Origin of the sequence: Leucobacter sp. Psy1, from assembly GCF_020096995.1 — a bacterium.
Taxonomy (GTDB): domain Bacteria; phylum Actinomycetota; class Actinomycetes; order Actinomycetales; family Microbacteriaceae; genus Leucobacter.
The window spans coordinates 974,606-1,029,499 of record NZ_CP083692.1 but is presented as its reverse complement, the minus strand read 5'-3'; the positions used below and the strand labels follow the sequence as shown (position 1 = coordinate 1,029,499).

Below are 54,894 nucleotides of genomic sequence, written 5' to 3'. Positions count from 1 at the left end.
CGACGCCATGGCCGCGTACGACGAGACCATCGCCGGAGTGCGCCAGGAGCACCCCGAATTCACCGGGAAGACCGCCACCTACGTCGTGTACTTCGGCAAGGAATATGGCATGAACTACGAGTCGACCGATGGGGCGGACCCCTCGCACCTCCTCCAGGAGCTCGGATTCGAGCGGAACCCGAAGGCCGAGCAGTTCTCCGGCGGCGCCGTCAACGACAAGTCGGCCTCGACCGTGAGCGAGGAGCAGCTCTCCGAAATCGACGCGGATGTGCTCATCATGTCCGACAACTCCGAGGGAAGCATCACCGACATCACCGGGAACTCGCTCTACCAGAGCCTCGGGGCAGTCACGAGCGGTCACGACCTGATCATCACCAACAACTTCACCGACTACGCGATCGACGGAGAGACGCACCAGGGCAACCTGCCATGGGCGTTCGCGCGCACCAGCCTGCTCGGCAAGGCCTGGGCCGCCGAGCAGCTCGCGGCTCCCCTGGGCGCGAAGCTCACGAGCTGAACCGAGACCCGTGACCGCACTCCAGACACGTGAGCCGCAGAAAGCGGCGATCGGCGGGTGGAGAAACCGCCGGACGCTGGGTCTGTTCGCGATCATCGCCACCCTTGCGGTGTCGGTGCTCGCGAGCCTCGCGTTCGGCTCGAAACCCCTCCCGCTGACCGAGGTCTTCGACGTCCTCAGCCAGCCCGACGGCTCCGAAGCCTCGGCGATCGTCTGGACGATGCGGATCCCGCGCACCATCGTCGGCATCGTCGTCGGCGCGGCCTTCGGCGTCGCGGGCGCCGTCATCCAAGCGCTCACACGGAACCCGCTCGCGGATCCCGGAATCCTGGGCGTCAATGCTGGAGCCAGTTTCGCCGTCACACTGGGGGTCGGCTACCTCGGCTTGACCGGGATCACGGGTTACGTCTGGTTCGCCTTCGCCGGCGCTGCGGGAGCCACGATCCTCGTGTATCTCATCGGCTCAACGGGGCGCGGAGCGGCCTCGCCGATCACGCTCGTGCTCGCCGGCGTCGCGCTCGCCGCAGTGCTCTCCGGCGTGACGCAGTTCGTCAGGCTGCTCGACCCCGAGACGTTCCGGGCCGTCCTGCGATGGGGGCTCGGATCCATCGCGCGCACCGATCCCGGCGACACCGCACTGGTGCTCCCGTTCATCGCCGTCGGGCTCCTGCTCGCCGTCGTGATCTCGGGGTCGTTGAACTCGATCGCGCTCGGCGACGACCTCGCCGCATCGCTGGGCACCCGGGTGGTCCTCACGCGCGTGCTCGGCCTCATCTCGGTGACGCTGCTCGCCGGAGCTGCGACCGCTCTCACCGGAGGCATCGCATTCATCGGGCTGATGATCCCGCACATCGTGCGCTGGTTCGTGGGCCCAGACCAGCGCTGGATCATCGCCTACTCGGCGCTCGCCGCGCCGGTGCTCGTGCTCGCGGCCGACGCCATCGGACGCGTGATCGCGCGCCCGGGAGAGATCGAGGTCGGCGTGCTGACCGCGATCGTCGGCGCCCCAGTCCTGATCGCACTCGTTCGCCGCAGAAAGGCGAGTGGACTGTGACCCGAATCGACTTCGGCTATCCGAGCCTCAGCGTGCGGACCCGCTGGATATCGGGTCGTCTCGCCGTGCGCCTCGCGACGGTCACCGCGACGCTGTTCATCCTCGCGATGGTGCTCGCAATCTTCGCCATCACGCTCGGCGACTACCCGCTGCGCTTCGACGAAATGGTTCGCACGCTCATCGGCAGCGGTGAGGAGTTCCACCGCACCATCGTCATCGAGTGGCGACTGCCGGTCCTGCTCGCGGCACTCGTCTTCGGCGCGCTCCTCGGCGTCGGCGGAGCCATCTTCCAGTCCTTGACGCGCAATCCGCTCGGATCACCAGACGTCATCGGGTTCGACGCCGGTTCGTACACCGCCGTTGTCGCCCTCATGCTCGTCGCGGGCAACACCTCGTACTGGCCCATCGCAGGTGCTGCGATCTGCGGCGGCCTCCTCACCGCGTTCGCCGTCTACGTGCTCGCCTACCGGCGCGGCATTCAGGGATTCCGTCTCATCATCGTCGGCATCGGCGTGACAGCCATGCTCGGCTCCGTGAACTCCTACCTCATTACTCGCGCCGACCTGCGCGATGCCGTCGCCGTCGGTTTCTGGGGCGCCGGCTCGCTCGGCAGAGTCTCCTGGTCGAGCATGATCCCCTCCCTCATCGTCGCCGCCGTCATCTTCATCGCCGCGAGCCTGCTCGCCGGAGATCTCAGACGACTCGAGATGGGTGACGACGCCGCCGTCACGCTCGGCACCCGTATCGGTCGGGCGCGTCTGCTCCTCATCGTCGTCGGCGTCTCCACCACCGCCATGGTGACCGCAGCCGCCGGTCCCATCGGATTCATCGCGCTCGTCGCCCCGCAGATCGCCCGAAGACTCACCGGCACCGCCGGCGTGAGCCTCCTTGCCTCAGCGGCGATGGGGTGCCTCCTCCTCACGGCCGCCCAGCTGCTTTCTCTGCTGTTCGCCCAGCTCATGCGACCGGTGCCGGTCGGCCTCATCACCATCAGCCTGGGAGGGGTCTACCTCATCTGGCTGCTGATTCGCGAAACCCGCACACAGTACGGAACCACATCATGACGACACCCGCGCACCCGGTACTGCACGCAGAGCGCGCCACCATCGGCTACGAACGCACGATCATCGCCAAGAACATCGACGTCGCTGTGGAGGAGCAGTCATTCACCGCCATCATCGGCCCGAACGGGTGCGGCAAGTCCACGCTGCTGCGCGCATTCGCCCGAGTGCTGAAACCATCCGAGGGACGAATCCTGCTGAGCGGCGAAGATCTCGCCTCACTGAAACCGAAAGAGGTCGCGCGCAGACTCGGCCTCCTCCCCCAGAGCTCCCTCGCGCCCGACGGGATCCGCGTCGCCGACCTCGTCGCCCGCGGCCGGGCGCCGTACCAGAACCTCATACAGCAGTGGCGACGCGAGGACGAGGATGCCGTCGCTATGGCGCTGCAAGCGACCCGGCTCACCGGCCTCTCCGGCGCACTCGTCGACGAGCTCTCCGGCGGGCAGCGGCAGCGCGTCTGGGTGGCGATGCTGCTCGCTCAGCAGACCCCCGTCATGCTGCTCGACGAACCGACCACCTTCCTCGACATCTCGCACCAGTTCGATCTGCTGGAGCTGCTGCGCGACCTCAACGAGCAGGGCAAGACGGTCGTCACCGTACTGCACGACCTCAACCAGGCAGCCCGCTACGCCCGGCACCTCATCGTGATGAAAGACGGGCGAGTGGTCACCGCCGGCGCACCGGGCGAGGTCATCACCCCGCCCCTGATCGAGGAGGTCTTCGGGCTCCGCGCGCTCGTGGTGCCCGACCCCGTGACCGGAACGCCCACCGTCGTCCCCCTCGACCCGCGCGGTGCGCGGGCCGATCGACTATGACACGAGCGACCAGTGGAGGATGAGGATCATCGTCACGAGGAATCCTGACGCGTAGTTGAGCCAGATGAAACGCCGCCAGGCACGGTTCGTGCGCCCGGATTCGGCGTCCGTCACCCGCGCATACGGGGCACAGTTCACGAGGTAGGGCACCGCGACCACCGCGGCGAGCGGACCGGGCCACGGGGTCGCGAGCATGAGGAGACCCGCGATGCTCCAGAGCACCAGCGAGAACCGCACCGTCCACCGCGCACCGAAGACCGTCGCGATCGAACCGATGCCGGCGGCCCGGTCGGGCACGATGTCTTGGACTGCCCCGAACGCGTGGGCAGCGACGCCCCACGCGAAGAAGGCCGCCAGCAGCAGCACGAGCGCACCGTCGAACGTGGCTCCCGCGAGGGTGAGGCCGACCACGGCCGGACTCACGAAGTGGGTGCTCGAGGTGAGCGAGTCGAGCACGGGCCGCTCTTTGAACCTGAGTACCGGTGCCGAGTAGGCGATGACGGCGAACGTGCTCACGAGGATCGCAGCGACCGCCGCGGGACTGCCGATGGCGATCATCCAGGCCACGAACGGCAGGTTCGTCGCCGCGACCAGCCAGAGCAGCGGCCGGTGGTACTCGGGAGGCATGAGGCCGCCCTCGATACCGCCCTTCCGCGGGTTGTTGATGTCCGAGGCGTAGTCGAAGACGTCGTTGATGCCGTACATCGCGAGGTTGTAGGGAATCAGGTAGTAGAGCGTTCCGACGACGAGGATCGCGTTCACCTCTCCCGTCGCCAGCAGCATGGCGGCCGCGAACGGGAAGGCGGTGTTCACCCAGCTCACCGGCCGCGATGCCGTGAATGCGAAGCGCAGGAGCGCCGCCGGGCGCACCGTCGGAACCATACGGCTCCTCATTGCGACGCCTCGGCTGCACTGCGCGCTTCCCGCGGCGCCGTGGGCCCTGGCGAGTGATCGCCGCGAATGCGTTTGAGCACGAGTTCGGCGCTGATGAGGCACATCGGCACTCCGACTCCCGGGGCCGTCGTCGCACCCGCGTAGAAGAGTCCGTCGACCCGCTTCGACGCGTTCTGCGCACGGAACATCGCACTCTGCCTGAGCACGTGCGCCGGCCCGAGCATGCCACCTCGCCAGGACGCGTAGTCTCGTGCGAAATCCTCGGGACCGATGGTGTGCCGCACGACGATCCGCTCGGCGAGATCCGGGATTCCCGCCCACGAGGCGATCTGCTGGATCGCGGCATCGGCCGCGCGTTCGACCGCGTCATCACCGGCACCGTCCGGTCCGCCACTGCCGATCGTCGTGTCAGCCGGCACCGGGATCAGCACGAAGAGGTTCTCGTGCCCGGCGGGCGCGACGTGCGGATCGGTCGCGCTCGGCCGGCAGACGTAGAGCGACGCCGGATCGGGCACGTGAGCGTCGTCCCCGAAGATGGCGTCGAAGTTCGCGTTCCAATCCCGCGTGAAGAACAGCGAGTGGTGCTCGAGCTGCGGGATCTCCCCCCGCACTCCGAGGAGCACGAGCACGGCCCCGGGCCCGCTCTCGGTCCTCTGCCAGACGCGCTCCGGAGTACTCCGCGCGGCCGGCGGGAGCAGTTCCGTCTCGGTGTGGTGCAGGTCTGCTCCGGACACCACGAGATTCGCGTGCTCGATGTGCAGCGCCCCGGGCCCGCCAGCGGTGCCACCGTGCTGATCCTGCCAACGCACTCCGCTGACGGTGAGCCCTGATCCGCTGCGTCGTGTGAGTATCTCCGTGACGCGCGCCCCGGTCACGATCTCGACGCCTGCCTCGCGGGCGAGCGCCTCGAGCCGCTCGACGATCCCCCAGAACCCGCCCATCGGATACTGCACGCCCTCGTCGAGATCGAGGCCGCTCATGAGGTGATACATCGCGGGAGCGCGGCGCGGATCTGTACCGAGGAACACCGCGGGATACCCGAGAATCTGCCGGAGCAACGGATTGCGGAACCGCCGCGCGACGAAGCGCTCGAGCGAGGAACCGAGCAGACGGATCAGTTGCGGGGCAGCTCGAAGCACCTCGGGAATCGCGACGGCCCCGAGGCGGGTGAACGGGTTGTACAGGAAGTAGCGCTCTGCCATGTCCGAGGCGTGGGCCGCGGACTGCAGATACTCGCGGAGCACAGGGCCGCTGCCCGGCTCCACCCGCTCGAAGAGGTCGACGACACGGTCGATCCCGTGCGGCACGGTGATCCCGCGCGCGCCACCGGAAGGGTCGGGTTCCCCATAGACCCGATAGCCGGGATCCAGCATGCGCAGGTCGAGCTGCTCCTCGGCCGTTGTGCCGAGCAGCGCGAAGAAGTGCTCGAAGACGCTCGGCATCAGATACCACGATGGTCCGGTGTCGAACCGGAACCCGTCCCGTTCCAGCGTGCCCGCCCGCCCGCCGACCCGTTCGTTCTGCTCGAGCAGTCGGACCTGGTGCCCCTCGCGCGCGAGCAGCGCTGCGGTCGCCAGACCGGCGATCCCGCCCCCGATGACCACGGTGCGCGTCATGCGTTGGCCGACTTCCGCGCGTCGAGAGCCGATCGCAGCACCAGAACCGCCTTCACGGGGTCGGCGACGCGCACCCGACGGGTGCGCAACTGCTCGGCGGGGGTCTCGGCGAGCCTATCCGTCAGCTTCGCGAACAGTCGGTATGCGCACCCGACGGCGACGCGCGCGTCGCGGGGCAATTCGGGGAGGACAGCTTCGGCATCACCGAGCTGCGCACGGATCGTCGTGATCCACTCGGCCTGCCGCTCGGGTGTCATCTCTTCTCCTGCGGTGAGGTAACTGCGCCCCAGTCGGTCCGTGTCGTCGGCGAGATCGCGGAGGAAGTTGACGTTCTGGAAGGCGGCGCCGAGCCGTCGAGCCCCGTATTCGAGCCGGGCCGACTGGGCGCTCGAGATCTGCTCGTCTCGCAGGAAGACCCTCAGGCACATCAGACCGACCACCTCGGCCGAACCGTAGACGTATTCGGCGTGCGCTCCGGCGTCGAACTCCTTCGGGGCCGGAGCGCCGCCTTCCGTTGTCACGTCTCGCCCGGGCGAACCAGCGACGCGGAGGTCCGTGCGCATGGAGGCGAAGAACGGGCCGGTGAGCGAAGCGTCGATTCCGGCCGCACGAGCGGTCCTGCCAAACGCGTGCACGATCGGGTTGCTGCTGTAGCCGGTTCGGAGCGCTTGCTCCACGTCGGCCTCGAGCTCATCGAGCATGGTCCGCTGCACCTCCGCATCGACCATTGCCTCTGCGGCCACCCCATCCACGAGCTCGTCGGCGACCCGCACGAGCGCGTAGATGTTGCGCACGTGGGTCCGATGCCGCGGGCCGAGCAGCCGCGTCGCCAGTCCGAACGAGGTCGAGTACGCGGCGATGATGCGTCCGGCCGCGCGCTCGGACGCGGCGGAGTACCGCTCGAGCGGGTCGAGCTTTGCGAGCGTCCGTCTCACGCCGTCCTCCCCTCGAGCGTATCCACCATACGTGCGACCCACTGCGCGGTCGCGGTCGGTACGACACCATCCTCTCGCGAGAGCCCATCCAGTGCGGTACGGACCTGATCCTCGACCATCGACCGGATGAATGCCTCTGCACCGCAGTCGACGAGCATACGACGGATCGCGATCCCGTCTACGTCGGTAAAACCGGGTGCGCCGAGGAGAGGTTCGATGGACGGCCAGAACGAGGTCATCCGGGCGTAAGCGATGAGCGCAGTCTCTTTGCCCTCACGGAAGTCGGAGAACGAATCCTTCCCGTGCTCGCTGGCACTGCCGAACGCGGAGAGCAGGTCGTCCTGCAGCTGAAATGCCACGCCGAGATGCCGGCCGACTTGGCCGAGGGCCTCCTCGACCTGGATGCTCGCCCCGGCCAGGACAGCCGCCGTCCGCAACGGGAGTTCGAAGGTGTAGGTCGCCGTCTTCATCCGGGTCATCTCGAGCACGGTACTCAGGTCCGAGGCGATCACGCCATCGCTGAGTCCGACATCGCAGAGTTCCCCGACGACCGATTCCGAGACGGCAATGTCGAACAGGTCGAGCAATCGCTCGGCGTCGTCGAGACGCAGTGACTGTCGTGCGAACACCTGGTGCGCCGACGTGAGCATCAGGTTACCGATGAGGATTCCGTTCGTTCTGGCCCAGTGCAGCGGGCGATCCCGTGAAGGATGTCCGGTGTCGGCGTCGCTTCCGCCGGCCTGGTCCAGGATGCGGCCGACGAGGTTCCGCTGACCTCTTCTGAAGAGATCTTCATCGATCACGTCGTCGTGCAAGAGGAAGGAGAAGTGCAGCAGTTCGATGGCGGCCGCCAGGCGCAGCACTGACGGCGGGCGAACGCCAGAAGACTCCTGTCCTGTGGAGACATGGTCGCGTCCGAGGCTGTCGAAGGCGCCCAGGAGCAGGCGCGGGCGGAGCATTTTCCCTCCCGCGATGCAGTGCGTCGCGAGTCTGAGCGCCTGAGCCACTTGGGGTGCCGGCGAGAGCAGTCCTGACATCGGACCGGCGTTCGGCGGATCCAGGAGTTCCCGGATCTGCTCGTGGATCTCCTGCTCGATCGTCGCGCTTTCGTCGTGGTCCGTCACCGTACTCATACGACTCCCGCCCCGGTAAAGGCCGACCGCTCGATCAGACTCGGGAGCTGCTCGCGCAGCCAGGGGCTGAAAGCGAAAGGGGTGCCGGTGACCGAGCGCAGGAGCACTTCGGGGTCCACCCACTCCCATTCGACGACCTCGTTCGGCTCAGGGTTCACGCTGCCGCTGACCACCGCGGTGTACACGGGGCAGATCTCGTTTTCAACGATGCCGCTCGCGTCGACCGCCCGATAGCGGAAGTCGGGCAGGCGCTCCCGGACCTCATCGATCTCAGCGCCGAGCTCCTGCTGAGCTCGTCGTCGGATCGCGGCCTCCATAGGCTCGCCTGGCGCGGGGTGACCGCAGAAGCTGTTCGTCCACACTCCGGGCCATGCCTGCTTCTCGAGTGCACGTCGCGTGACCAGCACCTTACCGTCGTCGTCGAGCAGGTAGCAGGAGAACGCGAGATGCAGCGGCGTATCGAAGCCGTGCACCTCGTGCTTCTCTCGGCGACCGATCGGCGTGCCGTCTGAGTCGAGGAGCACCAACAGCTCGGGGGATCTCGCCATGAGGGCTCCTTCGTCTTCAGGGTGGTCAATCCACTCTAATATAGCGTGAAGTAGACAGTTTACTTTTGGATACTATATTCCTATTTGGTGTAGAAAAATGTACAATCGGCCCATGGATTCGACTGAGGCGCGACGCGGTGACAACGGCGTGACGCGAAACCTCTATCGACTCGACGCCACCGGAACCGGCATCGAGAGCGAGCACCCCGAACTCGACGAGAACGATCTCGCAGGGATCTCCCAACTGATGAACACGCTGGCTCGTCTGCGAGAAGCCGAACTCCTCCTCTCGGAGGCGTCGCGCAAATACATGAACCTCAGCGACCAAGACATGAGAGCCCTGCATTACCTCATCGTCGCGAAACGTCAGGGGCAGATCGTGACCCCCAGCGTTCTCGCCGCGCACCTGCGCATCTCAGCGGCATCGACGACGAAGCTGCTCAATCGGCTCGAACGCGGCAATCACATCGTGCGCCGCCTGCACCCGCAAGACCGGCGCGCGTTCATGATCGAGATCACTCCGGAAACCGAGGCCTCCGCACGGGAGTCGGTGGGGCGCCACCAGGCCAGGCGATTTCATGCTGCGGCTCGACTCACCAGCAGCGAACGCGATGTGGTGACACGCTTCCTCACCGACATGACCGAAGAGATTTCACTCGACAATGCCGAGTGGGCGCGCCCGAGCGATCACTGACGCAGCCCGTCGAGGAAGGCTCGTGCGGCCGGCGAGGGGTTGAAATCACTCCACGCGAGGTACTCGATACGGCGGGGCCCGTCGTCCAACGACACGGTGCGGAGACCGGAGTCGCCTGGCACGACGGCGGGCGAGAGCAGGGCCACGGCGAGATTCCGCCGCACGATTTCCAGCATGAGCTCGATACTCATGACTTCGAACGCCACGTCACGACGCAGACCCGCTGCGCTGAACGCGATATCGGACTGGGCACGGCCGGGAGCACCCGCTGGAAAGTCGACGAAAGTCTCGTCCGTCAGGTCCGCGAGCGCCATCCGACTCCGCGAGGCCGAACAGTGGTCTTCGCTCAGCACCGCGACCAGCTGCTCGCGGTGCAACTCTCGCCAGGCGACACCGCGCGGCGGGGTCGCCTCGGCAAGCCCGAGCACCGCGGCGTCCATCTCACCCGCTGCGATCGACGCCATGAACTCGTCGCTGCTCCCCTCCCTGACCCGCACCCTGACCTGCGGGTACGCCTCACGGAACTCGGCGAGCGCGCCGGCCAGGTCGAGCGTGGTCACGGTCGGAATCATGCCGATCGTCAGTACTCCGCGCACGAACCCGACTGCGGCCGCGGCTTCCACGCTCGCCCGTTCCGCAGCTTCGAGGCTCTCGCGAGCCGCCGCGACGAACGCCTCCCCAGCACTGGTGACCTCCACGCGTCGACTCGACCGTGCGAAGAGCGCCACCCCCAGCTCGCGTTCGAGAGCGGCGATCTGGTGACTCAGTGCCGACTGCACGACGTGGCATCGGGCGGCCGCACGAGTGAAGCTCCGCTCGTCGGCGATGGCCACGGCGTACCGCATCTGCTGTAGTTCCACACTTGCATGATCACACGTCATATAACCCATGACAACTATGTGTTGGATTCATGTCTGCGACGCATCGAGACTGGGCCCATGACCCCCGCCATTACTCACCGAATGGGCTGGACCGCGGCAGCGGCGACCGCTCCCATGATCTGGGGCACGACCTTCATCGTGACGACACAGCTCCTCCCCCCTGGACACCCACTCTTCTCAGCACTCCTCCGCGCATTGCCCGCGGGGCTGCTGGCGATCCTGCTCGCTCGTCAACTCCCGCGAGGCTCGTGGTGGTGGAAGAGCCTCGTGCTGGGCACCCTGAACATGGCTGCGTTCTTCCCGCTCCTGTTCATCGCCGCACAGCACCTTCCTGGCGGCATTGCCGCCACACTCGGTGCTGCCCAACCCCTGATCGTCGCAATCCTCGCCGTCGCGATCCTGCACGAGCGGCTCTCGCTCTGGCGCATCTCGTGGGGCATCGCGGGCGTCACCGGGGTGGCACTCGTTGCCCTCGGACCGAACGCCGCCGCGGATCCCCTCGGCATCGCCGCCGGCCTCTGCGGCGCACTCTCCATGGGGCTCGGAGTGGTACTCACGAAGCGATGGGGGCGACCCGCACACGTCTCAGCTCTCGGCTTCGCCGGATGGCAGCTCACCGCAGCCGGCCTCGTCCTCCTCGTTCCCGCACTCGCCATCGACGGCGTTCCCGCCGCGATCGATGCACGGGCCGTGGTGGGCTACCTCTGGCTCGGGCTCCTCGGAGGTCTGCTGACGTACTCCGTCTGGTTCGCGGCAATCCGTGCGCTTCCCGTCACCGCGACCGCACTCCTCGGGATCCTTTCCCCGCTCACGGCCGCGTTTCTCGGCTCGCTCATCGCCGGCGAGTCGCTCACTGCGATTCAGCTCGTCGGATTCGCGGTCGCGCTCACCGCGATGGTCGCGGGGCAACTGGCTCCCGGCCGACGCAAGCGGGCGGTGTCAGCGCTTGCGACCCCGTGACTTGCGCTTCATCCCGTCGACGATGGTGCGAGCGACCTCACGCTCGGTGAGTCCGCGCTCCGCCGCGGTCTGCTCGAGCCACGCCGACGCCTCGATCGCCGAGAGGCTGAAGCGTTCGATGAGCACGTCCTTCGCCCGGTTCACCAGTCCCTGGGACTCGAGCTGGTCGAGCATTTCGGCGGCCTGTGAGCGCAGCCCCCGAATCTGGCGGTGCCTCGCGAGCGCGATCTCGATGGCCGGAAGAAGCCCCTCGGGTCGCACCGGCTTCGTGAGGTACCCGAGCGCTCCCGCCGTCGTCGCTCGCTGATATGACTCGCGACGACCGTCCGCCGTCATGAGCACGACCGGGCCGATGCCCTGCCTGCTGAGGATCTCGGTGGCGCTGATACCGTCGCGAAGCGGCATGCTGACGTCCATGAGCACGAGATCGGGGGTGAGGTCGGTCGCGAGTCGTACGGCCGATTCGCCGTCGTAGGCGCGGCCGACCACATCGAAGCCGTTCTCGCTCAAGAACTCGACGACATCGACGAGAACCAGTGATTCATCCTCGGCGACGACGACGCGACGGGGTGGACGGGAAGCGGAGTCGGAGGCGGTGCGCTGCTGCTGGGTGAGTGCTGACATGCGCTCAGCCTAGGGAGGCTCAGCGGCCTGATCCGGCGGTTTTCCGCGCTCTTCGGCACTTTCCGAGCACCTGGCAACCGACACGTAACAGCCGAAACATGCCGGTTACCTGAAGGTTCACGTTTCGCAACAGGACGGGCAAGCTGCGCCATACTGGGATCGGTCGCAGCGCGAATGGAGGGGAGATGAGAGGGATCGTTCCGGACCCCGGCAACCCCTGGCCTCACGACATGGTCATCACGATCGAGGATGACGCGTTCCCGCTCATCGAGCTGCTGTGGGTTCGCGAAGCCTGGGGCCTGCACCCGCCTCCCGGCGGCCCGCCCCGACTCACGAGAACTCCCGCCCGCATCGGCGAGCCCGAGGATCGGGCAGAGTGGGAGACGGCCTGGCCGGCTCTCTGGGAGGGCGCGGTCCAGCACGCCGCCGCCCCACCCGACCCGGCGCTCTTCGCGGCGCTCGCCTCGGATCAGGTCGGCTCGGATCAGGTCGGCTCGGATCAGGTCGGCTCGGATCAGGTCGGCTCAGACGAGCGTGCCGCGCTGGTCCGCGCGTACACCGGTCCGACCTGGCCCGACCATTTCGGGCCGGCATCGCTCGGCAAGGCGTTCGACGAGTGGAATCGTGCAGAACGCGAACAACGTCTGGCACTCGCCGCGGCACCTCAGGGTGTTTCGGCTTCTCCCGAGCGTCTCGCCCTCGACGCGCTCGTCATCGCATGGGAAGCGGGACTCACCCGCGTCGTGACCATCCCCTGCCGCGGAGCGGGCACGAGGATCATCGGCGACGCATCGCTGCTGCTGACCGAGTCGACGCGGCGGAGCCCTGCCGAGTACTCCGAAGCCCTCAGGCGGTTCGCGCAGGCGTAGCGCCCGACCGGCTTCCACCCGCCCCACGGCACGAGGCCCGCTCGAAGTCGGCGGCACCCGATTGCGTCACTGTGTTACACCGTGGCTTCGCGATCGGCCTGCAGCCAGGCAATGTATGTACCTATGTCCACACTTGTCGAGTCGCGCGCGCCCGCAGGGCGGGTGCAGATCGTCGATGTCGAACGGACGTTCGCGACGAAGGAGTCCTCGCGGACCGTGCTGCGGGACGTCACGCTGGATGTATCGGCGGGAGAGATCATCGCCGTCGTCGGCCCGTCTGGATGCGGCAAGTCGACGCTTCTGCGCCTGATCGGCGGCCTCGATGCTCCGACGAATGGCGGCATCACGCTCGACGACGAGAGCGTGCAGGCGCACGACGACTCGACCGCCATGGCCTTTCAGGAGCCCCGACTTCTCCCGTGGCGCACGATCGCGCAGAATGTCGCGCTCGGACTCCCCCGCGGCACTCGGGCGCGCACGGCGAAGGCGCGCGTCGCCGAGCTCCTCGACCTGGTCGGGCTCACGCACGCGGCTGACCAGCGTCCGCGAGAGGTCTCCGGCGGCATGGCGCAGCGGGCGTCTCTGGCGCGAGCGCTGGCGCGCAGCCCCCGTGTCCTGCTGCTCGACGAGCCCTTCGGCGCCCTCGACGCGCTGACGCGATTGCAGATGCACGATCTCCTGCTCGACATCCACCGCGCCGAACCGAGCACGATCGTGCTCGTCACGCACGATGTCGAGGAAGCGCTGTACCTCGCCGACCGCGTGCTCATGCTCCGCAATCTGCACGCGGTGGGAGCTCAGACCGATCGTCCTCGCGCGAAAGTGGTCGCGCTCGGCTCTTCCTCAGGCATGGGCGCGCTGGGATCGGCGAGCACTCACGAGCGCGCCGCCGAGACGCCGGCGACGGACCGCCCCTCGACCGGTTCGATCGCCCGCCTCGTCCCGGTCCCCGGAGCCAGGCCGCGCGACCGCGGCGCCCGCTCGTTCACCGACCTCCGCACCAGCCTCCTGGAAGGGCTCGGTGTCCACAAGCTCACCATCAAGGAGAACGAATGAGCACCCTTACCCGTCGCATTCTGCCCGCCACTGCCGTCGCCGGACTGCTCTCCTTCGCCCTCGCGGGATGCGTGCAGGGTGAGAACAGCAACGACTCCGCCTCCGCGGAAGGGGGCGAGTGGTCGACCGATTCCCTCGCCATCGACTGGGCGACCTACAACCCGCTGAGCTTGGTCGTGAAGGATCAGGGCCTGCTCGAGGAGGCCCTCGGGGACTCCGTCGAGGTCGAGTGGCAGCAGTCGGCCGGCAGCAACAAGGCGAACGAGCTGCTGCGATCCGGTTCGATCGACGTCGGCTCGACCGCGGGATCCGCAGCGCTCTTCGCCCGGGCCAACGGCTCCCCCATCCAGGTCATCGACGTCTACTCGCAGCCCGAGTGGTCCGCGATCGTGGTGGGCCCCGACAGCGATATCACCGAAGTGGCGCAGCTCGAGGGGAAGTCCGTCGCGGCGACGAAGGGCACCGATCCCTACTTCTTCCTGCTCCAGGCACTGGAGGAGGCGGGACTCGAGCCCTCGGACGTCGAGGTGCAGAACGTGCAGCACGCGGACGGCCGCTCCTTGCTGGACGGCGGCTCGGTCGACGCCTGGAGTGGTCTCGATCCGATTATGGCCGCCGCGGAGGTGGAGTCGGACGACCAGCTCATCTACCGGAACGTCGACTTCAACACCTACGGGTTCCTCAACGCGACGGAGGAGTTCATCACCGAGCACCCGGACGTCGCGCAGGTCGTCGTCGATGCCTACGAGCAAGCGCGCGCCTGGGCCATCGACAACCCCGACGAGATGGCGCAGCTGCTCGCGGACGAGGCCGGCATCGACCTCGAGGTCGCGAAGACAGTCATCGATGAGCGTTCGAACCTCGACGTGGACCCCGTGCCTGGCGACGCGCAGATCGAGGTGCTCGAGAAGATCGCGCCCATCATCGCAGAGTCGGGTGACGTCGCCGGTGGCCGGGATGCCATCGACCAGGCCATCGACTCGATCGTCCACGACGAGTTCGCGCAGAAAGCGGCCGAATGACGGAGACCGCGACGCGGACAGCCGCGGCGCAGCCCCGGTCGACGCGACCCAGTACCCCGATCTGGTCGCGCACCTGGGCGAGAATCGCCGGAGGCTTCCTCCTGCCGATCCTCATCATCGCGAGCTGGCAGTTCGTCACCTCGACGGGACTAGTGCCGCCGTATCGGCTGCCAGGGCCCTGGTCGGTCGTCGAGGCCGGAATCGATCTCGCCGAACGCGGTGAACTCTGGCTGCACATCGCGATCTCGGTGCAGCGCGTCCTCATCGGTTTCGCCATCGGATCGGCGATCGCGCTCGCGTTCTCGGCGATCGTCGGCCTGTCACGTGTGGGCGGCGTGCTGTTCGCTCCCACGCTCGTCGCACTGCGCGCAGTGCCCTCGCTCGCCTGGGTCCCCCTCCTCATCCTGTGGATGCAGATCGGTGAGGAGTCGAAGGTGACGCTGGTCGCGATCGGCGCGTTCTTCCCGGTCTACACGACCGTCGCAGACGCGCTCCGCCACGTGAACCCCCAACTGGTCGAGGCGGGTCGCACGTTCGGCTTAAGGGGCTGGTCCCTGTTCCGCACCGTGCAGCTGCCGGCGGTCGTGCCGTCAGTGGTGTCCGGGCTCCGCCTCGGACTCGCGCAGGCCTGGCTGTTCCTCGTGGCGGCCGAGCTGCTCGGCGCCTCGATGGGACTCGGGTGGATGCTGAGCGACTCGCAGTACACCGGGCGCGTGGACCGCATTCTGCTCGCCATCGTGCTGCTCGCCCTGCTCGGCACCATTACGAACGCGATCCTGGTGCTCCTCGAGAAGGCCGTGCTGAAACGGTGGATGTGACGACCCCCGCGGTCCGGGAGTGTGACGGATCGTGACGGGCCGGGGTGCGACCCGTACCCTCTCGGCGTCAGAATCGCCGTACAGCCCGATACTTGCGGGCTCCACCCCACTCGGTCTCGAACGGAAAGGCGATCGATGACGCATCCCACCCCCTCCGACGCGGTCACGCGCGACCAGGGAGAGGCACTGCCTGCGGACTACGCGTCGCTGAGCGCCCGCTTCCAGCCGATCTTCGACGGTATCGCCGCGGGCGCCGTTGCCCGCGAGCAGGAGCGCCGCCTGCCGTTCGACGAGATCGCGCGTCTGAACGCCGAGGGCTTCGGCACCCTGCGGGTCCCGGCCGAGCACGGAGGTCCTGGGGTGACGATCGAGACCTTCACCCACCTTCTGATCGATCTCGCGCAGGCCGACTCGAACGTCGCGCACCAGTACCGTTCGCACTTCGGCTTCCTCGATTCACTGCGCTTCCAGCCGGAGGAGGTGCAGCAGCTGTGGTACCCGCGGATCCTCGCCGGTGCGACGGTCGGCAACGCTTCGACTGAGAAGGGCGGCAACGCGCTCGGTCGTCTCAACACCGTGATCACCGAGACCGAACAGGGCGCCGTGCTCAACGGCCGCAAGTTCTATACGACCGGTACGATCTTCGCCGACTACACCCGCGTCTCGGCCGCGGTCGATGGCAGGGACGGCCGGCGATTCGCCGTGGTCTCCACTACCGCCCCCGGTGTCACGGTGCTCGACGACTGGGACGGCTTCGGTCAGAAACTCACCGGCACCGGAACCGCCATCTTCGACGGCGTCGAGATCGAGCCTGGCAGCCTGCTCGACCGGATTCTCGGTTCCAGTGACGCCGTCCACGAGGCCGCCTTCTTCCAGCTGATCCTGCTGGCGGTGCTCTCGGGTATCGCCCACGCCGCACGCCGTGACGCGGCGGCGCTCGTCGCCGGGCGGGCTCGCACGTTCAACACGGGCAGCGGATTGCCGTTCCGCGACGATCCGCTGATCCAGGAGGCGGTCGGGCGCATCGCGGCGAAGGCCTATGCCGCCGAGGCGATCGTGCTGCAGACCGCTCGCGTACTGGACGACGGTGTGGCAGTGACCGCGGGCAACACCCCCGCTCCCGACGCCGTGCAGTACTCGGAGGTCGCCGTCGAGCACGCGCAGGTGACGGTACCCGAGCTCGCGCTCGGGGCCGCGCAGGACCTGTTCCTCACCGTCGGCGCTTCGGCGACCTCCACAGGCAAAGCGCTCGACCGGCACTGGCGCAATGCGCAGACGGTCGCCACCCACAACCCCATCTCGTTCCGAGCCCGGGCGCTCGGCGACTACTGGATCAACGGAGTCCTCCCCGAGGGGCTGAATGCGATCGGCGATGCCGCGCGGAACGGAGCATCGTCATGAGCACCGAACTTCTGGACCGACCTCCGACGGTCACCGAGTCGACCCCGCGAGAGAAGCGCCGCGTCCTGCTCGCGGCTTTCTCGGGCACCACCATCGAGTGGTACGACTTCTACCTCTACGGCACTGCGGCCGCGCTCATCTTCAACGTGCAGTTCTTCCCCTCGGAAAGCGCGTTCGCCTCGACGATCGCGTCGTACGCATCGCTCGGCGTCGGATTCCTCGCCCGCCCCCTGGGCGGCATCATCGCAGGCCACCTCGGCGACCGGATCGGTCGGAAGTCGCTGCTCGTCGCCTCGCTCCTCCTCATGGGGGTCGCCTCGTTCTTCATCGGCCTCGTGCCGAACTACGCCGCGATCGGCTGGTGGGCCGCTGCAGCGCTCGTCTTCCTCCGACTGGTGCAGGGTCTTGCTGCCGGTGCCGAGTGGGGCGGTTCAGCCCTGCTTTCGGTCGAGCACGCTCCGGCGAATCGACGCGGACTGTTCGGCTCGTTCACGCAGATCGGGTCGGCGGCCGGCATGCTGCTCGCGACCGGCGCCTTCGTCGTCGTGCAGTCGTTGACGACCGATGAGCAGTTCGCCGCCTTCGGCTGGCGCATCCCCTTCCTGTTCTCGGTGGTGCTCGTCGTGATCGGCCTGTGGATCCGTCTCGGCGTGCGCGACGCCCCCGAATTCCGCGAGCTCAAGGAGTCGGGCCGCACCGAGCGCACCCCGGTCGCCGTCATCATCACGCAGCACTGGCGGCCGCTGCTCATCACGATCGCCCAGCGCATCGCGCAGAACAGCATCTACTTCCTCATCACGGTGTACGTACTCAGCTACCTCGTCGACACCCACGGCGACAGTCAAGCTGGCGTGCAGGCCGTCATGATCGCCTCCGCGGTCGGGATCCTCACCACGCCGTTCTGGGGCTGGCTCTCAGACGCTTTCGGGCGCAAGCCCGTCACGGTCTTCGGCTACGTCGCCATCGCGGCGTTCGTGTGGATCTTCTTCGCCTACCTCTCGGGGGACTCGCTCGCCCTGCTCCCGCTGCTCGTGATCCTTGGCATGAACATCGCCCACGACGCCGTGTACGGCCCCCAGGCGGCCTGGTTCGCCGAGCAGTTCCCGGTCGAGGTGCGCTACTCGGGCGTGAGCATGGGATACCAGATCGGCTCGGTCATCGGCGGGGGGATCATGCCTATGGTGGCGGCGCTCCTCTTCCAGCTCGGAGGCGGCACGCCCTGGCTCATCTGCGCATACGTCACGTTCATCTCCCTCATCTCGCTCACCGCGACGCTCCTCGCCCGCGACCCCCGCAAGGCCGAACTGCGCGCCGAACGAGCGCTCCGTCAGTAACCCCTCACCCGACCGAAGGAATTCATGAGCCGCGCCATCCTCCTCAACGCGTTCGACATGCTCACTCCGGTGCACCAGTCACCGGGGCTCTGGCGCCACCCCGACTCGAGCATCGAGGACTACCACCGGCTCGGATACTGGACCTCGCTGGCGCAGACCCTCGAGCAGGCGGGGTTCGCGTCGCTGTTTCTCGCCGACGTGGTCGGTGTGTACGACGTCTACGGCGGCAACGGCGACGAAGCCGCGCGCGGAGGCGTGCAGTTCCCGCTGCTCGACCCGCTGGTCGCCGTCCCGGCCATGGCGGCCGCCACCTCGCACCTCGGATTCGGTGTCACCGCATCGGTCTCGTACGAGCGGCCCTACCTCCTCGCCCGCACCCTCACCACCCTCGACCACTTCACCGATGGGCGCGTGGCCTGGAATATCGTGACGAGCTACCAGGACTCCGCTGCACGGAACATCGTCGGCAGCGAGGCGCAGATCCCCCACGACGAGCGGTACGATCGGGCAGACGAGTACCTCGAGGTCATGTACCGGCTCTTCGAGGGTTCGTTCGCCCCCGGCGCCGTCGTCGCCGACCGTGAGCGGAACGTGTTCGTGGAGCCGACCCAGGTGCGCGAGATCGGCCACGAGGGCGAATACTTCCAGGTTCCGGGTCAGGCGCTCGCGGCTCCTGGCCCGCAGCGGACGCCCTTCCTCTTCCAGGCCGGGGCATCGAAGCGCGGGCAGCAGTTCGCCGTCGAGCACGCCGAGGCGATCTTCTTCTCGGGCGGCAGCCCGCAGCTCGTCCGGAAATGGGTGGACGGGGTACGCGACGGTCTCGAGGCCTCCGGTCGTCCGCGCGACGCGATCAAGATCTTCTCGCTCGCCACCATCGTCGTCGCAGAGACCGACGAGGAGGCGGAGGCGCGACTCGACGAGTACCGCGCGTACGTCGACACCGCTGCCGCGCTGACGCTCTTCAGCGGCTGGACCGGCGTCGATTTCGCCGGGGTCACACCGGAGCAGGAACTCGAGCACATCGTCACCGACGCGAACCAGTCGGCACTCGCCTCATTCACCACGCTCGCCGGCGGCAAGACGTGGACGGTGCGGGACCTCGCGGAGTTCGTCGCCATCGGCGGCCGCGGCCCCGTGATCGTCGGCTCCCCGACCACCGTCGTCGACGAGCTGGAACGGTGGATGAACGAGGCCGACATCGACGGCTTCAACATCTCGGCCGCCGTCCGGCCGGCTGATCTCGAACGTTTCGCACGGCTCGTCTCCCCCGAGCTCCGGAGCCGCGGGCTGCTGCAGGATCCGGCAGAGACTCCCGTAACGCTCCGCGAGCGGCTCGGCGGCCACGGCCCGCACCTGGCGGATGACCACCGGGGTGCGGCGTACCGATTCGCCGGCACGACGGCGGAGCACGCCTGACGCATGACCGAAGCACGCCTCCACGAGACACGGAGCTACCCTGCTCCGGCCGACTTCGCCGACCAGGCGAATGTCGATGCCTCGATCTACGCCGAAGCATCCGCCGACCCCGTCGCCTTCTGGGAACGCGCGGCCGCACGCCTCGACTGGGCGGAGCCGTGGCACACGGCGCACACCTGGTCGCCCCCGGTCGAAGGGCCCGACGGACTCACCGTGCCAGAAGCGACCTGGTTCGCGGGAGGCACGCTGAACGTCGCCGCGAACTGCGTCGACCGGCAAGTGGACGCCGGACTCGGTTCGAAGGTGGCCCTCCACTTCGAAGGGGAACCGGGAGACCGCGTGTCGGTGACCTACGCCGACCTGCAGCGCCGGGTCTCACGCGCCGCCCACGCACTCACGGCGCTCGGCATCGAGTCTGGCGACCGGGTCGTCGTCTACCTGCCCGTCCTCATCGAGACGGTGGTCATCGCTCTCGCCTGTGCACGCATCGGTGCCGTGCACTCGCTGGTGTTCGGCGGCTTCTCCGCCGAAGCCGTGCGGTTCCGCCTGCAGGACACGCGAGCGAAGCTCCTCGTCACCTCTGACGGTCAGCACCGCCGCGGAAAGCGGGTCGAGGTGAAGTCGACCGCAGATGCGGCGGCGGACCGCTTGGAGCACCTCGAGCACGTGCTCGTCGTTCGCCGTACCGGACAGGACATCCCGTGGGTGGAAGGCCGCGACGTCTGGTGGGACGAACTCGTCGACGCCCAGTCCGACGTCCACGAACCGGTCGCCTTCGACGCCGAGCACCCGCTCTTCATCATCTACACCTCAGGCACGACCGGGAAGCCGAAGGGGCTCGTGCACACCTCGGGCGGCTACCTCACGCACGCCAGCTGGGCGCACTGGGCCCACTTCGACGCGAAGCCGGATGACGTGCACTGGTGCACGGCGGACCTCGCGTGGGTGACTGCGCACACCTACGAGATCTACGGCCCCCTCTCGAACGGGCTCACGCAGGTCATCTACGAGGGCACCCCCGACGCGCCGCATCGCGAGCGCCACCTCGAGATCATCGAGCGGTACGGGGTGACCGTCTACTACACGGCACCCACCCTGATCCGGACCCTCATGACCTGGTTCGGCGACGACTTGCCGATCGGGCACGATCTCTCGTCGATCCGGCTGCTGGGCACCGTCGGCGAGGCGATCAACCCCGAGGCGTGGGTCTGGTTCCGCCGCAACTTCGGTCGGGACGAGACGCCGGTGGTCGATACCTGGTGGCAGTCGGAGACCGGGGCGGCCATGATCGCGCCGCTGCCGGGCGTCACCACGCTGAAACCGGGGTCGGCCACCGTGGCGCTGCCGGGAATCGATGTCGCCGTCGTCGACGATGATGGCGAACCGGTTGCGCCCGGCCGCTCGGGTACGCTCGTGGTCCGGCGCCCCTGGCCAGGCATGGCCCGCACCGTGTGGGGCAACCCCGAGCGATACCGCGACTCGTACTGGGCCCCGTTCGCGGGCCGCGGTGAGCACGGCGCCTACTACGTGGCCGGCGACGGGGCGACGGTGGATGCCGACGGTTGCGTGTGGATCCTCGGCAGGCTGGACGACGTCGTGAACGTCTCGGGGCACCGCCTCTCGACCATCGAGATCGAGTCGTCCCTCGTCTCGCACCCCGCCGTCGGAGAGGCGGGCGTGACCGGTGTCGCCGATCCGCTGACCGGTCAGGCCGTCGCCGCGTTCGTGGTCGACGGTGCAGCGGGCGGTGCCGAGCACGAGGAGCTGCGCGCCCGCGTCACCCGTGACATCGGGCCGATCGCGAAGCCCCGGATCATCGTGCGCGTACCCGAACTCCCGAAGACCCGCTCGGGCAAGATCCTGCGCCGCCTGCTCGCGCAGCTCTGGCAGGGCGATACGCTCGGAGACACCACGAGCTTGCAGAACCCCTGGGCCGTCGACGAGGTGCGCGAAGCCGTGCGCCTCGCACGCCTGAACGACATCACCGCACCGAAGGAGACCAGATGAGTGAGCACCAGTTCGGGTTCCGCACCCGAGCACTGCACGCGGGCGGAACGCCCGACGCTGCGACCGGCGCGAGGGCCGTGCCGATCTACCAGACGACATCGTTCGTCTTCGACGACGCGAAGGACGCCGCGAACCTGTTCGCGCTGCAGAAGTACGGCAACATCTACTCGCGCATCGGCAACCCGACGGTGGCGGCGCTCGAAGAGCGCATCGCCTCCCTCGAGGGCGGCATCGGCGCGGTGGCGACGGCGAGCGGCATGTCGGCCGAGTTCATCACGTTCGCCGCGCTCGTCGGGCAGGGCGATCACGTCGTCGCCTCGTCCCAGCTCTACGGTGGCACCGTGACGCAGCTCGACGTGACGCTGCGGCGGTTCGGCGTCGAGACGACGTTCGTCGCCAGCTCGGACCCTGAGGAGTTCCGCAAGGCGATCCGCCCGAACACGAAGGTGCTCTACGTCGAGGCGATCGGCAACCCCGGCGGTGAGATCTCCGATATCGCGGGGCTCTCCGCCGTAGCGCACGAGGCGGGCATCCCCCTCGTCGTCGATGCAACGCTCTCCACCCCCTACCTCTCGCGTCCGATCGAGCACGGCGCCGACATCGTGATCCACTCGGTCACGAAATTCCTCGGCGGGCACGGCACGACGCTCGGCGGCGTCGTCGTGGAGGCTGGCACGTTCAACTGGGGCAACGGCAAGTTCCCCTCGATGACGGAGCCCGTCGAATCGTACGGCGGCATCCGCTGGTGGGACAACTTCGGAGAGTACGGGTTTCTCACCAAGCTGCGCACCGAACAGCTGCGCGACATCGGGCCGGCGCTCAGCCCGCAGTCGGCGTTCAACCTGCTGCAGGGCATCGAGACGCTCCCCCAGCGCATCGACGCCCACGTCGCCAACGCGCGTGTCGTCGCCGAGTGGCTGGCGAGCGATCCGCGCGTCTCGTTCGTGACCTGGGCGGGACTCGAGGGTCACCCGCATCAGGACCGCGCGCAGAAGTACTTCCCGCTCGGCCCCGGGTCCGTGTTCGCATTCGGGGTCCGCCCCTCCGGCGACTTCGACTCCGAGGGCGAGCGCCTGCAGGCCGCCCGCGAAACCGGTGAGAAACTCATCGAGTCGCTGCAGCTCGCGAGCCACCTCGCGAACATCGGCGACGCGCGCACGCTCGTCATCCACCCGGGTTCGACGACGCACCAGCAGCTCACCCCCGAGCAGCTGGAAGCGGCCGGCGTGCCCGCCGACCTCATCCGGATCTCGGTCGGCATCGAGGATCCGGAAGATATCGTGTGGGATCTGGATCAGGCCCTCACTCTCGCGACAGGAGCACACCGATGAGCGACGCCACCACCCCTGCATCCTCCGGCGCGGCCTGCGCGGTTCCCGCTTCGGCGCCGGCTGCCTCGGACGCCCGGTCCTGGCAGGCCCCTGGCGCCGCGTCGCGGCTGGGGATCCTGCGCCGGGCGAAGTCCGTCGCGATCGTCGGCGCCTCGAACAACCCGGCACGTGCGAGCTACTTCGTGGCGACCTACCTGCTCTCGAGCTCACCGTACGACGTGTACTTCGTGAACCCGCGCGCCGACGAGATCCTGGGCCATCCGGCGTACGACTCGCTCGCCGACCTGCCGGTGGTGCCCGACATCGTCGACGTATTCCGGAAGCACGATGACCTGCCCGGCGTCGCTCAGGAAGCCGTCGATGTGGGTGCGCAGGCGCTGTGGCTGCAGCTCGGCTCCTGGAACGAGGAGGCCGCGCAGATCGCGGAGTCAGCGGGACTCGACGTCGTCATGGACCGGTGCATCAAGATCGAGCACGCCCGCTTCCACGGCGGGCTGCACCTCGCCGGCTTCGACACCGGTGTGATCTCGTCGAAGCGGCAGGTCGTCGCTCGGTAGCGTTCTGCTCGGTACGAACGTTGCCGCGGCCGGGGTTCACTTCCAGCGAGTGGCCTCGGCCTCGGCGTCGACCTGCGCTGCGGCGATGACCTCGTCGCGGCGGCCCGAGGCCGACAGCTCCAGACCGGCAGCGCTTGCGGAGAGCAGATGCTTCACCGCACGACCGAGCGGACGGAACCCCTCGGTGGCGACGGCGACATCCGGCGCCGTGTGGTCGATGCCGCGCGCCGAGAGCGCATCGCCGATCGCACCGGCAGCCAGGTAGTCCTCGACCGCGAACCGGCCCTCGTCGCCGGCGAGCACCAGGTTGATCGCGGTGCGACCGCCGCGCGCCACCTGCTCGTCGAGAATAGCCTGCGCCGTCGCCGTGGCGTTGCGCAGTGAGCCGACGAACACCGTGGCACCGGCGGATCGCTCCGACACGCGATCGATGAACGCCTGGTTCGTACCGATGGCGTCGACCACGACGACGATCTCAGCTGCAGCGAGGCGCTCCAGCGCCCCGGTCCCCCAGTCGAGTCGCACCTGATACGTGGCTTGAGCGCGAGGATCCGTCATGGCTTCCAGCCTATGAGGCGGGTCGCCGAGAACTCGGGAGTGTGTCGTCCCGTGACGACGGAGCCGCCCGCCGCCACATCGAGATTCGGCCGAAAGGCGTAGAATCGTCGGCATGGCATACGAGGTCGAGAAGTCCGAAGAAGAGTGGCGCGCAGAGCTCGGAGACGAGCAGTACGCGGTGCTGCGCGAGGCGGGCACCGAGCGCGCCTGGACCGGTGAACTGCTCGATGAGGATCGCGCGGGGTTCTACACCTGCGCCGCGTGCGGCAACGAACTCTTCGAGAGCGGCACCAAGTTCGATTCGCACTGCGGCTGGCCGAGCTTTTACGACTCGGTGCGCCCTGAAGCGGTCGAACTGCTCGAAGACCACTCGCTCGGCATGGAGCGGACCGAGGTGCGCTGCGCCCGCTGCGGCAGTCACCTGGGCCACGTCTTCCCCGACGGTTTCGGCACCCCGACGGGCAACCGCTACTGCATGAACTCGCTGTCGCTGAACTTCACGGCTGAGTCCTAGGAGCAATCGCTGAGTTCCGATCAACGCGAGAGCCACTGTCACAACTGAACCGGGTTCAGAAATATTTCTGTCGGTGTGGAATATGATCGCTTTAGACGCCGCACCTGTTGGAATTCGCTTTGAGTCGGGAGGATCTCCGCATGAAGCCTCTCGGCCTTCCGCCATTCTCTCCGAGCGTTTCGTTGAAGAACCATCAGTTCTACGCGAGCATGCTCGATGACGCGGCACTCGTCGCGTTGGTCGGTCTTCTCGGCGAAATGTCACCAGGCGACCGTCTCCCGAGCGAGCGGGAATTGACGCAGCAACTCAATATCAGCCGGAACACGCTACGCGACCGCATTGGAAAACTCGAGTCGATGGGGATTCTCACGCGGAAGGAGCGGCTCGGAACTTTCTACTCGGGCATGCAGGCGGAGCAGGCCGGAAGTGGCCTGGTCCTCGGGCTCATGCTCGAGCAGATCACAGTCGAATCACTCATCTCCATGCGGCACGCGCTCGAGCGTCAAGCGGCCATCGAGGCGTGCGCCAACGCGACAGAAGCGCATCTGGCCGAGTTGCGCAAGAGTAACGAGGCGATGAACCGAACAGAGGACGGAAGAGAACTCCTCGCCGCCGACATGATGTTCCATCAGGCACTCTTTGCTGCCTCAGACTCCCCAGCGCTGCTCTTCTTTTCCCAGATGCTCAGTGCCGTGCTGCACGGCACTCTCCGCCACCTCACACTGGAGCAAGATTTCGAGACGATGCGTACGGTGCACGGCGCCGTTCTCGCAGCCGTCGAGGCGCGGGACGAGGGCGGCGCGACTCGGGCAATCGACGCTCACTTCGCATGGCTCCACGAGTTGCGCGAGCGCGAACGACTCGCCGCTTCAGATACGTCGACCTGAGCAGGGAAACCGTGCGCTCACTTCATCGGTGCGGTGACGACACTCTGCACGAGCCCGCCATCGACGGGCAGGCAGACCCCGTTGATGTACCGGGCCTCATCAGATGCCAGGAAGAGCGCGGCATTCGCCACGTCGAACGAGTCTCCCATCTTCCCCGTCGGTGACAGTGCATCACGCGCCGCTACCATCTCTTCTACGGTGTCGTACGCATCGCTGATCTGACGGTAGATCATGGGGGAATCAATGTACCCCGGCGCAACAGTGTTGGCGCGAATTCCCTGAGCGGCGTATTCGATCGCAAGATTCTGCGTGAACTGCGCGACGGCACCCTTCGTCGCCGAGTAGCTCGGATAGTTGTATCCGATGTAGCGCATGCCTCCAACCGAACCGATGTTCACGATGCTGCCGCTTCGGCGTTCGAGCATGTGGGGCAGCACATGCTTACACGTGATGAACATGCTGGTGAGGTTAACGTTCAACACCTGCCGCCACTCTTCGAGCGATTGTTCGATCGGCCCGCCCATCCGGGCGATGCCGACATTATTGTGCAGTACGTCGATCTTTCCGAAGCGCTCGATCGTCTGAGCGACCGCGTCCCGCATCGAGGCTTCGTCGGTGGCATCCCCCACGATCCCGAGCAGCTGCGGAGAAGCATCGTGTTCTGCGCACTCGAGGCGGACGCGCACCAGCGCATCGGTCACGGCCTCATCGGTCAAATCTACGATGACCACGTCGGCACCCTCGCGCGCATAGGTGATCGCGGCGGCCAACCCGTTGGTGATCTCCCCGCCGATCGAACCACCGCCGATAATGAGGCACGTCTTGTTCTCGAGTCTTCTCATTTCCCATCCTGTCTATCAAGCAGAGAGGGAGGGGCGTCCACGACGCCCCTCCCTCTCGAATCAGTTACGCGAGCGTCCGCTTCACCGCGGCGACGAGGTCCGCAGGCGATGGGATGACCGCCTCTTCGAGCACCTGCGCGTATGGGATCGGCGTGCGCGCACCGCCCACGCGCACCGGTGCGGCATCGAGTTTGTCCCACGCGGCCTCGACCGTCTGGGCGACGAACTCGGCACCCCAGCCGTAGTCGCGCACGGCCTCGTGACCGACCACGAGGTGGCGAGTCTTCCCCACCGACGCGTAGACCGACTCCATGTCGAACGGGTACAGGGTGCGCGGATCGACGATCTCGACTTCGATCCCTTCTGCAGCCAGTTCGTCGGCCGCCTGCAGAGCGTATGCGAGGATCTGCTGCGTCGCGACGATCGTCGCATGGGTACCCTCGCGCGCGATGCGCGCCTGCCCGAACGGGATCGGCTCGAACGAGACCGGCCCCCGGTCGTAGTACTGATTCTTGTGTTCCAGGAAGATCGTCGGGTTGTCAGACGCCGCAGCTGTTCGCAGCAGACCGTAGGCATCGCCCGGTGTGCCTGGCACGACGACCTCGAGCCCGGGAATGTGCGCGAACAAGGTCTCAAGCGACTGCGAGTGCTGAGCCGCCTTGCCGATGCCCGAACCACCATTGCTGCGAATCACGAGCGGGGTGTCGAACTGCCCACCGAACATGTACCGGGCCTTCGCCGCCTGGTTGATGATGCCATCGAACCCGAGGAAGGCGAAGTCGGAATACATGATCTCGAGAATCGGCCGGGTCCCTCGCGCAGCGGCAGCCGACACGGCGGACAGCAGTACTTCCTCGCTGATCGGCGTGTCCATGACGCGCTCGCGACCGAACTTCTTGAGCAGTCCGCGGGTCACACCGTAGGTGCCGCCGCCCGTGCCCCAAGTGGTGATGTCCTCACCCAGCACGAAAGCTTCGGGCGTCGATTCCATGATCTCGTGCATGGCGGCGTTCAGTGCGCGCCACGTCACCATGTCCTTCGTCTGCGCATTCATGCGACGGCTCCCTTCGCGTACACATCGGTGAAGGCCTCCGCGACCTCCGGATAGGGCGACTCGCGAGCGAACTGCTCGGCCGCTTCGACCTCTTCGACGACCGTTGCCGCGGTGCGCTCCCACTCCTCTTCGGTGAGCACTCCCTGCTCGATGAGTCGCGCGAGCAGCTTCGCGATGGGGTCGTTGCCCCGCGCCTCCTCGACTTCATCGGCACTGCGATAGATCTCTGTGTCTCCAGCCATGTGTCCGAGGTACCGGTACGTGTCGAGCACGAGGAACGAGGGGCCTTCGCCCGCGCGGGCCCGCGCCACGGCCTCGCTCGCCACACGGTACACTTCCTCGAGATCCATGCCGTTCGCGTTCACCGACGGCACGCCGTAGGCCTCGCCGCGTCGGCTCAAATCGGGCTGCGCCACCATGTCGTCGATCGACGCCGACTGCGCGTAGTGGTTGTTCTCCAGAACGAAGATGACGGGCAGCTTCCAGATAGCGGCGAGGTTGAAGGCCTCGGCGAGCACGCCCTGGTTCGACGCCCCGTCGCCGAAGTACGAGACAGCGACGGTACCGTCACCGAGCTGCTTCGACGCGAGCGCCGCTCCGGTGGCAAGTCCGATGCCGGCGCCGACGATCCCGTTCGTGCCGAGCACGCCGATCTCCTTCGCGCCGATGTGCATCGATCCGCCCTTCCCGCCGCAGTAGCCGGTGGCACGACCCAGGATCTCAGCCATAGTCCGGCCGAAGTCGGCACCCTTGGCGAGGGTATGCGCGTGTCCGCGGTGGGTACTCGCGATTGCGTCAGCGTCGGTCAGCGCAAGCGACACCCCGACCGCGATCGCTTCCATACCGAGTGAGGGGTGCGTGGATCCGCGGATGAGCCCTTCCTCGGAGAGCAGCGGCATTCGCCGTTCGAACTCCCGGATCTTCGCCATCAAGCGCAGTCCGGTGAGGCCGTGCTCGGTTGCCTGATAGTCAGTCATGTCGCCTCCTATGCAATCGTCGCGAGCGTCTCGTCGAGCTCGACGAGGTCGCCCGGCTCCTTCTTCAGCGCGATGACACCCGCGGCGGGGGCCACGAGCTCGTTGACCAGCTTCGAGGTCTCGATCGAGCCGATGACCTGGCCTTCGGTGACCGTGGCGCCGTCTTCGACGAGCCACTCCCCCATGTCGGCTTCGGTCTCTTCGCCGATGAGGTCCTGGCTGAGGGTGACGTCCATGTTGGTACTCCTTGTGATGTGGATGGTGATGTCGGTGGGTGGTGATCCCCTGACGGGGCGGAAAGGGGTGGGGCGCGTGCTCAATCCAGGCGCTGCACCGTAAGTTCGAAGGTCGCGGCGACGAGATTCTCACCGGCGACAAGCTCGCCGGCGTGGATCACGCCGTGCCGGTCGACGAGCGTGCTGCTGAGGCGCACCGTGAGTTCACCGTCGACGGTACGAACATCGCCGATGAGCGCGATGACTTCGGTCGCCGGACCGTCGACGAACCGGGACTCACCCGACGCGCGGTCGACGAAGGTGGCACCCGCGAAGCTGCCGAGGCCCGCCCGCACTGCCGCACGGGTGAAGCCGTATTCTCGGCACACGGCCAGCACCGCGTTGGTGATGTCCTCATTCGGCAGTACTCGCGCGACGACGGTGTCGGGTGCGTCGAGGGTCTGTTGGTCGTGATTCTGCTGCTCGCCCATGAGTGCGCTCCGTTCGGTGGGGGTAAATACCGGCATGAGGGTCTCCGGGTCCGTTGCACTCGTCCACTGCGCCCCGTAGACCGCCGTCACGAGTGCGAACGGCGGCGCACCGGTCTCGGTCTCGAGCCAGAGGTGGCCACCCTCGAGCGCGCCTCCGGGCTCTTGCCAGCAGCAGTGGCTGTGCATAAAGCGTTCGCCGTCACGGAGCCCCAGGGTGACGGAGCCGTACACGAGATGCGCGACCGCCCGCCCGCGGGTCTCCGAGAAGCTCAGCGCCTTCTCGGCCGTCGCAACGTCTGGCACGCAGTATCTCAGCGGCGCGTAGTCGCCACCGCTCAGCTCGGCATACCCGCTGTCGGCGCCGAGGTCGGCGAGCGCCCCGTGGAGCTGGTCGACGAGCGGGGTGCCTGGCTCGAGCTCGCACACGACGCTGCGCGTGCGCACCGGCACCGAAATGATGCGATGTTCGGTTCTGGGTCCCGGGTGAACGAGTGGTTGCATCGGGTCCTCCATTCAGCTTGTGACGTGAGAGGTGGACTCCCCGAGACGGTGGTGGGTCTCGTGCCGGATGGCTCCGGGTATGGAGCGCGGCAGGGAGGAATCAGGTGTAGTGTGCTCAGCCGATCGCCGTACCTCCGCAGACCTTGAGGGTTTCTCCGGTGATGTAGGTGGCGCCGGACGACGCCAGGAACGCGACCGCCGAGGCGATGTCCTCGGGCTGACCGATCCGCTTGATGGGCTGGGCGTCGACGGGGTACGGAACCCCCCGGGTCATCGGCGTCTCCACCGGTCCGGGCGCCACAGTGTTGCAGGTGATGCCGAGGGGGCCGACCTCCTTCGCGACCCAGCGGGTGAAGGCGATCACCCCGCCTTTCGACGCTGCATACGCGGGACCGGTTCGGGCAGCGGCGCCCTCCCCGCCGGAATTGGCGCCGCCAATGATGCCCGAGATCGAGCTCACGTTGATGATCGCACCGGATCCGGCGCGGCTCATGTGCGGATAGACCGCTGCCTGCGTCATCAAAAAGGTGCCAGTCAGGTTGGTCTGGATGTCCCGCTCCCAGATCTCGTCCGTCATCTCCTCGAGACTCAGGCGCCCGGCGGTACCGGCGTTGTTGACCAGCACATCCAGTGAGCCCCAGTCGGCAACAACTTCATCGATGCACGCGCGAACCGCCGCGCGGTCGCGGATGTCGACTTGCGCGCTCCGCACACGAACCGCGCCTCCGGTCGCCTCGGTAATGTCGTGCACCGCCTGTGCACCATTTGCGACATCAATGATGAGCACATCGGACCCTCGGGAGGCGAGTTCATGTGCAATCGCCGCGCCAATTCCACCGGATGCCCCGGTGACTACGCTGACCTTGCCGGTGAGCTCCTGTGACATGAGTGATTCCTTCTCTTCGGCTCACAGGCCGAGCAGGTCGGGCAGCCAGTTGCTGAGTGCCGGGATGAACGTGACGAGCATGAGCACGCCGATGCCGGTTGCGAGGAAGGGCAGAATTCCCTTCACCGCTTCGAAGAACGAGATCTTCGCAATGCTCGCCGCCACGAAGAGGTCGATGCCGACCGGTGGTGTGATGAGGCCGATCGCGAGGTTCATCGTCATCATGACGCCGATCGTCGACAGATCCATACCGAGTTCGAGCAGCACCGGGACGAAGAGCGGGATGAAGAGGTAGAACGCGGAGATCGCATCCATGAACATACCTGCGATGAGCAGCGCCAGGTTGATGATGAGAACGAGTGCCACCATGCTGCCCGTGAGGCTCAGCATCCAGTCGGCGATATCGCCGGCGATCTGATTCCTGGTGATCACGTAGGCGAACAGCGTTGCCGACGCGATGATCAGCATGATCCTGCCCGACATGACTCCCGCGGTGGTGAAGATTTTGAACATCGCGCCAAGCTTGAGGTCGCGCGTCACCAGGCCGAAGACGAGTGCGTACACTGACGCGACCGCAGCCGACTCCGTTGGGGTGAAGATGCCGCCGTAGATGCCACCGAGAATGATGACCGGCACCAGCAGGCCGGGTACCGCTCGCCCGAACGCCTTGGCAACGACGGAGGCGGGTGCGCGTGTGGAGCGCATGCCAATGCCGCCACCCGACACGGCGTTCTCGGGTGTGACCTCTTCGAGTGTCAGGAGTCCCGTGTTGTCACCCGTTCGGGCGACGGCGCCGGTCGCGGTGACCGTCGCCTCGGGAACGCGACGGTTCTTGCCCATCGCTTGACTCAGATGCGCGGTCGCGTTCGCCTTGGCGATCTCCATATCGCGCGGCAGGAACCGTGCGACGAAGTAGAGAACGACGACCAGGATCAGGCCGGGAACGACGCCCGCCATGAAGAGCCGGCCGATGGTGACGCGGTCGACCCCTGGCCCCGCATAGTCCGCTGCGACGACGGCGAACACGATGTACGCGATGCTCGGGGGAAGGATGATACCCAGCTCGCCGGATGTCGCCACGAGCGACGCAGCATGACGCTTGCTGTAGCCGTGCTTGACGAGCGCCGGGATCAGGATGCCGCCGATCGCCGCGACCGTCGCCGGACCGGAACCGGAGATCGAAGAGAAGAGCAGTGCGGTCAGGATCGCGGTGAGCGCGATGCCGTTGCGCATGTGGCCGAAGCAGGCATCGGCGAACTCGACCAGGCGTCGAGAAATGCCCGTGAGCTCCATGATGACGCCGGCCAGAATGAAGAAGGGGATGGCGAGCAAGGTCTCCGAGGACATGCCGGCGTACAGAATCGCCGAGGCGGGGGCGAGCGCTTTCACGCCACCGGTGAATGTGATTGTCGCGAACGCCGCGAGTCCCATCGACATCGCGATCGGAACGCCGATGAACAGGCAGACGGCGAACGTACCGAAGAGCACGAGTTCAATCATGAGCGGTCTGCTCCCTTCGGGGTCGCGGCTGCGGTGTCGGCAGCTCGGGCATCGGCCTCCAGCGCTGCGGCCGCGGCGAGCGCCTCGGCCTCCTCGCCCTGGAAGCCCTCTCCGCCGCGGAGTTCGATCACCGCGACCTGGATGGTGCGAATGGTGCCGAGAAGTGCCCCGACCGGGAGCCCCATCGTGAGGATCCACTGCGGGATCTGCAGTGCGGGGGTGAGCCGGCCGGACTGCAGCTGGTTCATGGCGGTGTCCCACCCGAGCCAGAGGAAGACGGCGTAGAACGTGAGCATCGCCGCGCAGACGATGACGATGACGAACTTGTGGAGGACGCCACGTGTCGAGTCTCTGAGCAGACTGAAGCTGGGGTGCGTGCCGAGTCGCGTCGCCGCGGAGGCGCCGACCATCGTCAGCAGCACTGCGAGGTTGATAACGAGTTCTGTGGTGAAGGAGAACGAGGCGTGGAACACATAGCGCGCCACCACGTTGGCGAAGGCCAAGAGCGTGATGAAGAGGAAGGTGAGCGCGATGATCGTGTTTTCCAGGCGGCGCAGGATGAGATCAAGCATGAGGAGTCGAGCCTTTCAACGGGGCGGACCGGGACCGGTCCGCCCCATCGTCATGGACTGTTAGGGAGCCTTGACCGCGTCGGCGATCTCGGCGGTCCACTTGCTCTCGTAGCTGTCGTAGACCGGCTGCATCGCTTCGCGGAAGGCCTGGAGCTGGTCGGCGTCGAGGGTCGTCACCGTCATCTCCTCCTCCATCTCGGCGAGCTGCGTCGCCTCGTTCTCGCGGCTGAGATTGATCTGGTACTCGTTGGCCTCGGCGGCTGCCTCGTCGACGATCGCCTGATCCTCATCGCTCAGCGCCTCGTACATTTCGAGGTTCATGCCGAGGATCAGCGGATCGTAGACGTAGTTCCACACCGTCAGGTAGTCCTGCACCTCCATGAGACCGTTCGAATAGATGACGTCGAACGGGTTCTCCTGACCGTCGATGGTGCCGTTCTGGAGCGAGGTGAAGACCTCGGCGAAGTTCATCGAGACGGGGTCGGCGCCGAGTTCCTGATAGATGTCGAGGAACAGGTCGGAGCCGGCGACGCGCACCTTCAGTCCGGGAATGTCGCCCGGCTCGGTGATCTCCTTCTTGCTGTTGGTGATCTGGCGGAAGCCGGACTCGCCGAAGCCGAGCATCTTGATGCCCATGTCCTCGGTGAGGCCCATGTATGCCTCGGCACCGCCATCGGCGATGGCTGCGTCAGCCTCCTCGTAATCGGCGTAGAGGAACGGTGCGGTGATTGCGGAGAAGCGCGAGTCGATGCCCGAGTAGATGATCGGCGAGTTGTACGAGAAGGCCTTATCGCCGTTCGCCAGCATCTCGACGCCCGCTGCAGGGTCCCCACCGGAGAGCTGCTCGTTCGCGAAGAGGTTCACCGTCATGCGACCGTCCGACTTCTCATCGAGAAGTTCGGCGAATTTCTCAGCGCCCGCCCACCAGGTCGAGGTCTCGGACACCGTAATCGTCATGTCCCAGCTGTAGGTTTCACCCTCCGCGCTGGCCCCGTCTCCGGCTCCCCCACCGCACGCGGTGAGCGTCAGAGCCGATGCGGCGAACGCTGCTGCGACGAGAGTCATCTTCTTCTTCAAGTCCATCTCCTCCTTGAGACGTGTGAACTGGTCGAACGGGTTGTGTACGGCCAGGTGAAGCGGTGATCCGGGTCCCGATACGGTCCCGATTCATGTTTCCGCCGCGTTTCAGAGCGAACGCCTCGGATCAGTATGCACACTCTGGTAGAACCAGACAACCTCGCCCACCAGCGCATCCCCGCTTACTGGTTGGACCAGGGGTGCAAAGGTGAGGGCTTAGCGCCCCTGATCAGGCTTTTCTGTGAGATATTTCGTTACCTAACTGTGATCTTTATGCAGGGGTAGCGAGAATGGCGAGGGGAATCGTAATCACTGCGACGACACTCGTCACGAGTGTCGTCGCGCTCGTCACTCGCGCGTCGCCGTCATACTCGAACACGAGAATGCTCGCGGTCGAAGACACCGGCATCGCTGCCATGATCACAGCCGCGGCGATCCACGACGGACCGAGATTCGCACCGAACACCAGCAGCACGAGAATCGTCACGGCCGGGAGCACCACGAGCTTGACCGAGGACGCTAGCAGCACAGCGGGCACGGGCACAGCGCCGGAGCGCATCCCTTCAAACGCCGGTTTGATCGACAGCCCGACCGCGAACATCGCCGCGGGCACCGCCGCCTGGCCGAGCATACCGAGGCTCTGCCTGAACACCTCAGGCATCGTCACCGGGAGCGCCCCCAGGATCAGACCGAGCACGACGGAGATCATGACGGGATTCACGAGCACTGCCCGCGTGAAGACCCGCCAGACCAGTGCCACCAGCCCGGTCCTGGACTCGCTCCCGGCTCCCCGATGTCGCTGCTGGAGCGCTTTGAGCAGCGGGTAGCCGACCATGAACAGCACGTTGTGCAGCAGTTGCCCGAGCGCCGCCGCGAGCGCCGCCTGCGGGCCGACCACGCTCAGGACGATGGGGACGCCGAGGTATCCGACGTTGCCGTATGTCGAAGCGATCGCCACAGGCCCTGGCGCCACAGCCGTCTCCTGGGCATCCCGACCTCGCGCGTCCACCCTCCGCCCCCGCACCCTGGATCTGAGCCGGGTAGCCCCTCCGACCGCGAACGCCAGCAAGCCAGGGACGACGAACGACGCCACCACGAAGACGAATGGCACACCGTCCGAGACTGGGGCTTCGGCGAGAGCCATAAGAATGAACGCCGGAAGCGCGAAGTTGAACACGAAGGCATTGAGTCCCGCCTGCGCACTCCGGAAGCGCTGCGCGAAGCCGGCAGCCATGCCGATCCCGAGCAGTACGAACAGCGGAGCAACGAGGAGTGCGATCTCGAGCATCTTCGGCCTTTCGCGAGGGTGATGAAGGGGTCACCGAGGATGCTACCTTGGTTCTACCAGAGCGCGCGGCGCGCTCTGCAGCCCTGGATCACTGGAGATCGTGCCACAATGACGTCCACCACAAGCGCTCAGCCACCCGTCACCGCTACCGGAGCGGAGCCCGGTGAATCGCACGAGACCACCGAGAAGATCTCGCGGATGCGCGCCACGATCGCTGAACGCATGATGAGTTCGCTGCATGAATCCGCGCAGCTCACCGCGACCGTAGAAGTCGATCTCACCGAGCTACAGGTCTACCGAGCGGCGGAGAAGGAGGGGTTCCGCGACCGCGAGGGCATCGGCCTGAGCCCGCTGCCCTTCATCATCCGCGCGGCGATCGAATGCCTGCAGGAGTTTCCGAGGATCAACGCGAGGTTCGACAGTGAAGCTCGCCTCATCCGTCATCCTGGGGCCCAACACATCGGTGTCGCCGTAGACACCCCCCGCGGGCTTCTCGTCCCCGTAATCGCAGACGCCGGCGCCCTCTCCGTCACTGAGATCGCGCACCGCACTGCCGACTTGGCCGCGCGCTGTCGCCTGGGCAAGATCGGCGCGGAGGAGCTGTCGGGTGGCACCTTCACCGTCACCAACTACGGGTCCGTCGGCACGCTCCTCGACACCCCGATCATCAACCAGCCGCAGTCCGCCATCCTCGGCATCGGATCGCTCGCGCGCCGACCCGCGGTCGTCATCGGTTCCGACGGGAACGAGCGCATCGAGCCCCGCGATCTGATGTTCCTCTCGCTGAGCTACGACCACCGCATCATCGATGGCGCGGACGCCGGACGATTCCTCTCAGGAGTGAAGCAACGCCTCGAATCAGGAACCATGACTATCTAGCGGGCTCGACGCCTGTCCGTCACACGACGCAACACTGATCGCAGGAGAATGCCCTTCGCGCGAAGGATGAGTAGGTTCGGATGCACGGGCCGTGGTGAACGGCGCTGTCCCACTCCGAAGGAGCTCCGTTCATGCCAGCATCCTCAACGGCACCGTCCCGCCAGCACATCAGGCTCAACGCCTTCGACATGAACTGCGTGGCCCACCAGAGTTCAGGCCTCTGGCGCCATCCAGACGACCGTGCGTGGCAGTACAAGGACATCGAGTACTGGACCCACCTGGCCCGGGTGGCCGAGCGTGGACTGTTCGATAGCATCTTCATCGCCGACGTACTCGGCACCTACGATGTCTTCGGAGGGAACGACGTCGCGGCGATTCGGAACGGTGCACAGGTCCCGGTCAACGATCCAGTCCAGCTCGCTGCGGTGATGGCCGCGGTGACGGAGCATGTGGGCTTCGGGATCACGGCGGGAACCGCCTACGAGCACCCCGTCCCCTTCGCGCGTCGGCTTTCCACCCTCGACCACCTGACGAAGGGCCGCGTGGGCTGGAACGTCGTGACCGGCTATCTCCCCTCGGCAGCGCGCAACCTCGGTCAGCACGACCAGATGGAGCACGATCAGCGCTACGAGCACGCAGACGAGTATCTCGAGGTCGTCTACAAACTGCTCGAGGGGTCTTGGGAGGACGGTGCAGTGCTTCGCGATCGCGAGCGCGGCATCTTCGCCGATCCCGACAAGGTGCACCACATCGGCCACCGGGGCACGCACTTCGCCGTGCCGGGAATCCATCTCTCCGAACCATCGCCGCAACGCACGCCGCTGGTCTTCCAGGCGGGCGCCTCGAGCCGCGGGATTCGATTCGCCGCTCAGAATGCGGAGGCGATCTTCATCGCCTCCCCGACGAACGCGGTCGCCCGAGCGAGCGTCGACGCAATCAGATCAGCACTGGCCGACGCGGGTCGCTCCCCTGAAGCCGCGAAAATCTACCTCCTCCTCACGATCATCGTCGACGAGACCGACGAGCTCGCTCGGGCGAAGCACCAGGACTACCTGTCGTACGTCAGCCCCGAGGGTGCGTTGACGTTCCTCTCGGGATGGATGGGGATCGACCTCTCCCAGTACGACCTCGACGAGCCGCTCGGAAACGTGCGGAGCAACGCGATCCAGTCGACCGTCGCGGCATTCCAGGCGGACAACCCAGAGGGTCGTGCCTGGACGATCCGGGACATGGTGGAGCGGAACGGCATCGCCGGTCTTGGAGCAACCGTGGTGGGCTCGGCTTCGACCGTCGCGGATGAGCTCGAACGGATCGTTGCCGAGACGGGAGTCGACGGATTCAACCTCGCATACGCGGTGACGCCTGGCACATTCGAGGATGTCGTCGAGTACGTCGTGCCCGAACTCCAGCGACGCGGCGTCTACCCCACCGAGTACGCCGAGGGCACGCTCCGGCAGAAGCTCTTCGGCGCGGGCGACCGACTTCCCGAGGATCATCGTGGCGCCCAGTACCGGGTCGGTGCGCCGCTGTCGACCATCGACGACAGCGCTCGTGAATCAACAGACTGACGTCACACGAGGCTGAGTTCCGGAAGACGCCCCCCGAGTCGAGGCGCGAGCCACATCGTCGGCCAACACCTGGGGCCACGACGAGACATCTTCCGGCGTGTGGGCGACGGAGAGAGTCGCGCCAGGGATCAGCTGGGCGAGCCGCTCGGCTGTCGACACCGGGTGCGCGGCGTCTCCGCTCCAGGCGAGGACCGTCGTCGGGATGGTGAGTCCGGCGATGCGCGCCGGCGCCGGCAGATCGCTCGCCGCGGCGCCTCTCAGAATCGATGGGAGGGTGCGTTCCGGAACCTCCGGCCAGGTCTCAGGGTGTCCGATCGTCGCAGGCGGTTCGGGTGCGTCCCGTCCCGACTGCACCCAGCTCTCGAGACTGTGCGCTTCGATGTAGGCTGCCGACCGCTCGTACTCTGCGGCGCGAGCGGCCCGTGATTCCCACGCGGTCGGCGGCAGCAGCAGCGTGAAGCCGCTGAAGCGGTCAGGCTCTCGCACGGCCGCGTGGAGGAGGGTCGCGCACCCCATCGACGGCCCGACTCCGTGCACCTGCTCACCGGGGAACCAGTGGTCGAGCACCCGCAGCAGATCCTCGGCGAGGTGGGGCCAGGTGTAGTCGTCGGGAACCGCCCGTCCTGACGAGTGTCCGTGCCCGCGGGCGTCGTACCGCAGCAGCCGTGTCCCGCTCAGACCGCGCCCCAGATCGAGATCGAGCACCCGGTCGCGGTAGCGACTCGAGGTCAATCCGTGCAGCTGGACCACGGGGCGGCCGCCCTCGTCGCTGAGCTCCACCTCCAGTTCGGCACCTGGAACGGCAAAGGTCGGCATCGGCACTCCTTGTGTTCACCGGGAAGATCCGCAACGCTCGCGGCCTCCACAGGGGATAGAGTACCGCCATGCGGTTGACCAACGTTGCGCACCTGCGTCTCCCCTTCGGGAGGCTGCTCGGGTATGACGTTACCCTGTCCCGGCCCGGCCGCGAACTGCCGATCTCGTTCGATCAGCGGCGACACCTGCGCGACGGAGATCGACCCGGCTCCTGGATGGCACTGTCGTTCAGGCTGCGTGAACCTCTGCCCAGGGATCTGCTCGCAACCGCATGGCTCGCGGTCATCGAACGGCACGGCACACTCCGCTCCGTCTTCATTCCGGGCGCCGACGGGGAACCCCGGTTGCACGAGGTCGAGGTGCGGCCAGGGGCATGGGTCGAGCACACGATCGCGCCGGGTCAGGCGGTCAACGACGCCGTTCGCGATGTCCTCGATCGGCACTGCGCCCCGTTCGACCGTCCGTCGCATCGCCTGTGCGTACTCGAGACCGCGGCAGGACCGACCATCGTGATCGGTGCCGATCACGCCCACGTCGACATGTGGTCCATGCTGGTCATCGCTCGAGACTTCCTGGCGGCTCTCGAGGCCGCCCGCTCCGGTACCGTTGCCGAGCTTCCGGAGGCAGCCGCGTTCGCAGAGCACACCCTCGTGCTCCGCGGCCACGACGCTGCACCGCCCGAGGTGCGGCAGCGATGGGCCGAGGTGATCGACGGGAGCGGCGGCGTGATGCCCCGGTTCCCCCTGCCGCTCGGCTCCGGTGGTGCCCAGCCCGAACGCGTCGAGGTGCGCGACGTCTTCGATGTCGCCGACAGCGACGCGTTCGCCGAGCGGGCGCGCGGTTTCGGCGTCTCCACGCTCTCCCTCGCCGTTTCGGCGATGACCACCGCGACCCGCGATCTCGCGGCGCTACCGCTGCGCGCGGTATTCCCCGTCCACAGTCGCTTCGACGACACCTGGTACGCCTCCGTCGGCTGGTTCATCACGAACTCGGTGCTCGAATCTGCGGATCCGGATCCCGCGGCGTGCGCGGCCGCGGTGCGCGAAGCCGTCCGCCTCGGGTCCTGGCCGCTTGAGGAAGTCTTGGAACCGTGGGGCGGCATGCCCGAGGCGCCCGGCATGTTCGCGATCTCCTGGCTCGACTTGAGACGCCTCCCGGTGCGCATCGACGCGACATCCCTCGAGGCGCAGTACGTCGGCGCCACGATCCGTACCGACGGCGTCATGCTGTGGTTCATCCTGGACGAGTCGGGCCTGCACCTGAGGTGCAGATATCCCGACACACGGGAAGCGCGCGAGCACGTGGGTTCCTGGCTCGATGAACTCGTGCGCCTGCTGCAGTCGGCGGCGCACGCCGAGCGCGGCACGACCGCGGGCCCATAGGCTGGAGGTCATGGGTACTGGCACCTCACTCCGCCTCATCGCGACCGACCTCGATCACACCCTCCTCGACGGAGACGGCCGGGTCTCCCCGCGCACGCGTGCGGCGCTCGATGCGGCTCGCGCCGCGGGAATCGCGGTGGTCCCCGTCACCGCGCGGCAGCCGATCGGCTTGCGCGCACTTGCGGAGGAGAGCGGTTTCGACGAGTGGGCCCTGTGCGGCAACGGCTCGCTCGGCATCCATCTCGTCTCCGGAGAGGTGCTCTTCGCGCAGGAGACCCCGGCAGAGGTGCTGCAGCGGTTCGCGCAGACCTTGAACGCACGGATTCCCGGACTGCACTACGCCAGTGTGCGCGGAGACGGCGAAGGATTCGTCGCCGAACACGGATACGCGGCACTCGCCCAGTTCTCCGACCATAAACGGGACCCGTCGACGATGGATCTGATGGCGCTCGAGGAGGTCCTCTCCGAGCCGAGCCTGAAGCTCGTGGTGCGGCACCCCGAACTCTCCCCCGCCGCACTGCTCGACGCGGTTCGCGAACTCGGCGTGACGGGGTTCGAGGCCACGCTCTCCGGCGCCCCGTTCCTCGAGGTGATGGCCGAGGGGGTCACCAAGGGCACCGGACTGGCGCGGCTCTGCGCGGAGCTCGAGATCGATCGCACCGAGGTCGTCGCGTTCGGCGACGGATTGAACGATGTCGCCATGCTGACCTGGGCCGGGCACGGCGTCGCCGTCGCGAATGCTCAGGCGGAGGTTCGGGAGTCCGCCGACGAGATCGCCCCCGCCAACACCGAGGACGGGGTGGCCCAGGTCATCGAGCGGCTTCTCGCGGGCCGTGGAGTGACGGTACCGGGGTAGGGTCTGGCAGATCGCCGCCAGCTGTGCTTCCATGGGCGTCACGTCGGGACGCCCCCGTTCCGACCTGACAGACAGGGAGAATGTGGTGAACAACTTCAAGCGCAGAGCAGCGACCGTCGGCATGGCAGTGGGCCTGGTCACGGGAGGAAGTCTGATCGCCGCCCCGGCCGCGAATGCCGCGCCCCCGACCATGGCCGACTGGCAGTACAGCACCAAGGCTGAGTGCGAGCGCGTCGCCTACGCCAAACTCAACGAGGCGTTCCGGAGCGGCTGGCTGATCGACCGCTACATCCCGTGCCACCAGCGCAACGGCAACTACTGGGGCGGCAGTATCTACTACGCGTAAGTCGCCCGGGGACTCGGTGCGCGTAAACTGTCGGGATGCCCGGGACCCTGCTGCACGAGAACCCCGCCGAGCACGAGTTCCCCCGGCTCGTCGCCATCTGGCGAAGCGCCGTGGACGCGACGCACGACTTCCTGGCATCCGGCGACCGGGACGCGATCGAACGCGCACTCATTCCAGACTACTTCCCCGCCGTCCACCTGGTGAGCGCGAAATTGGATGGGCAGACCGTCGGCTTCTCAGGAGTCGCTGACGGGAATCTCGAAATGCTGTTCGTCGACGACGCATTCCGGGGGCGAGGAGTCGGAGGCAGGCTCCTCGCCCACGCGATCGCCGAGCGCGGAGTGCGTCGCGTCGACGTCAACGAGCAGAACACTCAGGCCGTCGCCTTCTACGATCACGCCGGGTTCCGAGTGCGCGACCGTAGCGAGACCGACGGGGCAGGGCGCCCCTACCCGATCCTGCACCTCGAACTGGTCCAGTAGCGCTACTCGTTGCTCGCCCGCTCCATCTCGGCGGCCCACTCGGCGACCCTTCGCGCACTCTCGGACTCCGAGAGATCCTCAACACGGGACATGAGCGACCATCGCACGCCGAACGGGTCTCGGATCGAAGCGAACCGATCGCCGGAGACGAAATCGCTCACCGGCTCTCGGATCTCCGCTCCAGCCTCCGCAGCGCGGGCCACGAGTTCGTCCACGTCGGCGCAGTACAGGCCCATCGAGTAGCAATCGGCGCCGCCCGTCGGTGCCGAAACGAGACCATACTCGGGGTTCGGCTCGCCGAGCTGGAGCCTCCCCGTGCCGAAGTCGAGATCGGCGTGCACCACGATGCCGCCCAGCTCGGTGACGTCGACGACGCGGGCACCGAGCACCGACCGGTAGAAATCGATCGCGCCGGCCGCGTTCGCGATTGCGAGGAACGGGGTGAGACTCGTGGAGCCGTGCGGTACTCCCGCTGTCGTATGGTCTCCGGTGACTCCGCGCCGAGGCGCTTGCTGTTCGTTCATAGGATTGACCATATGCGTCGGATGAGCGTTCGGCTAGAAGATTCGCGACGCGGCGAACGGGGGCAGCCATGACCGAGCACTTCGACGGACGGGGCGTGCTCTTCCCTGCCCGCCTTCCCTCTTTTCACCGCGTGCCGGTCTCTGACCCCGTGTCCGCGCTGGTGCACTGGTTCTGGATCCCCCGTTGGCGGCTCGCGCCCGGAACCTCCTCGCGACAGGAGGTACTCCCGTTTCCCGCATCCAACCTCGTCATCGAACCCGACGGCGTCTCCCTCGCCGGCCCGACGACCGGAGCATCGCACCGGGTGCTGACCGGTGAGGGATGGGCCGTCGGTGCGCTCTTGCGCCCCGCGGCGCTCGCAACTCTCGTCGCGGATCCGCGCGAGATCCGGAACACCGCCCGCCCCTGTGCCGAGCCTGACCTGCACCGCGCGGTCACGGCCGCCATGCACGACGCGAACGAGCCACGAGCCCGCGAGGAGGCGGTCCGCCTCTTCACGGAGTGGGTACTCACGCACCTCCCCGCTCCAGACGACCGCGGCCTGCTCGCCAACCGGATGGAAACGCTCATCGCTTCCGACCGCAGTGTCGTGCGCCTCTCGCAGGTCGCCGAACGGCTCGGCGTGTCGATCCGCGCGGCCCAGCGACTCGCCGAGCGCTACGTCGGCCTTCCCCCACTCGCGATCATCCGGCGGTACCGGCTCCAAGAGGCGGCCGAGCGCGTCCGAGCAGACCCCGGTCTCTCCATCGCCCAGATCGCAGCCGAGCTCGGCTACGCGGACCACGCTCACCTCACCGCCGATTTCAGGCACGTCCTCGGGTTCACCCCCACCTCCTATCGACGCACCTAACCAGCGCTCCCGAACAGGCACCGCGCGAGGAACTGCGGCGGCAGCGGGCCTGATCACCGGGACGCCGAATTCAGCCTCCGAGCCGGACGACATCGCGCGCGACGGACCGAGCCCACTTGACGTCGTGCGTCGTCAGGATGACAGCACCCCCTCCAGCGGTATGATCCTGGATCGTGCGCTCGAGCCGACGCATCGCACCGAGGTCACGCCCCAGCGTAGGCTCGTCCAGCAGCAGCACCGGTGCACCGAGCAACTGCGCCGAGGCGATGACCAGATCCTTCCGCGCGGCCGGACCGAGATCGAACGGGTGCGTGTCTGCGAACTGTAACAGCCCGTGCGCTTCGAGCAGTTCCGCGGCAGCACGGGATCGCTCCGCCCGCAGGCGGGTGCGCTCTCGTCGACGGTGCGGCGGCAACGGCACTCCGCGCTCGAGCTCGCTCCGGGCGCTCGAGGCCGAGAGCTGCGCGCTCGGATCCTGACCGACCCAGCCCACGTGCCGCGCGCGCCGATACGCCGGCAGATGATCCAGCGCGACCTCGCCGCGCTCGCCTGCACCCCGGATCGAGCCGCTCACCCGAGCCTCGTCATCGAGCAGGCCGGCGATCGCGCGCAGCAGCGTCGATTTACCGACACCGTTCGCGCCGATCAGAGCCAACACATCGCCGGCACCGAGCGACAACTCGAAGCCGTCGATGAGTACCCGCTCGCGTAGGGCGACTCGCAGATCAGCGACCTGCAGCAGCGTAACCGACGGATCCTCCCCCGGACGACCACCCCACTCCGCACTGCGCCCAGATGCCCCTCCGCCTCCCGGCACGGTGTTCCACACCCCGGCTGCGTCGAGATCGCTCGGCAGGACGGCAGCACTCGGCACCGTGCACGCGACCGTGCCGTCCCGCACGAACCCGATCCGATCCGCAGCCGAGCTGAGCTCGTCGTGCTGATGCCCCGACAGCAGCACCGCGCCTCCCGCATCGCAGTAGCGGCGCAGGGCACTCGTCAACCGTCGACGCGCGTCAGGATCCAGGGAGAGAGCCGGCTGATCGAGCACGAGCAGAGCCGGACGCAGCGACATCAGGGAGGCCAGTGCGACGAGTTGGCGCTCGCCGCCGGAGAGCGTCTCCAGTCGTCGCGCGCTGAGGTGGGCGACACCGAGTTCCGTCAGAGCGTCGAGCGGGTCTGGCCCGCCCGTGAGACCGTGCAGACGCCGGGGCAGACGCACCTCATCATCGACGAACGTGGTCATCCCGGTCAGCTGCGCCTCCGGGTCGTCGCCGAGCATGGCACTGCGAGCGCTTGGATGCTCTGCCGACCACTCCTCGGCGCCCCACTGCACGCAACCCCGGAGAGTGCCGCGCTCGCTCAGCAGCCCGGCAGCGAGCCGGCAGAGCGTCGAGGTGCCCGACCCCTCGGCGCCGAGCAAGGCCAGCATCTCACCGCGCCGGAGCACGATGTCCACTGCGGTCAGCGCGGGCACGGGTGCCTGCGCTGATGCATCGTCATACGTGAAGCCAACGCCGGAGCATTGCCAGACGATCGCCCGCTCACCCACCTGGACCACCCCACATCGCGATGACCTCGGAAGCCGAGGGCAGCGTGAGGACGCCTGATAGCGAGGCCGCGACGACCGCGACGGTGCAGACAGGGGCCGCCCACCGGAGTGCGCGCTGACCCATCGGGTCCGCGCGGTCCTGCAGAGGTGCGGGGCGGGCAGTGGCCCCGAAGCCGCGCTGCGTCAGCGTGTCGTGGCGCTGGTCGAGCTGCACGAGAGCGGTAGTCAGGAGGCCACCGATGATGCCGGGCATCAGCGCGACGCGGATCCGTAGGCGATTCGTCTCCCACCCGCGTGCCGCTCTCGCCTCGAGTGCGTGGCGGGTCCGGTCCCTCACGAGCGGAGCAAGGCTCATCGCCGTCGCGCACACGTATGAGATGCCGAGCGGCACCCGGAGGCGACGCATTCCGTCGAAGGCTCTCGCGGAGTCGGTACCGAGCGCGAAGAGCGCACATGCCGCGACCATCGCGGCGACGCGCAGCCACAGCTGCACGGCAATCGCGAGTCCCTCGACCGTCACGGCTGCCGGACCCCACCGGTGCAGCACCGTCGCAGACGCGTCGGGGTAGAACAGCCCCTGCACGATCCCGACCATGACCAGCATCGGCACCGAGAGGACCGCCCAGGTCGCCGCCCATCGACGGAACCCCGTCGGCGAGCGCACCGCGCCGACCGCCGAGGCGAGCAGCACGATGAGCGGCACCACCGGCGACGAGATGCCGTAGATCAGCACGAGCGCGCAGAAGAGCAGCACGAACCCCGTCGCGGGGTGCAGGTTCGAATCCGCATCCCGGTCAGGCCGCCGTGAGGTCACGGCACCGGTGCCGACCGCGAAGGTGACGGGCGACGCGAGCGCACGGACCTGCTCGCCAGCGGATACCGGTCGACGATGCGTCGCGGGAGGGAACGCAGCACGAGGAACGCGAGCAGGAAGATGATCGCCTTGTCAGCGGTATCCGAGACGAGACTCTGCACCGTCGTCGCGTGCAGCATCTCGAGACCGGCGGCCTGCAGCGTGGCGACGACCCCGCCTGTACCGACGCCGAGTCCGCCACCGAACACGAAGGCGGCGACCGGTGCGCCGAGCGCCCCGCCGGGAAGCCCGGCGATCAAGCCGGCCAGGATCGCCGTCCACGCAGCACGGAACGCCCCGAGTCGCGCTGCCCACCCGGCGGCGGCCCCGATGAAGGCGGCTCCCGCCGTGAAGGCGATGACGGTGGGATTGATGGTGACGCCCCAGATCACGTTTGCGAGGACACCGGTGAGGGCACCTGCTGCGGGGCCCGCGAGCACTCCGATGATGACGGACCCCAGCGAGTCGAGGTAGAGCGGCACGGGCGTGAGGGTGCCGACGATCTGGCCCACCGTGATGTTCAGCGCGATGGCGACGGGCATCAGGGCGAAAATGCTGCGCGGGATGAGCGGGAGCGTGCCGGCGGCGATGAGCACGGCACCGGCGAGGTAGCCCAACATCACCCAGAGAGTGGCGGGCCCGAGTTCGAGGCCGAGCGTCGCCGGCTGGGTGAGGATCACGGCGAGATAGGTGGCGACGATCACGAGAGCGCCGGCGCCGGTCGACAGGTAGGCCCACTTCGGGGCGGGGGTGCGAGGTTCTCCGGGACGCGACGTGAAGTCGAGCCCCTGTCCAGATGTGCTCTCGGACGGGGTCATGGCTGCGGTCCTTCCATCAGGGTATTGGTCAGGTGGTCGAGAAAGCGTTCGGCGTCGATGCGCCGAATGATTTCGGCGTTCGCGGGACGGTTCCAACGGCCGAGCCAGTCGGCGACGGTCTCGCCGCGCGTGAGGGTTCCCGTGAGCTCGACATCGACGGGGGCGAGCGCGGTCTCCGCCCAGGGCACTGGGACGGGTGACGGCGCATCGCCCCGGTCTGATCGGGCCCAGGCGAGCGCGGCTGCGAGCACGTAAGGGTCATGGATGTGGGCGATATACCCGTGGCCGTCAGCCTCGTGGAACTCGAAGTAGAAGCGCAGCGCTTCGCCGAGTTCGTGCAGCACGGCGCGCCAGGTCGGGTCGGTCTGCGCACCGAGGATCCGTCCCAGTCGTTCGGGGGTCATCTCCACGGCCTCGGTCGCCTCGATCGGGGCGATCACCGGAGGGTGCGCGGATCCGCCATCGACGAATGCTCCCCCGAACGCGGCGAACACCCTCGCCGCGGCCTCCGGGTCGTAGGTCACATTCCACTCGGTTGTCGGGTGGGTGTTGCCGCGGTAATTGAAGGCTCCGCCCATCACGAAGAGGCGCCGCACCAGGCGCGGCAGATCCGGCTCGATCTCGAGCGCGAGCGCAAGGTTCGTCGCCGGTCCGATCAGCACACCGATGAGTTCACCCGGGTGGGCTCGTGCGGCATCGACCCAGGCTTGGGCGGCGGTCGTGCCGCTCAGGGCTGCGTCCGGCTCCGGCAGAGTCGCGTAGCCGCACCCGCGGTCGCCGTGCGTCTCCTCGGCGTACTCGGGATCCGCCTCGGTGACGGCCGCTCGAGCGACCGGATGGGTGGCTCCGACGTGGAGCGGGATGTCCGGGCGGGCAGCGAGGGCCAGCCAGCCCTGGGTGTTCCGCGCCACCTGCGCCGTCGAGACGTTCCCGCCGCTCGCGGCGACGCCGACGACCTCGACGTCGGACTGAGCCAGCAGATACGCGAGAGCGATGGCGTCGTCGATGCCGGGGTCGCAGTCGAGAAAGAGCGGGATCGGGTTCTCGGCCATCCCTCTATTCTGCCTGCTCTGCCTTCCCCGCGGAGTGCCGCTCCCAGCGCTCCCACAAAGCGGGGAGTTCGGACTCCAGAAAACGATAGAGCTCGGTCACGTTCTCGAGCCTCCGCCGTCGCTCCGGGTCGGAGCTGTCGATGAGCGCGAGCCCGTTCTCGGTGATGCGCCGAAACGCTGTGGTCTTCGCATATCGGTTCGCGAGCATCCGGCCCCACCCGTCGGCGCTGATCCGCAGGTACTCCTGGCGTTCACCCCGTCTCCGCACTCCCTCCACGAGACCACTGGGGGTGAGCAGCCGCGCGGCCGTACTGATCGAGCTCCGGCTGACGTCGAGCACTCGCGCCAGGTCGGCTGCGCTCTGCTCGGGCGGGTCGCTGATGAGCAGCCACCCGATCACCCGACCCGAGATGAGCGGCATCCCCTCCGCTGCGAAGAAGGATGCCACCTCATCGACGAAATCGAGCTCGTCTTCGGTCGGATCACTCATTCACCCATCCTCTCGTATGCGCAGTGCAGGTCGGGATACGGACCGCTCACTGCCGGAGAAACTCGATGATCAAGCGATTGACGAGCTCGGGACGCTGCCGATTCACCCAGTGTCCCGAACCGGGAACCAGCTCGAAACGAGCTCCGGGAACCGTCTCCGCCGCCGCGCGGGACTGGTGCGACGGGACACCCGCATCCTCCGCGCCCTGGATGAAGAGGGCCGGACAGGAGATTTCCTGGAGTCGAGGTCTGAGATCAACCCGCATGCGCCGGAAGCCGATCGAGGCGTTCTGCCAGTCGGATGAGCCTGACCCGTGCTTCAGCACGTCCGCGTGGTACTCGTCGACGATGGCGTCGAAGTCGTCGACAGTACCTGCGAACAGGGCCCGTCGCGCGAACCATGCGCAGGCGGCCCGGCTGCGAAACACGAGCGACGGCAGTGTGCGATGCAGCAGGCGCACTCGAGCAATCATCCACAGCAACTGGTGCAGGACCGGTGGGAACGAGAGGATCCCTGCCGGGGCGAGCGCAACGATGCGCTCCACACGCTCGGGCCGTTCGATCGCGTAGGCGAGCGCGAGCGCACCTCCTTGGGAGAGGCCGACGAGAGACACGGTGTCGACTTCGCAGTGCTCCAGGACCGCGTCGATGCACGCGAGCATCCGGGAATGGTCCGCTGTCCCGGTCCAGGGCACGCTGCCTCCCTGCTTCGGCCAGTCGAGAGCGAATACACGGTGGTGCTCGGCAAGGTCCGGAATCAGGCGGCGCCAGCTCAACGAAACGTTGTCGTTTCCGGCGCCGCTCAGGAGGAGCACCGGCGTCCCTCGCTCACCGCGGGTGATCACTCGGAGCGTCCCTTCAGGCTGCTCGATCCACAGAGACTCCCCGAGATCGGCCGCGGGGTCGCGTGCATCCGACATATCCTCACAGTACCGGCATTGCAGCGATTACTGCAACGCCTGCACGTTCATGCGCGCCGTGCGCTCGCGCCTCCCCCACCAACACCCCGGCGCCTACTCCTCGGGCAGGATCCGGGCCACCAGGGCATCGATGGCTTCATCAGGATCAAGATCCGGGTCGACCGGGCTCGTCAGCAGATCGAGCATGAGGCCATCGATCGCGTAGTGAAACAGGGCGACCTCGAGACGCCCCCCCGGGAGACCGGCGGCTGCATTGAACGCCACGTCCGCCTCGAACCCCGCACGCAACCACGGAGCCAGCACCTGGGCGAGATCCGGACGCCTCGCCGAGTCGAGTCGAAGCTCGAACAGTGCCCTCGTAACATCCGACTCCGCAGATAGACGGCGCACGATATCGCGGATGTACTCCGCGAAGAGCTCCCGGCCGGGCGACCGCGACGCTCGCTCTGCGAGCTCCACCGCGGAGGGGGCGAGACGCTCTCCGATGCGCTCGAATATCCCGGCGATCAGCGCATCACGGCTCCTGAAGTAGTTCGACGCCGTCCCGAGAGGAACCCCTGCCTCGCGGTCGACCGCGCGATGCGTCAGCCCCCTCGCTCCCGAGTGGGCGAGTAGCGCGATTCCAGCATCACCCAGCACCGCTCTCCGCGCATCGTTCTTCGCCACACCCTCACCCTAGCGCAACCACTGCAGGTGTTGTAGTCTTCACACCACTTCACCTGTTGTGATTGGAGTTCACATGCGCACCCTGACCTACTACGTCGCCGTCAGCCTCGACGGCTACATCGCCGGTCCCTCCGGTGAGTTCGATTCATTCCTCGCGGAGGGAGACCACATGGGACCCATCTGGTCGCGCTACCGCGGAACGGCGCCCACCGCACTCGCCGACGCCGCAGGACTCGACGTCGCCGATGGCCCATTCGACACTGTCCTGATGGGATGGAACACCTATGCGGTCGGACTCCCCGAGCACCACATTCCGAACCCATACACGCACCTGCGCCAGATCGTGTTCACACGAGACCACGCGGGGCCCGCAGGCAGCGACCAGGTCGAGTTCACCGCCGCGGACCCGGTCGAGACGGTACGTGCACTGAAACGAGAGGCCGGAATGGGAATATGGCTCTGCGGCGGCGGCCGACTCGCGGCCGCGCTGGCCGACGAGATCGACCACCTCGCACTGAAGATCAACCCCGTGACCTTCGGCGTTGGGATCCCGCTGTTCGCCGCACGGGATTTCGCTCCACGAGCCTGGGAATGCACGGGCACCCAGACGTTCGACTCAGGCGTCACACTCGCCGAATACCGTCGCCGCTGACGAGTTCTGCCGCGATCCGGCGGGCTCGCCGAGCGAGTCGGCGCGAGCCGTCGATTCCCCGGTGCGCAACCGCACCCTCGAGCAGGAGCATCAGGTGGTCGGCGGTCTCGGCCGCCCCTTCGGCGTCGGGAAGGTCCTCCACGAGGAGCTCTTCGACACGCTTCCGCACCGCCAGCTTGTGCTCCTGCACGAGGCGATACGCGGGGTGCTCAGCCGGGAGTTCGGCCGCCGCATTCAGGAAGGCGCACCCGCGATCCGCCGGCAGCAGCTCGTCCGCATACGCATCGAACACCGCGAGCACACGGGGAGCCCGCGCCTCGGCGATGAGCTCTTCGAGATGCTCCCACCACCGCCGGTGCCTGGCGGCGAGATACTCCGCGACGAGATGGTCCTTGGAGCCGAAACGATCATAGAGCGTGCGCTTCGTCACGCCTGACTCTGCCGCGATCGTGTCGACACCCACCGCGTGGATCCCCCGCCGGTAGAAGAGCTCCGAAGCGACCTCGAGAATACGACGTGCTCCGGGCGTCAGGACTGGCGCCTCCCAGAGACTGGCGCTCACTTCCGCGGACATGCCTTCCCCCCTCGCGCTCACTTCACAGATCAGTATACTATTGCCTTCGAAGGACTTCACCGATCTGTGAGATGAGGCCGCATGACTCCGACCACCCCCGCACGCAGCAGCGTGTGGAAGCTCACCTTCGCCGGCGCTGCACTGATTGCCGCGTGCTACGGCCTCGCCCGCTTCGCCTACGGTCTCTTCGTCCCGACCTTTCGCGAAGCATTCGACCTGGGTGCGGCCACTGTCGGAGCACTCGCCTCGGGTTCGTACGCCTCCTACTGCGTGGCCATCATCATCTCGACGCTCCTCACTCCGCGGTTCGGTGGGCGCGCCATCGCGGTCGCAGCTGGAACCACTGCGACGCTCGGCACTGTGACGATCGCCCTCGCACCGAACACCGCCACTCTCGCGGCGGGAGTGATCGTGGCGGGTGCCAGTACGGGGATCGCCTCCCCTCCGCTCGCCCACGCCATCGCGCACACCGTGGAGACCGCAAGACAGAGCCGGGTGCAGACGGTCGTGAACGCGGGCACGGGTTTGGGCGTCGCGATCTCCGGGCCGGTGGCGCTCCTCGCCCACGAGCACTGGCGTGCGGCATGGATCGCTTTCGCTGCACTTTCTGCCGCCATCACGATCTGGGCGGCGCTCACGGTACCCCGGACGACCCGTGCACCCGGCGCAACAGCCGGTATTCATGCCGCCGGCGCCGGCCTCCTCCCCCGCCCGCTCCTCCCTCCCGGCGCACTGCGCCTCATCGGCGCTGCCCTCCTCCTCGGCACCTCGAGCACCGCGATCTGGACCTTCGGGCGCGACCTGCTCGTCTCGGAGGGGCGCCTGAGCGACACAGCGTCGACGATCTGCTGGATCCTGCTCGGCGCACTCGGGGTCATCGGAGCGGCAGGCGGGGATCTGCAGCGGATACTCGGCCTCAGACGGGCGTGGATCGTCACGGTGACCGTCCTCGCCGCCTCAACAGGGCTCGTTGCAATTGCCCCGAGCAGCATCGTTGCTTCGGCGCTCGCTCTCGCCGTATTCGGGGCCACCTACATCGCCGCGTCGGGACTCCTCCTGCTGTGGGGGACCCGGGTGTACGCCGACCATCCGGCCGCCGGTGTCGGCCTCGCATTCCTGGTCCTGGCCCTCGGGCAGACCCTCGCCGCGCCGGCGCTCGGGGGCATCAGCGATCTCGTCGGTCAGCGCGCGGCGTTCATCGTGGCCGCGGCGGTCGGTCTGGTCGGTGCGCTCACGTGCGCTCCGCACTCGGAGCAGCCGAGACGGAGTGCCGCCAGCGCGGGACAACGAGCGGCGTACCTGACTCTGGATCCGCGATCACCCGAGCATCGAGCGTGAACACCTGCTCGACGAGCGATTCCGTGATGACCGCGGCCGGTGTCCCTGTCGCGATCACTTCCCCCGATTGGATCGCTATGATGTGGTCGGCGTATCGCGCCGCTTGATTCAGATCGTGCAGCACCGCCACCAGAGTGGTGCCGTGCTGCCGGTTCAGCGAACGACAGAGTTCGAGCAACTCGATCTGATGATTGAGATCGAGGTAGGTGGTCGGCTCGTCCAAGAGCAGAATCGGCGTCTCCTGCGCCAGCGCCACCGCCATCCAGACCCGTTGCCGCTGGCCGCCCGACAGCTCGTCGACCATCCGCCCCGAGAGTTCGTGCACTCCCGTGGCGCGCATCGCGCCACGTACCGCGTCCTCATCCTCCGGGGACCAGGGGCTGAAGAGCCGCTGGTGCGGATACCGGCCTCGCGTCACCAGGTCCACCACTCGAATGCCATCGGGGGCCACGGCCCCCTGCGGGAGCAATCCGACCTGACGCGCCACGTGTTTCGTGGGAAGCTCATGCAGGCGCCGCCCGTCGAGAAAGACACTGCCACGGGCAGGAGGCAGGAGTCGGGTGAGACTCTTTAACAGCGTTGATTTACCGCAGGCGTTGGGGCCGACGATCACCGTGAACGCACCATCCGGCACCTCCACCGAGATGTTCGAGCACACCACCGTGTCGGCGTACCCGAGATCGGCCCGTTCCACACGCAGACGAGTCACTGTTTTTTCCCTTCTCGAAGGAGGAGCCAGAGGAAGTAGAGGCCACCGATCGACACCGTGACGATCCCTACGGGCAGTGGTGTATCCGGGTGGATCCGCTGCGACACCACGTCAGCGAGGAGCAAGAGGAGCGCCCCCACAGCGGCGGTCGGCCCGAGTGCGAGTCCGTCTGACCGGACGAGACGTCGAGCGATCTGCGGCGCGGCGAGCGCAATGAACGAGATCGGCCCGGCGGTCGCGGTCGCCAGCGCGGTGAGCCCAATGCCGATGACGATTGCCGCAACTTGGAGCGCACGCACGTTCTGCCCGAGCGCCGTGGCGAACAGGACCCCGATCTGCAGCAGTCGCATCGGCCGCGCGAGTGCTCCTGCCCCGCCGACGAAGATCACCGCACCGATCACCACGACGGTTGCGGTCGCCCAAGAGGCACCCGAGAGATTGCCGGCTCCCCAGAGACTCGCCATGATGGCGTTCTCGACGGTGGCGGTGAGCAGCAGCCATACGTTCACCGACGCGAGCATCGCACTCACACCGATCCCGACGATGATCAATCGAACGCCGCGCATCGCTCCCCGCTTGAGCGACAGGAAGAACACGAGGAACGCCGTGGCGGTCCCGCCGATGAGCGCGCCGGCCATGGTCGCGACCGAGCCGCCGCCGAGGAGGAGCATGACGACGAGTGCTCCGGTGAAGGACCCCGTTTGGAACCCGATGACATCAGGAGAACCGAGCGGATTACCGGTGAGATTCTGGAAGATTGCACCGCTGAGGGCGAGGCATACGCCGAGGAGCACCGCCATCACGACTCGCGGCGCTCGCCACTCCAGCACGATCATCGTCGTGTACTCGTCACCCCGCCCCACGAGCGCTTGCAACGCTTCTCCTGGAGAGATGCCCACCGATCCCGAGAATGTCGCGTAGAGGGCCAGCAGCACTGTCACGATCCACAGCGCAGTGCAGAGGACGATCGAGCGGACATCGAGGAGGGCGACCGGGCGCTCGGCGCCGCCGAGACGAACGACGCGCCGTCCGAAGTCGAGTTGCGTCATGGGTTCACACCTCGGAGACACGGAGGCGGCGGACCATGACGATCAGTACGGGAGCACCGATGAACGCGGTGACGACGCCGACGGGGACCTCGCCTTTCGTGATCACTCGCCCGAGCACGTCGGCGAACCCCATGACGGCCGGCGCGATCAGCACCGAATACGCGAGGATCCAGCCCTGGTGGGGGCCGACGACCATGCGCGCGAGGTGCGGTGCGAGGAGGCCGAGGAACCCGATCGGGCCAGCCGCCGCAGTAGCGGCACCGGCGAGCAGGGCGATGGCGATGAGCACCACGAGCCTGATGCGGTTCGGGTGCGCACCCATCGCCACCGCGGAGGCTTCGCCGAGCGACAGCACGTCGAGCGCCCGCGAGCTGAGCAGCGCGATGACCAGTCCGGCACCAATGAATGGCAGGAGTTGCACGGTGCCTTCGAGCGGCTGGGAGGCCGTGGTGCCGGCCGACCACCCGCGCATTCGTTCGAGCAATTGCGAGTTCGTGAGCAGCACGGCTGAAGAGAAGCCGGAGAGGACGGCGCCGAGCGCGACTCCGGAGAGAGTCATTCGGACGGCGTTACCGCGCACGGTACCCGTGTTGCCGATCACGAAGACGAGGATCGACGTGAGCAGCGCGCCGCCGAACGCCCACCACATGTACTGCGCCACATCGGTGACCCCGAAGAACGCGAGGCCGACGACTACCGCGAGTGACGCTCCGGCGTTGACGCCCAGGATGCCGGGATCTGCCATCGGATTCCGCGTGACAGCCTGCATGAGGGCGCCCGCGACGCCGAGCGCCGCACCGGCCGCGAGCACGATCACGGTACGCGGCACGCGAGAGAACCAGACTGCCTGCGAGACGGGGTCATCGGGGTCGGGATGGATCAGCGAGGAGAACACGTCGGACGGGTCTATGCCGCGCGAGCCGACGAGCATGCTCGCGATCAGGGCGGCAGCGCAGAGCAACGCCAGCACGAGGAGGCCGGCCCAGCGGCCCCCGTCGCCCGCTCGCAGGAGCGACCGGCGCCGATCAACTCCGGGCACCGCAGTGCCGGGAGCTGATCGGCGAGTCGTGTCGACCGGAAGCACCATCCGAGGGTTACACAACCTGCTTCGAGGACGAGACGAGGTCGGCGACCTCCTCGAGCCATGCGGCGTAAGTGGATGCGGTCATCGCACCCTTCGAACTCCAAGCGGCGAGCTGACCGGCCTCGACTGCCGGCAGCGTGTCCCAGAGATCCGAGGTGAACGCGAAATCGTCGGAGTATCCTTCGACGAGGATCAGGTCGGCCTCGTATGTGGATGCATCTTCCCAGGCCACCTGACCCCAAGGGTTCCCCTCCTCGGGCGCATCTGCTCCGACGATCGTCGCCCCGAGCTCCTCAAGCAGGTCGGCCTGAGCGAACCCGACGCCGGTGTACAGCATCTCTTTCGCCGGGCTGGCCAGCATGATCTTGCGCTCGTTCTCAGCGAGTGCCGCACTGACGGCTTCCTTCGCCTGCCCGAGATCCTCATCCGACTGCAGGATCTCCTCTGACTCCGTGTCGCCGCCGAAGAAGGCCGCAACTTCGCGAGTGTCCGCGATCCGCTCATCCATCGATCCGTCAGCGGGGAGCGG

At 67.3% G+C, this 54,894-nt stretch carries 59 protein-coding genes (2 of these 59 only partly in view); 27 read left to right on the top strand and 32 right to left on the bottom strand.

Annotated elements, in window-relative coordinates:
- The 4 genes in view from K8P10_RS04830 to K8P10_RS04815 are tightly spaced (at most 10 nt apart) and all read left to right on the top strand, a layout consistent with a single transcriptional unit that may run on beyond the window.
- Positions 1-517: the final stretch of an ABC transporter substrate-binding protein gene (locus tag K8P10_RS04830; protein ID WP_224780673.1), read on the top strand. Its footprint begins 557 nt before the window's first position; only the last 517 of its 1,074 coding nucleotides appear in the window; the start codon falls outside the window, past its left edge; the stop codon is at positions 515-517.
- A gap of 10 nt (positions 518-527) precedes the next feature.
- Positions 528-1,571, top strand: coding sequence for an iron ABC transporter permease (locus K8P10_RS04825; protein WP_224780672.1), 1,044 nt, complete (start codon positions 528-530; stop codon positions 1,569-1,571).
- Entirely contained in the window at positions 1,568-2,635 is a 1,068-nt protein-coding gene (locus K8P10_RS04820; protein ID WP_224780671.1) for an iron chelate uptake ABC transporter family permease subunit, read from the top strand. The genes K8P10_RS04825 and K8P10_RS04820 overlap by 4 nt, the downstream gene beginning before the upstream one ends.
- On the top strand, positions 2,632-3,447 hold the full coding sequence (locus tag K8P10_RS04815) for an ABC transporter ATP-binding protein (RefSeq protein ID WP_224780670.1): 816 nt from the start codon (positions 2,632-2,634) through the stop codon (positions 3,445-3,447). Before K8P10_RS04820 ends, K8P10_RS04815 begins: the two co-directional genes overlap by 4 nt.
- On the opposite strand, the gene K8P10_RS04810 is transcribed toward K8P10_RS04815, so the two are convergent.
- The 5 genes from K8P10_RS04810 to idi are packed head-to-tail and all read right to left on the bottom strand — an operon-like array spanning position 3,442 to position 8,573.
- Entirely contained in the window at positions 3,442-4,329 is an 888-nt protein-coding gene (locus K8P10_RS04810) for a prenyltransferase (protein WP_224780669.1), read from the bottom strand. The two genes, K8P10_RS04815 and K8P10_RS04810, sit on opposite strands and share 6 nt — an antisense overlap.
- Before the next feature lie 8 nt (positions 4,330-4,337).
- Entirely contained in the window at positions 4,338-5,957 is a 1,620-nt protein-coding gene (gene crtI, locus K8P10_RS04805) for a phytoene desaturase family protein (protein ID WP_224780668.1), read from the bottom strand.
- The gene (locus tag K8P10_RS04800) at positions 5,954-6,892 is read right to left on the bottom strand and encodes a squalene/phytoene synthase family protein (protein WP_224780667.1); all 939 of its coding nucleotides are present in this window, start codon (positions 6,890-6,892) and stop codon (positions 5,954-5,956) included. Before K8P10_RS04800 ends, crtI begins: the two co-directional genes overlap by 4 nt.
- Complete coding sequence (locus K8P10_RS04795; RefSeq protein WP_224780666.1) at positions 6,889-8,025, bottom strand: polyprenyl synthetase family protein; 1,137 nt, start codon at positions 8,023-8,025, stop codon at positions 6,889-6,891. The genes K8P10_RS04800 and K8P10_RS04795 overlap by 4 nt, the downstream gene beginning before the upstream one ends.
- Complete coding sequence (gene idi / locus K8P10_RS04790; RefSeq protein ID WP_224780665.1) at positions 8,022-8,573, bottom strand: isopentenyl-diphosphate Delta-isomerase; 552 nt, start codon at positions 8,571-8,573, stop codon at positions 8,022-8,024. Before idi ends, K8P10_RS04795 begins: the two co-directional genes overlap by 4 nt.
- A 112-nt stretch (positions 8,574-8,685) precedes the next feature.
- Between idi and K8P10_RS04785 the strand changes: the two genes are divergently transcribed.
- Positions 8,686-9,267, top strand: coding sequence for a MarR family winged helix-turn-helix transcriptional regulator (locus tag K8P10_RS04785; protein WP_224780664.1), 582 nt, complete (start codon positions 8,686-8,688; stop codon positions 9,265-9,267).
- On the opposite strand, the gene K8P10_RS04780 is transcribed toward K8P10_RS04785, so the two are convergent.
- Positions 9,261-10,127, bottom strand: a complete 867-nt coding sequence (locus K8P10_RS04780) for a LysR substrate-binding domain-containing protein (protein WP_224780663.1) — start codon at positions 10,125-10,127, stop codon at positions 9,261-9,263. The genes K8P10_RS04785 and K8P10_RS04780 overlap by 7 nt on opposite strands.
- A gap of 78 nt (positions 10,128-10,205) precedes the next feature.
- On the opposite strand from K8P10_RS04780, the gene K8P10_RS04775 reads away from it, so the two are divergent.
- The gene (locus tag K8P10_RS04775; protein ID WP_224780662.1) at positions 10,206-11,108 is read left to right on the top strand and encodes an EamA family transporter; all 903 of its coding nucleotides are present in this window, start codon (positions 10,206-10,208) and stop codon (positions 11,106-11,108) included.
- On the opposite strand, the gene K8P10_RS04770 is transcribed toward K8P10_RS04775, so the two are convergent.
- Positions 11,088-11,732 carry an ANTAR domain-containing response regulator gene (locus K8P10_RS04770; protein WP_224780661.1) on the bottom strand — a complete coding sequence of 215 codons (645 nt, stop codon included), beginning with the start codon at positions 11,730-11,732 and terminating at the stop codon, positions 11,088-11,090. The genes K8P10_RS04775 and K8P10_RS04770 overlap by 21 nt on opposite strands.
- Positions 11,733-11,917: 185 nt before the next feature.
- Here K8P10_RS04770 and K8P10_RS04765 point away from each other — a divergent pair, with 185 nt between their 5' ends.
- From K8P10_RS04765 to K8P10_RS04720, 10 genes are all read left to right on the top strand, one after another.
- Positions 11,918-12,601, top strand: coding sequence for a hypothetical protein (locus tag K8P10_RS04765; RefSeq protein WP_224780660.1), 684 nt, complete (start codon positions 11,918-11,920; stop codon positions 12,599-12,601).
- A gap of 123 nt (positions 12,602-12,724) precedes the next feature.
- The gene (locus K8P10_RS04760; protein WP_224780659.1) at positions 12,725-13,657 is read left to right on the top strand and encodes an ABC transporter ATP-binding protein; all 933 of its coding nucleotides are present in this window, start codon (positions 12,725-12,727) and stop codon (positions 13,655-13,657) included.
- The gene (locus K8P10_RS04755) at positions 13,654-14,679 is read left to right on the top strand and encodes an aliphatic sulfonate ABC transporter substrate-binding protein (RefSeq protein ID WP_224780658.1); all 1,026 of its coding nucleotides are present in this window, start codon (positions 13,654-13,656) and stop codon (positions 14,677-14,679) included. Before K8P10_RS04760 ends, K8P10_RS04755 begins: the two co-directional genes overlap by 4 nt.
- Positions 14,676-15,497, top strand: a complete 822-nt coding sequence (locus K8P10_RS04750; protein ID WP_224780657.1) for an ABC transporter permease — start codon at positions 14,676-14,678, stop codon at positions 15,495-15,497. Before K8P10_RS04755 ends, K8P10_RS04750 begins: the two co-directional genes overlap by 4 nt.
- A 135-nt stretch (positions 15,498-15,632) precedes the next feature.
- Complete coding sequence (locus K8P10_RS04745) at positions 15,633-16,898, top strand: acyl-CoA dehydrogenase family protein (protein ID WP_224780656.1); 1,266 nt, start codon at positions 15,633-15,635, stop codon at positions 16,896-16,898.
- Positions 16,895-18,232, top strand: a complete 1,338-nt coding sequence (locus tag K8P10_RS04740) for an MFS transporter (RefSeq protein WP_224780655.1) — start codon at positions 16,895-16,897, stop codon at positions 18,230-18,232. The genes K8P10_RS04745 and K8P10_RS04740 overlap by 4 nt, the downstream gene beginning before the upstream one ends.
- A gap of 24 nt (positions 18,233-18,256) precedes the next feature.
- Entirely contained in the window at positions 18,257-19,648 is a 1,392-nt protein-coding gene (locus tag K8P10_RS04735) for an LLM class flavin-dependent oxidoreductase (RefSeq protein ID WP_224780654.1), read from the top strand.
- A gap of 3 nt (positions 19,649-19,651) precedes the next feature.
- Positions 19,652-21,655 carry an acetate--CoA ligase gene (gene acs, locus K8P10_RS04730; RefSeq protein ID WP_224780653.1) on the top strand — a complete coding sequence of 668 codons (2,004 nt, stop codon included), beginning with the start codon at positions 19,652-19,654 and terminating at the stop codon, positions 21,653-21,655.
- Complete coding sequence (locus tag K8P10_RS04725) at positions 21,652-22,986, top strand: O-acetylhomoserine aminocarboxypropyltransferase/cysteine synthase family protein (protein WP_224780652.1); 1,335 nt, start codon at positions 21,652-21,654, stop codon at positions 22,984-22,986. Before acs ends, K8P10_RS04725 begins: the two co-directional genes overlap by 4 nt.
- Positions 22,983-23,543 (top strand): CoA-binding protein, encoded by a 561-nt coding sequence (locus K8P10_RS04720; protein ID WP_224780651.1) that lies wholly within the window; start codon positions 22,983-22,985, stop codon positions 23,541-23,543. The genes K8P10_RS04725 and K8P10_RS04720 overlap by 4 nt, the downstream gene beginning before the upstream one ends.
- 36 nt (positions 23,544-23,579) lie before the next feature.
- Here the strand turns inward: K8P10_RS04720 and K8P10_RS04715 are convergent, their stop codons facing one another.
- On the bottom strand, positions 23,580-24,101 hold the full coding sequence (locus tag K8P10_RS04715; protein WP_224780650.1) for a 2-phosphosulfolactate phosphatase: 522 nt from the start codon (positions 24,099-24,101) through the stop codon (positions 23,580-23,582).
- A gap of 112 nt (positions 24,102-24,213) precedes the next feature.
- Here K8P10_RS04715 and msrB point away from each other — a divergent pair, with 112 nt between their 5' ends.
- Both msrB and K8P10_RS04705 read left to right on the top strand, forming a co-directional pair.
- The gene (msrB, locus tag K8P10_RS04710) at positions 24,214-24,615 is read left to right on the top strand and encodes a peptide-methionine (R)-S-oxide reductase MsrB (protein WP_224780649.1); all 402 of its coding nucleotides are present in this window, start codon (positions 24,214-24,216) and stop codon (positions 24,613-24,615) included.
- A 140-nt stretch (positions 24,616-24,755) separates the two neighbouring features.
- Complete coding sequence (locus K8P10_RS04705) at positions 24,756-25,502, top strand: FadR/GntR family transcriptional regulator (RefSeq protein ID WP_224780648.1); 747 nt, start codon at positions 24,756-24,758, stop codon at positions 25,500-25,502.
- 17 nt (positions 25,503-25,519) lie between these two features.
- Here the strand turns inward: K8P10_RS04705 and K8P10_RS04700 are convergent, their stop codons facing one another.
- The 10 genes from K8P10_RS04700 to K8P10_RS04655 form a co-directional block, all read right to left on the bottom strand.
- Complete coding sequence (locus tag K8P10_RS04700) at positions 25,520-26,344, bottom strand: SDR family NAD(P)-dependent oxidoreductase (protein ID WP_224780647.1); 825 nt, start codon at positions 26,342-26,344, stop codon at positions 25,520-25,522.
- A 64-nt stretch (positions 26,345-26,408) separates the two neighbouring features.
- The gene (locus K8P10_RS04695) at positions 26,409-27,398 is read right to left on the bottom strand and encodes an alpha-ketoacid dehydrogenase subunit beta (RefSeq protein ID WP_224780646.1); all 990 of its coding nucleotides are present in this window, start codon (positions 27,396-27,398) and stop codon (positions 26,409-26,411) included.
- Complete coding sequence (locus K8P10_RS04690) at positions 27,395-28,375, bottom strand: thiamine pyrophosphate-dependent dehydrogenase E1 component subunit alpha (protein WP_224780645.1); 981 nt, start codon at positions 28,373-28,375, stop codon at positions 27,395-27,397. The genes K8P10_RS04695 and K8P10_RS04690 overlap by 4 nt, the downstream gene beginning before the upstream one ends.
- An 8-nt stretch (positions 28,376-28,383) precedes the next feature.
- The gene (locus K8P10_RS04685; protein ID WP_224780644.1) at positions 28,384-28,611 is read right to left on the bottom strand and encodes a lipoyl domain-containing protein; all 228 of its coding nucleotides are present in this window, start codon (positions 28,609-28,611) and stop codon (positions 28,384-28,386) included.
- An 80-nt stretch (positions 28,612-28,691) separates the two neighbouring features.
- Positions 28,692-29,582 (bottom strand): PPC domain-containing DNA-binding protein, encoded by an 891-nt coding sequence (locus K8P10_RS04680; RefSeq protein ID WP_224780643.1) that lies wholly within the window; start codon positions 29,580-29,582, stop codon positions 28,692-28,694.
- 115 nt (positions 29,583-29,697) lie between these two features.
- Positions 29,698-30,468, bottom strand: a complete 771-nt coding sequence (locus tag K8P10_RS04675; RefSeq protein WP_224780642.1) for an SDR family NAD(P)-dependent oxidoreductase — start codon at positions 30,466-30,468, stop codon at positions 29,698-29,700.
- Positions 30,469-30,489: 21 nt separating this feature from the next.
- Positions 30,490-31,968, bottom strand: coding sequence for a TRAP transporter large permease (locus K8P10_RS04670; protein WP_224780641.1), 1,479 nt, complete (start codon positions 31,966-31,968; stop codon positions 30,490-30,492).
- Complete coding sequence (locus K8P10_RS04665) at positions 31,965-32,540, bottom strand: TRAP transporter small permease (protein ID WP_224780640.1); 576 nt, start codon at positions 32,538-32,540, stop codon at positions 31,965-31,967. Before K8P10_RS04665 ends, K8P10_RS04670 begins: the two co-directional genes overlap by 4 nt.
- A gap of 60 nt (positions 32,541-32,600) precedes the next feature.
- Positions 32,601-33,617 carry a DctP family TRAP transporter solute-binding subunit gene (locus tag K8P10_RS04660; protein WP_224780639.1) on the bottom strand — a complete coding sequence of 339 codons (1,017 nt, stop codon included), beginning with the start codon at positions 33,615-33,617 and terminating at the stop codon, positions 32,601-32,603.
- Between the two features lie 271 nt (positions 33,618-33,888).
- A complete protein-coding gene (locus K8P10_RS04655; RefSeq protein ID WP_224780638.1) occupies positions 33,889-34,905 on the bottom strand; it encodes an AEC family transporter in 1,017 nt (338 codons plus the stop codon).
- Between the two features lie 108 nt (positions 34,906-35,013).
- Between K8P10_RS04655 and K8P10_RS04650 the strand changes: the two genes are divergently transcribed.
- On the top strand, positions 35,014-35,784 hold the full coding sequence (locus K8P10_RS04650; protein WP_224780637.1) for a dihydrolipoamide acetyltransferase family protein: 771 nt from the start codon (positions 35,014-35,016) through the stop codon (positions 35,782-35,784).
- 131 nt (positions 35,785-35,915) lie between these two features.
- Positions 35,916-37,352 (top strand): LLM class flavin-dependent oxidoreductase, encoded by a 1,437-nt coding sequence (locus tag K8P10_RS04645; protein ID WP_224780636.1) that lies wholly within the window; start codon positions 35,916-35,918, stop codon positions 37,350-37,352.
- On the opposite strand, the gene K8P10_RS04640 is transcribed toward K8P10_RS04645, so the two are convergent.
- Positions 37,341-38,168 carry an alpha/beta fold hydrolase gene (locus K8P10_RS04640; RefSeq protein WP_224780635.1) on the bottom strand — a complete coding sequence of 276 codons (828 nt, stop codon included), beginning with the start codon at positions 38,166-38,168 and terminating at the stop codon, positions 37,341-37,343. The two genes, K8P10_RS04645 and K8P10_RS04640, sit on opposite strands and share 12 nt — an antisense overlap.
- 68 nt (positions 38,169-38,236) lie before the next feature.
- Between K8P10_RS04640 and K8P10_RS04635 the strand changes: the two genes are divergently transcribed.
- The 4 genes from K8P10_RS04635 (at position 38,237) to K8P10_RS04620 (ending at position 41,234) form a co-directional block, all read left to right on the top strand.
- Complete coding sequence (locus K8P10_RS04635; protein WP_224780634.1) at positions 38,237-39,550, top strand: condensation domain-containing protein; 1,314 nt, start codon at positions 38,237-38,239, stop codon at positions 39,548-39,550.
- Between the two features lie 10 nt (positions 39,551-39,560).
- Positions 39,561-40,406, top strand: coding sequence for an HAD family hydrolase (locus tag K8P10_RS04630; RefSeq protein WP_224780633.1), 846 nt, complete (start codon positions 39,561-39,563; stop codon positions 40,404-40,406).
- A gap of 85 nt (positions 40,407-40,491) precedes the next feature.
- Positions 40,492-40,752 (top strand): hypothetical protein, encoded by a 261-nt coding sequence (locus K8P10_RS04625; RefSeq protein ID WP_224780632.1) that lies wholly within the window; start codon positions 40,492-40,494, stop codon positions 40,750-40,752.
- 35 nt (positions 40,753-40,787) lie between these two features.
- Entirely contained in the window at positions 40,788-41,234 is a 447-nt protein-coding gene (locus tag K8P10_RS04620) for an acetyltransferase (RefSeq protein ID WP_224780631.1), read from the top strand.
- 2 nt (positions 41,235-41,236) lie between these two features.
- Here the strand turns inward: K8P10_RS04620 and K8P10_RS04615 are convergent, their stop codons facing one another.
- Positions 41,237-41,758: a glyoxalase/bleomycin resistance/extradiol dioxygenase family protein gene (locus K8P10_RS04615; protein ID WP_224780630.1), complete on the bottom strand. Its 522-nt coding sequence runs from the start codon at positions 41,756-41,758 to the stop codon at positions 41,237-41,239.
- 68 nt (positions 41,759-41,826) lie between these two features.
- Between K8P10_RS04615 and K8P10_RS04610 the strand changes: the two genes are divergently transcribed.
- Entirely contained in the window at positions 41,827-42,609 is a 783-nt protein-coding gene (locus K8P10_RS04610) for an AraC family transcriptional regulator (protein WP_224780629.1), read from the top strand.
- Between the two features lie 70 nt (positions 42,610-42,679).
- On the opposite strand, the gene K8P10_RS04605 is transcribed toward K8P10_RS04610, so the two are convergent.
- The 7 genes from K8P10_RS04605 to K8P10_RS04575 form a co-directional block, all read right to left on the bottom strand.
- On the bottom strand, positions 42,680-44,161 hold the full coding sequence (locus K8P10_RS04605; protein WP_224780628.1) for an ATP-binding cassette domain-containing protein: 1,482 nt from the start codon (positions 44,159-44,161) through the stop codon (positions 42,680-42,682).
- On the bottom strand, positions 44,154-44,975 hold the full coding sequence (locus K8P10_RS04600) for an energy-coupling factor transporter transmembrane protein EcfT (protein ID WP_224780627.1): 822 nt from the start codon (positions 44,973-44,975) through the stop codon (positions 44,154-44,156). The genes K8P10_RS04605 and K8P10_RS04600 overlap by 8 nt, the downstream gene beginning before the upstream one ends.
- On the bottom strand, positions 44,972-45,832 hold the full coding sequence (locus tag K8P10_RS04595; RefSeq protein WP_224780626.1) for a histidine kinase: 861 nt from the start codon (positions 45,830-45,832) through the stop codon (positions 44,972-44,974). Before K8P10_RS04595 ends, K8P10_RS04600 begins: the two co-directional genes overlap by 4 nt.
- Positions 45,829-46,884 (bottom strand): nucleoside hydrolase, encoded by a 1,056-nt coding sequence (locus K8P10_RS04590; protein WP_224780625.1) that lies wholly within the window; start codon positions 46,882-46,884, stop codon positions 45,829-45,831. Before K8P10_RS04590 ends, K8P10_RS04595 begins: the two co-directional genes overlap by 4 nt.
- 4 nt (positions 46,885-46,888) lie before the next feature.
- Complete coding sequence (locus K8P10_RS04585; protein WP_224780624.1) at positions 46,889-47,374, bottom strand: GbsR/MarR family transcriptional regulator; 486 nt, start codon at positions 47,372-47,374, stop codon at positions 46,889-46,891.
- A 46-nt stretch (positions 47,375-47,420) separates the two neighbouring features.
- Entirely contained in the window at positions 47,421-48,293 is an 873-nt protein-coding gene (locus K8P10_RS04580; protein WP_224780623.1) for an alpha/beta fold hydrolase, read from the bottom strand.
- A gap of 93 nt (positions 48,294-48,386) precedes the next feature.
- Positions 48,387-48,959, bottom strand: a complete 573-nt coding sequence (locus K8P10_RS04575) for a TetR/AcrR family transcriptional regulator (RefSeq protein ID WP_224780622.1) — start codon at positions 48,957-48,959, stop codon at positions 48,387-48,389.
- Between the two features lie 73 nt (positions 48,960-49,032).
- Here K8P10_RS04575 and K8P10_RS04570 point away from each other — a divergent pair, with 73 nt between their 5' ends.
- The gene (locus K8P10_RS04570; RefSeq protein ID WP_224780621.1) at positions 49,033-49,611 is read left to right on the top strand and encodes a dihydrofolate reductase family protein; all 579 of its coding nucleotides are present in this window, start codon (positions 49,033-49,035) and stop codon (positions 49,609-49,611) included.
- Here K8P10_RS04570 and K8P10_RS04565 read toward each other — a convergent pair.
- The gene (locus K8P10_RS04565; RefSeq protein ID WP_224780620.1) at positions 49,583-50,185 is read right to left on the bottom strand and encodes a TetR/AcrR family transcriptional regulator; all 603 of its coding nucleotides are present in this window, start codon (positions 50,183-50,185) and stop codon (positions 49,583-49,585) included. The genes K8P10_RS04570 and K8P10_RS04565 overlap by 29 nt on opposite strands.
- An 81-nt stretch (positions 50,186-50,266) precedes the next feature.
- On the opposite strand from K8P10_RS04565, the gene K8P10_RS04560 reads away from it, so the two are divergent.
- The gene (locus K8P10_RS04560; RefSeq protein WP_224780619.1) at positions 50,267-51,523 is read left to right on the top strand and encodes an MFS transporter; all 1,257 of its coding nucleotides are present in this window, start codon (positions 50,267-50,269) and stop codon (positions 51,521-51,523) included.
- Here the strand turns inward: K8P10_RS04560 and K8P10_RS04555 are convergent.
- The 4 genes in view from K8P10_RS04555 to K8P10_RS04540 are tightly spaced (at most 10 nt apart) and all read right to left on the bottom strand, a layout consistent with a single transcriptional unit that may run on beyond the window.
- Positions 51,417-52,232: an ABC transporter ATP-binding protein gene (locus K8P10_RS04555; RefSeq protein WP_370631965.1), complete on the bottom strand. Its 816-nt coding sequence runs from the start codon at positions 52,230-52,232 to the stop codon at positions 51,417-51,419. The genes K8P10_RS04560 and K8P10_RS04555 overlap by 107 nt on opposite strands.
- Entirely contained in the window at positions 52,229-53,281 is a 1,053-nt protein-coding gene (locus K8P10_RS04550; RefSeq protein ID WP_224780618.1) for an iron chelate uptake ABC transporter family permease subunit, read from the bottom strand. Before K8P10_RS04550 ends, K8P10_RS04555 begins: the two co-directional genes overlap by 4 nt.
- Positions 53,282-53,285: 4 nt before the next feature.
- A complete protein-coding gene (locus K8P10_RS04545) occupies positions 53,286-54,365 on the bottom strand; it encodes an iron ABC transporter permease (RefSeq protein WP_224780617.1) in 1,080 nt (359 codons plus the stop codon).
- Between the two features lie 10 nt (positions 54,366-54,375).
- Positions 54,376-54,894: the 3' portion of an ABC transporter substrate-binding protein gene (locus K8P10_RS04540; RefSeq protein ID WP_224780616.1), read on the bottom strand. It continues 453 nt past the right edge of the window; 519 of the gene's 972 nt are visible here — the last part of the coding sequence; its start codon lies off the right edge, out of view; its stop codon occupies positions 54,376-54,378.

Coding starts and splice junctions, on each gene's coding strand:
- K8P10_RS04815 (WP_224780670.1), top strand. CDS start 2,632: ATGACGACACCCGCGCACCCGGTACTGCACGCAGAGCGCGCCACCATC.
- K8P10_RS04810 (WP_224780669.1), bottom strand. CDS start 4,329: ATGGTTCCGACGGTGCGCCCGGCGGCGCTCCTGCGCTTCGCATTCACG.
- crtI (WP_224780668.1), bottom strand. CDS start 5,957: ATGACGCGCACCGTGGTCATCGGGGGCGGGATCGCCGGTCTGGCGACC.
- K8P10_RS04795 (WP_224780666.1), bottom strand. CDS start 8,025: ATGAGTACGGTGACGGACCACGACGAAAGCGCGACGATCGAGCAGGAG.
- idi (WP_224780665.1), bottom strand. CDS start 8,573: ATGGCGAGATCCCCCGAGCTGTTGGTGCTCCTCGACTCAGACGGCACG.
- K8P10_RS04785 (WP_224780664.1), top strand. CDS start 8,686: ATGGATTCGACTGAGGCGCGACGCGGTGACAACGGCGTGACGCGAAAC.
- K8P10_RS04775 (WP_224780662.1), top strand. CDS start 10,206: ATGACCCCCGCCATTACTCACCGAATGGGCTGGACCGCGGCAGCGGCG.
- K8P10_RS04770 (WP_224780661.1), bottom strand. CDS start 11,732: ATGTCAGCACTCACCCAGCAGCAGCGCACCGCCTCCGACTCCGCTTCC.
- K8P10_RS04765 (WP_224780660.1), top strand. CDS start 11,918: ATGAGAGGGATCGTTCCGGACCCCGGCAACCCCTGGCCTCACGACATG.
- K8P10_RS04760 (WP_224780659.1), top strand. CDS start 12,725: ATGTCCACACTTGTCGAGTCGCGCGCGCCCGCAGGGCGGGTGCAGATC.
- K8P10_RS04755 (WP_224780658.1), top strand. CDS start 13,654: ATGAGCACCCTTACCCGTCGCATTCTGCCCGCCACTGCCGTCGCCGGA.
- K8P10_RS04750 (WP_224780657.1), top strand. CDS start 14,676: ATGACGGAGACCGCGACGCGGACAGCCGCGGCGCAGCCCCGGTCGACG.
- K8P10_RS04745 (WP_224780656.1), top strand. CDS start 15,633: ATGACGCATCCCACCCCCTCCGACGCGGTCACGCGCGACCAGGGAGAG.
- K8P10_RS04740 (WP_224780655.1), top strand. CDS start 16,895: ATGAGCACCGAACTTCTGGACCGACCTCCGACGGTCACCGAGTCGACC.
- K8P10_RS04735 (WP_224780654.1), top strand. CDS start 18,257: ATGAGCCGCGCCATCCTCCTCAACGCGTTCGACATGCTCACTCCGGTG.
- acs (WP_224780653.1), top strand. CDS start 19,652: ATGACCGAAGCACGCCTCCACGAGACACGGAGCTACCCTGCTCCGGCC.
- K8P10_RS04725 (WP_224780652.1), top strand. CDS start 21,652: ATGAGTGAGCACCAGTTCGGGTTCCGCACCCGAGCACTGCACGCGGGC.
- K8P10_RS04720 (WP_224780651.1), top strand. CDS start 22,983: ATGAGCGACGCCACCACCCCTGCATCCTCCGGCGCGGCCTGCGCGGTT.
- K8P10_RS04715 (WP_224780650.1), bottom strand. CDS start 24,101: ATGACGGATCCTCGCGCTCAAGCCACGTATCAGGTGCGACTCGACTGG.
- msrB (WP_224780649.1), top strand. CDS start 24,214: ATGGCATACGAGGTCGAGAAGTCCGAAGAAGAGTGGCGCGCAGAGCTC.
- K8P10_RS04705 (WP_224780648.1), top strand. CDS start 24,756: ATGAAGCCTCTCGGCCTTCCGCCATTCTCTCCGAGCGTTTCGTTGAAG.
- K8P10_RS04700 (WP_224780647.1), bottom strand. CDS start 26,344: ATGAGAAGACTCGAGAACAAGACGTGCCTCATTATCGGCGGTGGTTCG.
- K8P10_RS04695 (WP_224780646.1), bottom strand. CDS start 27,398: ATGAATGCGCAGACGAAGGACATGGTGACGTGGCGCGCACTGAACGCC.
- K8P10_RS04690 (WP_224780645.1), bottom strand. CDS start 28,375: ATGACTGACTATCAGGCAACCGAGCACGGCCTCACCGGACTGCGCTTG.
- K8P10_RS04685 (WP_224780644.1), bottom strand. CDS start 28,611: ATGGACGTCACCCTCAGCCAGGACCTCATCGGCGAAGAGACCGAAGCC.
- K8P10_RS04680 (WP_224780643.1), bottom strand. CDS start 29,582: ATGCAACCACTCGTTCACCCGGGACCCAGAACCGAACATCGCATCATT.
- K8P10_RS04675 (WP_224780642.1), bottom strand. CDS start 30,468: ATGTCACAGGAGCTCACCGGCAAGGTCAGCGTAGTCACCGGGGCATCC.
- K8P10_RS04670 (WP_224780641.1), bottom strand. CDS start 31,968: ATGATTGAACTCGTGCTCTTCGGTACGTTCGCCGTCTGCCTGTTCATC.
- K8P10_RS04665 (WP_224780640.1), bottom strand. CDS start 32,540: ATGCTTGATCTCATCCTGCGCCGCCTGGAAAACACGATCATCGCGCTC.
- K8P10_RS04655 (WP_224780638.1), bottom strand. CDS start 34,905: ATGCTCGAGATCGCACTCCTCGTTGCTCCGCTGTTCGTACTGCTCGGG.
- K8P10_RS04650 (WP_224780637.1), top strand. CDS start 35,014: ATGACGTCCACCACAAGCGCTCAGCCACCCGTCACCGCTACCGGAGCG.
- K8P10_RS04645 (WP_224780636.1), top strand. CDS start 35,916: ATGCCAGCATCCTCAACGGCACCGTCCCGCCAGCACATCAGGCTCAAC.
- K8P10_RS04640 (WP_224780635.1), bottom strand. CDS start 38,168: ATGCCGACCTTTGCCGTTCCAGGTGCCGAACTGGAGGTGGAGCTCAGC.
- K8P10_RS04635 (WP_224780634.1), top strand. CDS start 38,237: ATGCGGTTGACCAACGTTGCGCACCTGCGTCTCCCCTTCGGGAGGCTG.
- K8P10_RS04630 (WP_224780633.1), top strand. CDS start 39,561: ATGGGTACTGGCACCTCACTCCGCCTCATCGCGACCGACCTCGATCAC.
- K8P10_RS04620 (WP_224780631.1), top strand. CDS start 40,788: ATGCCCGGGACCCTGCTGCACGAGAACCCCGCCGAGCACGAGTTCCCC.
- K8P10_RS04615 (WP_224780630.1), bottom strand. CDS start 41,758: ATGAACGAACAGCAAGCGCCTCGGCGCGGAGTCACCGGAGACCATACG.
- K8P10_RS04610 (WP_224780629.1), top strand. CDS start 41,827: ATGACCGAGCACTTCGACGGACGGGGCGTGCTCTTCCCTGCCCGCCTT.
- K8P10_RS04595 (WP_224780626.1), bottom strand. CDS start 45,832: ATGACCCCGTCCGAGAGCACATCTGGACAGGGGCTCGACTTCACGTCG.
- K8P10_RS04590 (WP_224780625.1), bottom strand. CDS start 46,884: ATGGCCGAGAACCCGATCCCGCTCTTTCTCGACTGCGACCCCGGCATC.
- K8P10_RS04585 (WP_224780624.1), bottom strand. CDS start 47,374: ATGAGTGATCCGACCGAAGACGAGCTCGATTTCGTCGATGAGGTGGCA.
- K8P10_RS04580 (WP_224780623.1), bottom strand. CDS start 48,293: ATGTCGGATGCACGCGACCCCGCGGCCGATCTCGGGGAGTCTCTGTGG.
- K8P10_RS04570 (WP_224780621.1), top strand. CDS start 49,033: ATGCGCACCCTGACCTACTACGTCGCCGTCAGCCTCGACGGCTACATC.
- K8P10_RS04565 (WP_224780620.1), bottom strand. CDS start 50,185: ATGTCCGCGGAAGTGAGCGCCAGTCTCTGGGAGGCGCCAGTCCTGACG.
- K8P10_RS04560 (WP_224780619.1), top strand. CDS start 50,267: ATGACTCCGACCACCCCCGCACGCAGCAGCGTGTGGAAGCTCACCTTC.
- K8P10_RS04550 (WP_224780618.1), bottom strand. CDS start 53,281: ATGACGCAACTCGACTTCGGACGGCGCGTCGTTCGTCTCGGCGGCGCC.